The 57,507-nt window shown below is 66.1% G+C and carries 49 protein-coding genes and 5 tRNA genes (2 of these 54 only partly in view); 31 read left to right on the top strand and 23 right to left on the bottom strand.

What is annotated here, in order from left to right:
- From dapE to LK540_RS09720, 6 genes are all read right to left on the bottom strand, one after another.
- On the bottom strand, positions 1-91 hold the 5' end (the start) of the coding sequence (gene dapE / locus LK540_RS09745) for a succinyl-diaminopimelate desuccinylase (protein ID WP_229437082.1). Its footprint begins 1,055 nt before the window's first position; 91 of the gene's 1,146 nt are visible here — the first part of the coding sequence; it begins with the start codon at positions 89-91; its stop codon lies beyond the left edge, outside the window.
- Positions 88-447, bottom strand: coding sequence for an ArsC family reductase (locus LK540_RS09740; protein WP_229437081.1), 360 nt, complete (start codon positions 445-447; stop codon positions 88-90). The genes dapE and LK540_RS09740 overlap by 4 nt, the downstream gene beginning before the upstream one ends.
- Before the next feature lie 190 nt (positions 448-637).
- On the bottom strand, positions 638-1,774 hold the full coding sequence (locus tag LK540_RS09735; protein WP_229437080.1) for a PilT/PilU family type 4a pilus ATPase: 1,137 nt from the start codon (positions 1,772-1,774) through the stop codon (positions 638-640).
- 154 nt (positions 1,775-1,928) lie between these two features.
- Positions 1,929-2,756 carry a 2,3,4,5-tetrahydropyridine-2,6-dicarboxylate N-succinyltransferase gene (gene dapD / locus LK540_RS09730; RefSeq protein WP_229437079.1) on the bottom strand — a complete coding sequence of 276 codons (828 nt, stop codon included), beginning with the start codon at positions 2,754-2,756 and terminating at the stop codon, positions 1,929-1,931.
- An 18-nt stretch (positions 2,757-2,774) separates the two neighbouring features.
- The gene (gene dapC, locus LK540_RS09725; protein WP_229437078.1) at positions 2,775-3,998 is read right to left on the bottom strand and encodes a succinyldiaminopimelate transaminase; all 1,224 of its coding nucleotides are present in this window, start codon (positions 3,996-3,998) and stop codon (positions 2,775-2,777) included.
- 69 nt (positions 3,999-4,067) lie between these two features.
- Positions 4,068-5,108, bottom strand: a complete 1,041-nt coding sequence (locus LK540_RS09720; RefSeq protein ID WP_229437077.1) for an AraC family transcriptional regulator — start codon at positions 5,106-5,108, stop codon at positions 4,068-4,070.
- Between the two features lie 72 nt (positions 5,109-5,180).
- Between LK540_RS09720 and LK540_RS09715 the strand changes: the two genes are divergently transcribed.
- Genes LK540_RS09715 through LK540_RS09705 form a run of 3 tightly spaced genes read left to right on the top strand, consistent with a single transcriptional unit; the run spans position 5,181 to position 9,939 of the window.
- Complete coding sequence (locus tag LK540_RS09715) at positions 5,181-6,767, top strand: FAD-binding oxidoreductase (RefSeq protein WP_229437076.1); 1,587 nt, start codon at positions 5,181-5,183, stop codon at positions 6,765-6,767.
- Entirely contained in the window at positions 6,764-8,377 is a 1,614-nt protein-coding gene (locus tag LK540_RS09710; protein WP_229437075.1) for a glycerol-3-phosphate dehydrogenase/oxidase, read from the top strand. Before LK540_RS09715 ends, LK540_RS09710 begins: the two co-directional genes overlap by 4 nt.
- Positions 8,374-9,939 carry an FGGY-family carbohydrate kinase gene (locus tag LK540_RS09705; protein WP_229437074.1) on the top strand — a complete coding sequence of 522 codons (1,566 nt, stop codon included), beginning with the start codon at positions 8,374-8,376 and terminating at the stop codon, positions 9,937-9,939. Before LK540_RS09710 ends, LK540_RS09705 begins: the two co-directional genes overlap by 4 nt.
- Here LK540_RS09705 and LK540_RS09700 read toward each other — a convergent pair whose 3' ends face one another.
- The 4 genes from LK540_RS09700 to LK540_RS09685 form a co-directional block, all read right to left on the bottom strand.
- The gene (locus tag LK540_RS09700; protein ID WP_229437073.1) at positions 9,940-11,304 is read right to left on the bottom strand and encodes a diguanylate cyclase; all 1,365 of its coding nucleotides are present in this window, start codon (positions 11,302-11,304) and stop codon (positions 9,940-9,942) included. It lies immediately after the preceding gene.
- Positions 11,305-11,500: 196 nt separating this feature from the next.
- Positions 11,501-12,706, bottom strand: coding sequence for a PLP-dependent aminotransferase family protein (locus tag LK540_RS09695; protein ID WP_229437072.1), 1,206 nt, complete (start codon positions 12,704-12,706; stop codon positions 11,501-11,503).
- A gap of 88 nt (positions 12,707-12,794) precedes the next feature.
- Complete coding sequence (locus LK540_RS09690) at positions 12,795-13,256, bottom strand: RidA family protein (RefSeq protein ID WP_229437141.1); 462 nt, start codon at positions 13,254-13,256, stop codon at positions 12,795-12,797.
- Positions 13,257-13,387: 131 nt separating this feature from the next.
- Positions 13,388-13,948 (bottom strand): hypothetical protein, encoded by a 561-nt coding sequence (locus tag LK540_RS09685; protein WP_229437071.1) that lies wholly within the window; start codon positions 13,946-13,948, stop codon positions 13,388-13,390.
- Between the two features lie 117 nt (positions 13,949-14,065).
- Here LK540_RS09685 and LK540_RS09680 point away from each other — a divergent pair, with 117 nt between their 5' ends.
- Both LK540_RS09680 and htpG read left to right on the top strand, forming a co-directional pair.
- Positions 14,066-14,854: a hypothetical protein gene (locus LK540_RS09680; protein ID WP_229437070.1), complete on the top strand. Its 789-nt coding sequence runs from the start codon at positions 14,066-14,068 to the stop codon at positions 14,852-14,854.
- A 97-nt stretch (positions 14,855-14,951) separates the two neighbouring features.
- Entirely contained in the window at positions 14,952-16,865 is a 1,914-nt protein-coding gene (htpG, locus tag LK540_RS09675; protein WP_229437069.1) for a molecular chaperone HtpG, read from the top strand.
- 266 nt (positions 16,866-17,131) lie between these two features.
- On the opposite strand, the gene LK540_RS09670 is transcribed toward htpG, so the two are convergent.
- From LK540_RS09670 to kynU, 4 genes are all read right to left on the bottom strand, one after another.
- Entirely contained in the window at positions 17,132-18,247 is a 1,116-nt protein-coding gene (locus LK540_RS09670; protein ID WP_229437068.1) for an acyltransferase, read from the bottom strand.
- Between the two features lie 110 nt (positions 18,248-18,357).
- A complete protein-coding gene (locus LK540_RS09665; protein ID WP_229437067.1) occupies positions 18,358-18,903 on the bottom strand; it encodes an alpha/beta hydrolase in 546 nt (181 codons plus the stop codon).
- A 59-nt stretch (positions 18,904-18,962) separates the two neighbouring features.
- Entirely contained in the window at positions 18,963-19,805 is an 843-nt protein-coding gene (gene kynA, locus LK540_RS09660) for a tryptophan 2,3-dioxygenase (protein ID WP_229437066.1), read from the bottom strand.
- Between the two features lie 9 nt (positions 19,806-19,814).
- On the bottom strand, positions 19,815-21,074 hold the full coding sequence (kynU, locus tag LK540_RS09655) for a kynureninase (RefSeq protein WP_229437065.1): 1,260 nt from the start codon (positions 21,072-21,074) through the stop codon (positions 19,815-19,817).
- Positions 21,075-21,636: 562 nt separating this feature from the next.
- Between kynU and flhD the strand changes: the two genes are divergently transcribed.
- The 15 genes from flhD (at position 21,637) to LK540_RS09580 (ending at position 34,197) form a co-directional block, all read left to right on the top strand.
- On the top strand, positions 21,637-21,954 hold the full coding sequence (gene flhD / locus LK540_RS09650) for a flagellar transcriptional regulator FlhD (protein ID WP_229437064.1): 318 nt from the start codon (positions 21,637-21,639) through the stop codon (positions 21,952-21,954).
- 61 nt (positions 21,955-22,015) lie between these two features.
- The gene (gene flhC, locus LK540_RS09645) at positions 22,016-22,597 is read left to right on the top strand and encodes a flagellar transcriptional regulator FlhC (protein ID WP_229437063.1); all 582 of its coding nucleotides are present in this window, start codon (positions 22,016-22,018) and stop codon (positions 22,595-22,597) included.
- Between the two features lie 42 nt (positions 22,598-22,639).
- Complete coding sequence (locus LK540_RS09640) at positions 22,640-23,404, top strand: class I SAM-dependent methyltransferase (protein WP_229437062.1); 765 nt, start codon at positions 22,640-22,642, stop codon at positions 23,402-23,404.
- Positions 23,405-23,557: 153 nt separating this feature from the next.
- The gene (gene motA, locus LK540_RS09635) at positions 23,558-24,418 is read left to right on the top strand and encodes a flagellar motor stator protein MotA (RefSeq protein WP_229437061.1); all 861 of its coding nucleotides are present in this window, start codon (positions 23,558-23,560) and stop codon (positions 24,416-24,418) included.
- Between the two features lie 68 nt (positions 24,419-24,486).
- On the top strand, positions 24,487-25,428 hold the full coding sequence (gene motB / locus LK540_RS09630) for a flagellar motor protein MotB (protein ID WP_229437060.1): 942 nt from the start codon (positions 24,487-24,489) through the stop codon (positions 25,426-25,428).
- Positions 25,429-25,457: 29 nt separating this feature from the next.
- Positions 25,458-26,006: a chemotaxis protein gene (locus LK540_RS09625; protein ID WP_229437059.1), complete on the top strand. Its 549-nt coding sequence runs from the start codon at positions 25,458-25,460 to the stop codon at positions 26,004-26,006.
- 67 nt (positions 26,007-26,073) lie between these two features.
- Complete coding sequence (locus LK540_RS09620) at positions 26,074-26,439, top strand: response regulator (protein ID WP_229437058.1); 366 nt, start codon at positions 26,074-26,076, stop codon at positions 26,437-26,439.
- 34 nt (positions 26,440-26,473) lie between these two features.
- A complete protein-coding gene (cheA, locus tag LK540_RS09615; protein WP_229437057.1) occupies positions 26,474-28,621 on the top strand; it encodes a chemotaxis protein CheA in 2,148 nt (715 codons plus the stop codon).
- 25 nt (positions 28,622-28,646) lie between these two features.
- Entirely contained in the window at positions 28,647-29,138 is a 492-nt protein-coding gene (locus LK540_RS09610) for a chemotaxis protein CheW (RefSeq protein ID WP_229437056.1), read from the top strand.
- Positions 29,139-29,207: 69 nt separating this feature from the next.
- Positions 29,208-30,062 (top strand): CheR family methyltransferase, encoded by an 855-nt coding sequence (locus tag LK540_RS09605; protein WP_229437055.1) that lies wholly within the window; start codon positions 29,208-29,210, stop codon positions 30,060-30,062.
- Between the two features lie 24 nt (positions 30,063-30,086).
- Positions 30,087-30,689 carry a chemoreceptor glutamine deamidase CheD gene (cheD, locus tag LK540_RS09600; protein WP_229437053.1) on the top strand — a complete coding sequence of 201 codons (603 nt, stop codon included), beginning with the start codon at positions 30,087-30,089 and terminating at the stop codon, positions 30,687-30,689.
- A 17-nt stretch (positions 30,690-30,706) separates the two neighbouring features.
- Entirely contained in the window at positions 30,707-31,771 is a 1,065-nt protein-coding gene (locus LK540_RS09595; RefSeq protein ID WP_229437051.1) for a chemotaxis response regulator protein-glutamate methylesterase, read from the top strand.
- Between the two features lie 124 nt (positions 31,772-31,895).
- Positions 31,896-32,288, top strand: a complete 393-nt coding sequence (cheY, locus tag LK540_RS09590; RefSeq protein ID WP_229437049.1) for a chemotaxis response regulator CheY — start codon at positions 31,896-31,898, stop codon at positions 32,286-32,288.
- Position 32,289: 1 nt separating this feature from the next.
- The gene (gene cheZ, locus LK540_RS09585; RefSeq protein WP_229437048.1) at positions 32,290-32,928 is read left to right on the top strand and encodes a protein phosphatase CheZ; all 639 of its coding nucleotides are present in this window, start codon (positions 32,290-32,292) and stop codon (positions 32,926-32,928) included.
- A 60-nt stretch (positions 32,929-32,988) separates the two neighbouring features.
- Positions 32,989-34,197: an EAL and HDOD domain-containing protein gene (locus LK540_RS09580; RefSeq protein ID WP_229437046.1), complete on the top strand. Its 1,209-nt coding sequence runs from the start codon at positions 32,989-32,991 to the stop codon at positions 34,195-34,197.
- A 165-nt stretch (positions 34,198-34,362) separates the two neighbouring features.
- On the opposite strand, the gene LK540_RS09575 is transcribed toward LK540_RS09580, so the two are convergent.
- From LK540_RS09575 to metG, 6 genes are all read right to left on the bottom strand, one after another.
- Positions 34,363-35,058 carry a PilZ domain-containing protein gene (locus tag LK540_RS09575; protein WP_229437044.1) on the bottom strand — a complete coding sequence of 232 codons (696 nt, stop codon included), beginning with the start codon at positions 35,056-35,058 and terminating at the stop codon, positions 34,363-34,365.
- A 171-nt stretch (positions 35,059-35,229) separates the two neighbouring features.
- Complete coding sequence (panC, locus tag LK540_RS09570; RefSeq protein ID WP_229437042.1) at positions 35,230-36,069, bottom strand: pantoate--beta-alanine ligase; 840 nt, start codon at positions 36,067-36,069, stop codon at positions 35,230-35,232.
- 28 nt (positions 36,070-36,097) lie between these two features.
- Positions 36,098-36,997, bottom strand: a complete 900-nt coding sequence (locus LK540_RS09565) for a ScpA family protein (protein WP_229437041.1) — start codon at positions 36,995-36,997, stop codon at positions 36,098-36,100.
- Positions 36,998-37,016: 19 nt separating this feature from the next.
- Positions 37,017-37,217: a DUF3460 family protein gene (locus LK540_RS09560; RefSeq protein WP_229437040.1), complete on the bottom strand. Its 201-nt coding sequence runs from the start codon at positions 37,215-37,217 to the stop codon at positions 37,017-37,019.
- A 72-nt stretch (positions 37,218-37,289) separates the two neighbouring features.
- On the bottom strand, positions 37,290-38,606 hold the full coding sequence (locus LK540_RS09555) for a hypothetical protein (RefSeq protein WP_229437039.1): 1,317 nt from the start codon (positions 38,604-38,606) through the stop codon (positions 37,290-37,292).
- 175 nt (positions 38,607-38,781) lie between these two features.
- A complete protein-coding gene (metG, locus tag LK540_RS09550; RefSeq protein WP_229437038.1) occupies positions 38,782-40,923 on the bottom strand; it encodes a methionine--tRNA ligase in 2,142 nt (713 codons plus the stop codon).
- A 168-nt stretch (positions 40,924-41,091) separates the two neighbouring features.
- Between metG and apbC the strand changes: the two genes are divergently transcribed.
- A complete protein-coding gene (gene apbC, locus LK540_RS09545; protein WP_229437037.1) occupies positions 41,092-42,180 on the top strand; it encodes an iron-sulfur cluster carrier protein ApbC in 1,089 nt (362 codons plus the stop codon).
- Positions 42,181-42,261: 81 nt separating this feature from the next.
- Here the strand turns inward: apbC and LK540_RS09540 are convergent, their stop codons facing one another.
- On the bottom strand, positions 42,262-43,593 hold the full coding sequence (locus LK540_RS09540) for a hypothetical protein (RefSeq protein WP_229437035.1): 1,332 nt from the start codon (positions 43,591-43,593) through the stop codon (positions 42,262-42,264).
- Positions 43,594-43,646: 53 nt separating this feature from the next.
- Positions 43,647-45,512, bottom strand: a complete 1,866-nt coding sequence (locus tag LK540_RS09535; RefSeq protein WP_229437033.1) for a hypothetical protein — start codon at positions 45,510-45,512, stop codon at positions 43,647-43,649.
- 308 nt (positions 45,513-45,820) lie between these two features.
- Between LK540_RS09535 and LK540_RS09530 the strand changes: the two genes are divergently transcribed.
- The 10 genes from LK540_RS09530 to LK540_RS09485 all read left to right on the top strand — a co-directional run bounded on the left by LK540_RS09530 (position 45,821) and on the right by LK540_RS09485 (position 57,020).
- Positions 45,821-46,816, top strand: coding sequence for a helix-turn-helix transcriptional regulator (locus tag LK540_RS09530; protein ID WP_229437031.1), 996 nt, complete (start codon positions 45,821-45,823; stop codon positions 46,814-46,816).
- A 178-nt stretch (positions 46,817-46,994) separates the two neighbouring features.
- A complete protein-coding gene (locus LK540_RS09525; protein ID WP_229437029.1) occupies positions 46,995-49,553 on the top strand; it encodes a bifunctional diguanylate cyclase/phosphodiesterase in 2,559 nt (852 codons plus the stop codon).
- A 40-nt stretch (positions 49,554-49,593) separates the two neighbouring features.
- Positions 49,594-50,979: an aminotransferase class I/II-fold pyridoxal phosphate-dependent enzyme gene (locus LK540_RS09520; protein ID WP_229437027.1), complete on the top strand. Its 1,386-nt coding sequence runs from the start codon at positions 49,594-49,596 to the stop codon at positions 50,977-50,979.
- The gene (locus LK540_RS09515) at positions 50,972-54,721 is read left to right on the top strand and encodes an AMP-binding protein (RefSeq protein ID WP_229437025.1); all 3,750 of its coding nucleotides are present in this window, start codon (positions 50,972-50,974) and stop codon (positions 54,719-54,721) included. The genes LK540_RS09520 and LK540_RS09515 overlap by 8 nt, the downstream gene beginning before the upstream one ends.
- 142 nt (positions 54,722-54,863) lie before the next feature.
- Entirely contained in the window at positions 54,864-56,267 is a 1,404-nt protein-coding gene (gene gltX / locus LK540_RS09510) for a glutamate--tRNA ligase (protein WP_229437023.1), read from the top strand.
- 162 nt (positions 56,268-56,429) lie between these two features.
- A tRNA-Ala gene (locus tag LK540_RS09505) sits at positions 56,430-56,505 on the top strand.
- Positions 56,506-56,539: 34 nt separating this feature from the next.
- Positions 56,540-56,615: transfer RNA gene (locus tag LK540_RS09500), tRNA-Glu, on the top strand.
- A gap of 92 nt (positions 56,616-56,707) precedes the next feature.
- Positions 56,708-56,783, top strand: a tRNA-Ala gene (locus LK540_RS09495).
- A 29-nt stretch (positions 56,784-56,812) separates the two neighbouring features.
- A tRNA-Glu gene (locus tag LK540_RS09490) sits at positions 56,813-56,888 on the top strand.
- A gap of 56 nt (positions 56,889-56,944) precedes the next feature.
- Positions 56,945-57,020, top strand: a tRNA-Glu gene (locus LK540_RS09485).
- 67 nt (positions 57,021-57,087) lie between these two features.
- On the opposite strand, the gene LK540_RS09480 is transcribed toward LK540_RS09485, so the two are convergent.
- Positions 57,088-57,507: the 3' end of a S8 family peptidase gene (locus LK540_RS09480; RefSeq protein WP_229437021.1), read on the bottom strand. The gene runs 1,530 nt beyond the window's last position; only the last 420 of its 1,950 coding nucleotides appear in the window; its start codon lies off the right edge, out of view — the gene reads right to left on this strand; the stop codon is at positions 57,088-57,090.

Here is a 57,507-nt window from a genome sequence, read left to right as displayed (position 1 = left end):
GTTGCTGGCAGCCCTTGTCGTTCGGCGTGATCGAGTCGAGCGCGATCAGTTCCTGGGCCAGGTCGAGGGTGCGCGACGGCTTGGAGATCATGCGGCCTCCGCGAAGATACGGGTGTACTGGTCGGCGGAGAAGCCTACCGACAGTGGCCCGGCGCCTTCCAGTACCGGGCGCTTGATGACGGAGGGGTTTTCCAGCATCAGTTCGAGGGCGGCAGCCTTGTCGGTGATGGCGGCCTTGCGCTCGTCCGGCAGGTTACGCCAGGTCATGCCCTTGCGGTTCACGAGGACCTCCCAGTCCAGCTGTTCGAGCCAGCGCGCTGCTAGTTCGCGTGGCAGGCCTTGTTTCTTGAAGTCGTGGAAGCTGAAGTCCTGGTCGTTCTGGAGCAGCCAGGTGCGGGCTTTCTTGACGGTGTCGCAGTTGGGGATACCGTAGAGGGTGATGGTCATGGGCGTAATCGTGCGAGGCAAGGCAGGCTTGCGGTGTGGCGGAAATCGGGAAGGGGCGAGGATAGCACAGGCGGTGTCTGCCTGTTAGGTTGATATCGCCGGGAAATGTTAGTGAACGGCTCTCGGCCCGAGCGCCACCGATGCAGGGTAGGCCGGGCCACGAAAGGCGGGTTTTCCTTCCACTCTACGCCTAGCCGTTCAGTGTGAATTCAGTGAAGGTCGGTGAGTCCGGCTCATCTTTCTTAGCCTGCTCGTTCGCATCCTTGGCCGGCCCGTTGTTCATCAGCCAGAGCAGGTTGGTGGCCGAGTCGGCATTTGCCAGCGCTTCTTCCTGCGTCACGAGATTCGCCTGCACCAGCGCCAGCAGCGCCGCTTCGAACGACTGCGAACCTGGCGACAGGCTCTTGTCCATCGCTTCCTTGATACCGCCGAGTTCACCTTTTTCGATCAGGTCGGCGATGTAGCGGGTGTTGAGCAGGATCTCGACCGCCGGCTGGCGCGTGCCGCCGCCCGCTGCGCGCACCAGGCGCTGCGAGACAATCGCCTTGGTCGCCGAGGCCAGGTCCTGCAGCAGGGCGGCGCGATTTTCGATCGGGTAAAAACTGATGATGCGGTTCAGCGCGTTGTAGCTGTTGTTGGCGTGTAGGGTGGCCACGACCAGGTGGCCGGACTGGGCGTAGGCCAGCGCCGCGGTCATGGTCTCGCGGTCGCGGATTTCGCCGATCAGGATCACGTCCGGCGCCTGGCGCAGCGAGTTGCGCAGGGCCATGTTGAAATCGCGGGCGTCGCTGCCGATCTCGCGCTGGTTGACGATCGATTTCTTGTTCTTGAAGAGGTATTCGATCGGGTCTTCGAGCGTGAGGATGTGGCCGGTGCGGTGCTCGTTGCGGTAGTCGAGCATGGCGGCGATGGTGGTCGACTTGCCGGAGCCGGTGGCGCCGACCACCAGCAGCAGGCCGCGCTTTTCCATGATCAGTTCGGACAGCACCGGCGGCAGGCCGAGTTCGTTCAAGGGCGGGATCGTGGCCGGCACGAAGCGGAACACGGCCGAGATGCTGCCGCGCTGACGGAAGGCGGACAGGCGGAACCGTCCCAGGTTGGGCACCGAGATGCCCATGTTGAGTTCGTTGTTGCGCTCGAGTTCCTCGCGCTGTTCAGGCGTGGTGACTTCCGACAGCAGGGAGAGGATGTTGCTCGGGTCGAGCTTGTTCTGGTTGATCGGGATGAGGTTCCCGTTGATCTTGATGTGGACCGGGGAGTTCACCGCGAAGAACATGTCCGACGCGTTTTTTTCCTTCATGAGTTGGAACAGGCGGTCCATGGCCATGGTGGTTTTCCCCCGGTAGTACGAATGATGTTTCGACTGATTGTTCAACCTGGACCGCGTGGACACAGGTGTCCACCCTACGAAAAAGCAAAGCAGGGTGGACGGCTCTGCCGTCCACGCGTTCAAGCGGCCATCAATCAGCCGCAAAGCGATATCAAATACCGCGCAGCAGCTCGTTGATACCGGTCTTCGAACGCGTCTGCGCATCCACGCGCTTGACGATCACGGCGCAGTACAGGCTGTACTTGCCGTCGGCCGACGGCAGGCTACCCGACACCACCACCGAACCCGACGGCACGCGGCCGTAGGTCACTTCGCCGGTTTCGCGGTTGTAGATCTTGGTCGACTGGCCGATGTACACGCCCATCGAGATCACCGAGTTCTCTTCGACGATCACGCCTTCGACGATCTCCGAGCGGGCGCCGATGAAGCAGTTGTCTTCGATGATGGTCGGATTGGCCTGCATCGGTTCCAGCACGCCGCCGATGCCGACGCCACCCGACAGATGGACGTTCTTGCCGATCTGGGCGCAGGAGCCGACGGTGGCCCAGGTGTCGACCATGGTGCCTTCGTCGACGTAGGCGCCGATGTTGACGTACGACGGCATCAGCACCACGTTCTTGCCGATGAAGGAGCCGCGGCGTGCGACGGCCGGTGGCACCACGCGGAAGCCGCCCTTGGCGAAGTCTTCGGCGCTGTAGTCGGCGAACTTGGTCGGCACTTTATCGTAGAACTGCATGCCGCCGCCACCGGCGACAGGCACGTTGTTCTCGAGGCGGAACGACAGCAGCACGGCCTTCTTGATCCACTGGTTGACGATCCACTCGCCGCCTTCTTTCTGGGCCACGCGCAGGGTGCCGGCATCCAGGCCAGCCAGTACCTGGGCGACGGCGTCGCGCACGTCGGCAGGGGCGGTCGATGGGCTGAAGTCCGCGCGCTGTTCCCACGCGGTGTCGATGATGTTCTGGAGTTGTTGGGTCATGATTGAATGCTCTCTGTTTCAGGATGCGGTGCGCAAGTTCTGGCAGAACTGGACGATGCGCGTGGCTGCTTCTAGCCCTTCGTCCACGCCTGCCACCAGCGCCATGCGGATACGGTTGCGGCCCGGATTGGTCCCGTGCGCGTCGCGCGCGAGATAACTGCCGGGCAGAACCGTCACATTATATTCGGCGTAGAGACGGCGTGCGAAGTCGGTGTCGGAAAGGCCGGTCCGGCGCACGTCGGCCCACAGGTAAAAGCCGGCGTCGGGCAGTTCGACGTCCATTACCTGGCGCAGCATCGGCGTGATCAGGTTGAACTTTTCTTTATACAGCGTGCGGTTGTCCTGCACGTGGGTCTCGTCGTTCCAGGCCGCGATCGACGCTGCCTGTACCGGCGGCGACATGGCGCCGCCGCAGTAGGTGCGGTACAGCAGGAATTTCTTCACCACGGCCGGGTCGCCGGCCACGAAGCCCGAGCGCATGCCCGGCACGTTCGAGCGCTTCGACAGGCTGGAGAACACGATCAGGTTCGCATACGGACGCTCGCCCGTGCTGCGCCCCAGCTGGTGCGCCGCTTCGAGCGCGCCCAGCGGCGGCGTGGAGCCGCAGTAGATCTCGGAATAGCACTCGTCGGCCGCGATCACGAAGCCATGGCGGTCGCTCAAATCGAACAGTTCGCGCCAGTCGTCGAGCGACAGCACGGCGCCGGTCGGGTTGCCCGGCGAGCAGATATACAGCAGCTGCACGCGCGCCCACACGTCGTCGGGCACGGTGCCGAAGTCGGGCGCGAAGTTGCGCGCCGGGTCCGAGTTCACGAACCAGGGCGAGGCGCCGGCCAGGTAGGCCGCGCCCTCGTAGATCTGGTAGAACGGGTTCGGGCTGAGCACCAGCGGGTCGGGGCGGCTGGCGTCGACCACGGCGTGGGCGATGCCGAACAGCGCCTCGCGCGAGCCGTTCACCGGCAGCACCATGGTGGCCGGGTCGAGCGCGGGAATCGCATAGCGGCGCTCCAGCCAGTGGGCGATCGCCGCGCGCAGCGGCTCGCTGCCGATCGTGCTCGGGTAGTTGGCCAGGCCGGCAATCGCGTGGGTCAGGGCTTTTTCGATAAAGGCGGGCGTCGGGTGCTTGGGCTCGCCGATGCCGAGGCTGATCGGCGCATAGTCGGCATGCGGGGTGATACCGGCAAACAGCTCGCGCAGCTTCTCAAAAGGGTAGGGGTGGAGTTTGTCGAGATGTGGATTCACGGCGGTCCCGGGCAATGCGAAAAGGACCATTATAGCGCCGATAAAAAGGAGGCCACGCGAGGTGGCATCCTATGCGGCGCGCTCCCTCCACGCGCCCGGATTCGTGCCCGACCATTCCTTGAACGCATGGGTGAACGCGCTCTGCTCCTGGTAGCCGAGCAGGAAGGCGATGTCGGCCAGCGATAGCCCCGGCTGGCGCAGGTAATCCTGGGCCAGGGCATGGCGGGCGCCGTCCAGCACCGCCTGGAAGCTGGACCCGGCTTCGCTGAGCTTGCGCTGCAGGGTGCGCGGCGACAAATCGAGTTCCTGGGCGATGCTGGCCAGGCGCACCCGGTCGTGCGCCAGGTTGCGGATGATGGCGGCACGTACCCGGGCCACGATGGCCGGCGCGCCCGGTTCGCGCTGGCCCAGCAGGCGCTCGGCGTGCTGCTGCAGCACCGGATACAGCGAGATGTCGGCGTTCGGCACCGGCAGCGCCAGCAGGGCCGCGTCGAACTCGCCGCCGTTGGCCGGCGCATCGAACACGGGACGGCTGCCGAACACGCGCTCGTATTCGTCCATTGCCGCTTCGCCGGCGTGGGCAAAGGCGATCCGCGCCACCGGCAGCGCGCCGCCCGCCAGCCAGCGGCCGAAGGTCTGGATGCCGGCGAACACGCTTTCCACCAGGTGGCGGCTGGCGTGCGGGTAATGACTGATCCATTCGTAGCGCGCCGTGGCGCCGCTCACTGTTACCTGCGAGCGGCCCAGGTCGTGGGCCAGGGCTTCGTAGCGCATGGTCTGCTCCAGCGCCTGGCCGATGTCGCGGCAGGCCAGCAGCACCAGGCCGTACACGCTGTAGGTGCCGAGCTTCACGCACTCCCCCACGTGCAGGCCGAAGTGGGGATCGTCTGCCAGTTCGGCGCCGGCGTCGAGCAGGCGGATGTAGTCGGCGGCGGCGAGCGAGTCGGGCAGGGGCGTCAGGCGCCCGGCGGGCAGGCCGGCGGCGCGCTCGAGGGCCGGGGCCGTGACGCCGCGCGCGGCGGCGGCGTCGAGCAGCGGCTGCAGGTAGAACCCGGTCACCCGCTGCGGCGGGTTGTCGGCGGCTGGCGCAATCGAACAAGGCTTTGTCATAAAGGAGCAATACGGCGGCTGGCTTCTCGCATACGCTTCGCGAATGTTGAAAGAGTATAAAGGTAAACCCGCATGAAACGGTGGAATGGCTGGGGCGACGAAACGGTCGACGTGGCGCTGAACGAGGAGGCGCTCGCCTTCCTGCAAACACGCATCGGTAGCGGTACGGCGCCGGTCGATGCCGGCTTCGACCAGGCGTGCGCGTCGATCGGGCCTGGCCGCCTGGCGCCGCATCCGCTGGTCGACGCCGCACCCGCGACGCGCGCCCTGCACGCGCTCGGCCAGAGCCTGCCCGACTGGCTGCGCCTGCGCCACGGCCGCCTGGGTCCGGTGCCGGACGGCGTCGCCTTTCCCGAAAGCGCCGAGCAGGTGCGCGCGCTGCTGGCCTACGCGCGGCGCTGCGGTGCGGACGTGATTCCCTACGGCGGCGGCACCAGCGTGGCCGGCCATGTCAACGTGTCCGACGCCGCGCAGCCCACGCTGTGCATCGACATGCGCCGCATGCGCGGTCTCGTCGCGCTGGACCGCGAGGCGCAACTGGCCACCTTCGGCGCCGGCGTCACCGGCCCCGACCTGGAAGCCCAGCTGCGCGCGCATGGCTACACGCTCGGCCACTTCCCGCAATCCTTCGAATACTCGACCCTGGGCGGCTGGGTGGTCACGCGCTCGTCCGGCCAGCAGTCGCTGCGCTATGGCCGCATCGAGGGCCTGTTCGCCGGTGGCCGGGTGGAGACGCCGAACGGCACGCTGGAGATCCCGACCTTCCCGGCCTCGGCCGCCGGCATCGACTTGCGCGAGATCGTGCTCGGTTCCGAAGGGCGCCTCGGCATCCTCACCGAGGCCACGGTGCGCGTCTCGCGCCTGCCCGACTACGAAGCCTTCCACGCGGTCTTCTTCCCCGACTGGGCACAGGCCGAACGGGCCGTGCGCGAACTGTCGCAGGCGCGCTTGCCGCTGTCGATGCTGCGCCTGTCGAACGCGCTGGAGACCACGACCATGCTGGCGCTGGCCGGCCACGCCAAACAGGTCGGCCTGCTGGAGCGCTACCTGCGCTGGCGCGGCTGCGGCGCAGGCAAATGCATGCTGATGATCGGCGTGACCGGCGCGCCGAAGGCGGCAAAGGCGGCCCTGCGCGCGGCCTTGCAGCTGGGCGGCGGCGTGCACATCGGCCGCGCCCTGGGCGAGCGCTGGCGCCACGGGCGCTTCCGCAACGTCTACCTGCGCAATACGGCCTGGACCCGCGGCTACGCCATCGACACCGTGGAGACGGCCGTCGACTGGCCGAACGTCACGCGCGCCATGCATGCGGTCGAATCCGCGGCTGCCGAAGCCTTTGCCGCCCACGGCGAACGCGTGCACGCCTACACCCACCTGTCGCACATCTACCCGCAAGGCGCCAGCGTGTACTCGACCTTCGTGTACCGCCTGGCGGGCGACTTCGAGACCGACCTGGCGCGTTGGCGCGACCTGAAGCGGGCGGTATCGAACGCCATCGTCGCCAGCGGCGGCACCATCAGCCACCAGCACGGCGTGGGCGCCGACCACGCGCCCTGGCTGGCGGCGGAGAAGGGAGAAATGGGAATGGCGGCGATGCGCGCCCTGTTCCGCGAATTCGACCCGGAAGGGCGCATGAACCCCGGCAAGCTGGTGCTGCCATGAACGGGGGCGGCGATCCGGGCTGGCAGGGCGGATGGCGGGCAGGCCTGCCTGAGCTGCTGGCGCGCGAATGGGACGTGCTGGTGGTGGGCGGCGGCATCACCGGCGCCGGCATCCTGCTCGAAGCGGCGCGGCGCGGCCTGCGCGCGCTGCTGGTCGAGGGGCGCGACTTCGCCTGGGGCACCTCGAGCCGCTCGTCGAAACTGGTGCACGGCGGCCTGCGCTACCTGGCCCAGGGCCACGTGAAACTCACGCGCGAAGCGGTGCGCGAGCGCGAAGCCCTGCTGCGCGATGCGCCGGGCCTGGTCGAGCCGCAGCGCTTTGCCTTTCCCGACTACGGCGCCAGCCGCCGCAAGCGCCGCACCATGCTGGCCGGCCTGGCGCTGTACGATTTGTTTGCCGGACGGCGCGAGCGGCACTGGCAGGACGCGGGCGCATTCGCCCTGCTGGCGCCGAACGTGGCGCGCGCAGGACTGGCCGGCGGCATCGTGTACCTTGATGCCAAGACCGACGACGCGCGCCTGGTGCTGCGCACGCTGCTGGAAGCACGCCGCCACGGCGCTGCCGCCGTCAACTACCTGACCGTGCGCTCGCTGCTGAAGGAGGGCGACAAGGTAACGGGCGCCGTGCTGCGCGACGATGCCGGCGGCGCCGGTTTGTTCGAGGTGCGCGCGCGCCTGGTGATCGACGCCGGCGGCGCCTGGGCCGGCCAGCTTGCCACGGGCGGCCCGCGCCTGCGTCCGCTGCGCGGCAGCCACCTGCTGCTGCCTTCCTGGCGCCTGCCGCTGGCGCAGGCGATCAGCCTGATGCACCCAGGCGACGGCCGTCCCGTGTTCGCCTTTCCCTGGGAAGGCGCGACCCTGGTCGGCACCACCGATGTCGACCACCGCGACGGCCTGGCGCTTGAAGCCGCGATCACGCGCCCGGAACTCGACTACCTGCTGCAAGCCTTGCAGGCCCAGTTCCCGGAACTTGGCCTGGGCGAAGAAGACGTGATCGCCACCTATGCCGGCGTGCGGCCCGTGGTCGACAGCGGCACCGGCGATGCGCCGTCGAAGCTGGGCCGCGAGCACGCGATCTGGTGCGGCAAGGGCCTGGTCAGCGTCACCGGCGGCAAGCTGACCACCTTCCGCGCGATCGCCCTCGACGTGCTGCGCCAGGCGAAGCGCCAGCTGCCCGGCTGGAACGATGCGCTGGCGCCGTGCACGATCTACGCACCCGTCGCCCTGCCGGCCGCGCCGCGGCGCATGCCGGCGCCATTGCTGCGCCGCCTGGCGGGCCGCCACGGCCCGCAGGCCCAGGCCCTGGTCGATGCGGCGCAGGACGGCGAACTCGAACAGATTCCCGGCACCGACACCCTGTGGGCCGAGCTGCGCTGGGCCGCGCGCGCCGAGGCCGTCGAGCACCTGGACGACCTGCTGCTGCGCCGCACCCGCATCGGCCTGCTGCTGCGCGGCGGCGGGGCCGGCCACATGGAGCGCATCCGCGCCATCTGCCAGGCGGAGCTGGGATGGAACGATGCGCGCTGGGAGGGGGAACAAGCGGCCTACGCCGCGCTCTGGGTCCGCCACTACAGTTTGCCGCGCGCTGCTCAAGATAGTGAGCCGGCATGACGCTCGCGCCCCTGATCCTCGCCATCGACAACGGCACCCAGAGCGTACGCGCCTTGCTGTTCGACCTGCGCGGCGACATCGTCGCCAAGTGCCAGGTGCCGCTGCAAGCCTATTTTTCGCAGCAGCCCGGCTGGGCCGAGCACGAGCCGGAAGATTACTGGCAGGCCGTGTGCCGCGCCTGCCAGGGCCTGTGGACCCAGCCCGGCGCCGAGCGCGCCGCCGTGCGCGCGGTGGCGGTCACCACCCAGCGCGGCACCGTGGTCAACCTCGGCCGCGATGGCCGGCCGCTACGCCCGGCCATTACCTGGCTCGACCAGCGCCGCACCGATACCGTACCGCCGATCGGCCCGTTCTGGCGCGGCGCCTTCCGCTTGGCGCGGGTGTCGAATACGATCGACTACTTCCGCGGCGAGGCCGAGATCAACTGGATCCGCGCCCACCAGCCGGACGTGTGGAACGCCACCGACAAGTTCCTGCTGCTGTCGGGCTACCTGAACTGGCGCCTGTGCGGGCGCTTCATCGACTCCAGCGGCGCGCAGGTCGGTTACCTGCCTTTCGATTACCGGCGCCACGCGTGGGCGACAGGGCGCGACTGGAAGTGGCAGGCGCTGGCGATTGAAGCGCGCATGCTGCCCGCGCTGGCGCCGCCCGGCGCCCGGCTGGGGGCAATCGATGCGGATGCGTCCCGGGCTACCGGCATCCCGCAAGGTACGCCGCTGTTCGCGGCCGCCGCCGACAAGGCCTGCGAGGTACTGGGCGCCGGCTGCAGCGAGCCGCACGTCGGCTGCCTGAGCTACGGCACCACGGCCACCGTGAACACCACCAGCCGCAAGTACGTCGAGGTCACGCCCTTCGTGCCGCCGTATCCGGCCGCGATCCCCGGCGCCTACAGCACCGAGGTGCAGGTATTTCGCGGCTACTGGATGGTCAACTGGTTCAAGGAGCAGTTCGGCCACATGGAACAAAGCCGCGCGCTGCTGGAAGACGTGGCGCCGGAAGCCCTGTTCGACGAATTGGCCGACTCGGTGCCGCCCGGTTCCATGGGCCTGATGCTGCAGCCTTACTGGACGCCCGGCATCCGCGTGCCGGGGCGCGAAGCGAAGGGCGCGATCATCGGCTTCGGCGACGTGCACACCCGCGCCCACGTGTACCGCGCGATCCTGGAAGGGCTGGCGTATGCGCTGCGCGAAGGGAAGGAACGCATCGAGCGGCGCAGCGGCGTGCGGATCACCGAGCTGCGCGTGTCCGGCGGCGGCTCGCAGAGCGACGCGGCGATGCAGCTCACGGCCGACATCTTCGGCTTGCCGACCGCGCGCCCGCACGTGTACGAAACCTCGGGCCTGGGCGCCGCCATCGACGCCGCCGTCGGGCTCGGGCTGTATCCGGATTTCGCCAGTGCGGTGGCGAGCATGACGCGGGTGGGGCGGGTGTTCGAGCCGATCGAAGGCAACCGCGCCATCTACGACCGGCTGTACAGGGAGGTCTACAAGAAGATGTACCGGAATTTGCAGCCGCTGTACAGGCGGATCGCCGACATTACCGGTTATCCGCGCCAGCTCTGATCAGGACAGCGCCGGCTCCAGGTGCGCGCTGCCGGTGCGCACCGCGCGCACTCCATTACGCCCTGCATCCTTGACCGCATACATGGCGCGGTCGGCCGCCACGAAGAAGCTCTTCAAGTCGTCAAGCTGGGTCGGCACGATGGTGGCCACGCCCAGGCTGGCCGTCACCCATTCCGAGGTGGTCGAGCCCGGGTTCGGGATGTGCAGCGATTCGATGTGGGCGCGGATGGTTTCGCCGAGCGTGGCGGCGGCCTCGAAGCCGGTTTCGCCGAACAGCAGCACGAATTCCTCGCCGCCGTAGCGCGCCGCGATGTCGGTGGCGCGCAGCGCGTGCGACTGCAGCGCCATCGCCACCTGCTGCAGGCAGGCGTCGCCGGCGGCGTGGCCGAGGCTGTCGTTGTAGCCCTTGAAGTGGTCGACGTCGAGCACGATCAGCGACAGCGGCTGGCTGCTGCGCACCGCGCGCTGCCATTCCTTTTCCAGGAAGCTGTCGAAGTGGCGCCGGTTCGGGATCTTGGTCAGCGGGTCGGCCAGGGCCGCGCGCTGCAGCGCCGTCTCGGACTGCTTGTGATGGGTGATGTCGTGCAGCAGGGCGACGAACAGCGGCTGGTCGGCCAGCATCGGCGTGAGCGTGAAGTCCATCGCGCGCAGGATGCCGTCGCGCTGGCGGATCAGCACTTCGCGCGCGCCGCGGCAGTCGCGCGCAAACGGCGGGCTGGCGGCGGCGCCGGCCAGGCTGCGGCTGAAGATGTCGAGGTATTCCTGGGCCACCGAGGGCGCCAGCAGGCTGTCGAGGCGAACGCCCGCCAGTTCGCCGGGGCCGTAGCCGAGGTAGCGGTCGCAGGCCGGATTGGCATACTGGATGCGGCCGTTGGCCTCGATGATCATCAGGCCTTCGTCGATGCTGTTGACGATCAGGCGCAGGCGCTCGGCCTGTTCCTGCTGCGACAGACTGGTGCGGCGGAACTGCAACTGCGCGCGCACGCGGGCGCACACTTCCGCCAGGCGCAGCGGCTTGGGGATGTAGTCGGCGGCGCCGATGTCGAAGGCGGCGACGATGTCCTCGGTCTCGGTGCGCGCGCTCATGAAGATCACCGGGATGTTGCAGGTGACCGGATGGGCCTTCAGGCGGCGGCAGACCTCCATACCATCCATGCCGGGCAGGTTGATGTCGAGCAGGACCAGGTCGGGCAGGGCGCGCTGGGCGATCCCGAGCGCGCGTTCGCCGGAATTGGCGACAAAAGTCTGGTAACCCTGCTGCAGCATCATGGAACGCAGCGCCCCCAGGTGCGCGGGGGCGTCATCGACGATGAGGATGGCGGCCTGGCGCGGAGCGGCGGCAGAGACCTGGGCGAGGGTGGGCATGGACGTGCAGGTGGGCCAGTTTTGATGTTGTTCAAATTTTACGCCGAACTCAGCGAAAGCGGTAATTTTTGTTGCCAATAGGATAGATTTTCTGGCCGTTCAGAGTGTTCTGCCGGATTGTTCATGCTTTTGGAATAGCTTCCAACGAAAAAAATGGACGCACATGGCGTCCATTTCGTGGTGAAGTTGCAACCTCTTACAAAGCCGCGGCGATCAGCTGGCCGAGGATGGCGATGCCTTCGCGGATGCGCTCCGGCGGCACCGTCACGAACGACAGGCGCAGGGTGTTCGTTTCCGGATCGGTGGCGTAGAAGGGCGCGCCCGGCACAAAGGCGACGCGCGCGGCGATCGCCTGGTCGAGCAGCTTCATGGCGTCGATCCCTTTCGGCAGGGTCACCCAGATGAACATGCCGCCTTCCGGTCTGGTCCACGTCACCTGTTTCGGGAAGTGCTCTTCCATCGCGTCGAGCATGGCCTGGCACTGGTTGCCGTACAGGGTGCGGATGGTCGGGATGTGCTGGTCGAGGAAGCCGTCCTTGACCACGTCGTAGACCACCATCTGGGTCAGCTGGGCGGTATGCAGGTCGGCCGCCTGCTTGGCCAGCTCGAGGCGGCGCACCAGCGGCAACGGCGCGCACACGTAACCGAGGCGGATGCCGGGCGTGAGCACCTTCGAGAAGGAGCCCATGTAGATCACGCCTTCCGGGTTCATGGCGACCATCTTCGGCATCGGTTCGCCCTTGTACGACAGCGCGCCGTAGGGATCGTCCTCGATCAGCGGCAGCTGCAAGCGGGCGCAGGTTTCGACCAGTTCCAGGCGGCGCTCGATCGAGAGCGAACGGCCCGTCGGGTTCTGGAAGTTCGGCAGCGAGTACAGCAGGCGCGCACGGTTGTTTGCCACCCCGGTGACGGCTTCGACCGAGGACGGCACCAGGCCGTGGTCGTCGGTCGCCACCGAGCCGAATTCCGGGCGGTAGACCGAGAATGCCTGCAGCGCACCCAGGTAGCTCGGGGTTTCCACCAGCACGCGGCTGCCTTCGTCGATCAGGACCTTGCCGATCAAGTCGAGCGCCTGCTGCGAGCCCGAGACCATCAGGATCTGCTCGGGCAGGATCTTCGTGCCTTCGGTCGAGAGCGAGTTCGCGATCCATTCCTTCAGCGGGCCGTAGCCGTCGGTCGGGCCGTATTGCAGGGCCACCTTGCCGGTTTCGGTCAGCACACGGTCGTAGGCTTCCTTCATGCGCTCGACCGGGAAGGTGGCCGGCGAGGGCAGGCCGCCGGCGAACGAGATGATCTCCGGACGCTGGGTGATCTTCAGGATTTCGCGGATGAAGGAGCTTTGCAACTGCTGCGCACGCTCGGAAAACTGCCACTGGATGGGATTCGGGTTCTCGATTTTCATGCTGGTCTCGCGGTCGTTAAAAGGCGCGCGCCGGGTAGGCTGCGGTGAAGGCCCGGCCGGGTGGGCCGGGCCGTGAAACGCTGGTCGATCAGGCCACTTCGACGATCATTTCGATCTCGACGCAGGCGCCGCGCGGGATCTGCGCCACGCCGAAGGCCGAGCGGGCGTGCTTGCCGGCGTCGCCGAAGACTTCGCCGAACAGTTCCGAGGCGCCGTTGGTCACCAGGTGCTGGTCGGTGAAGTCCGGGGTCGAGTTCACCAGGCTCATCAGCTTGACGATGCGCTTCACGCGGGTCAGGTCGCCGCCGCAGGCATCCTGCAGGGTGCCCATCAGGTCGATGGCGATGGCGCGCGCGGCGGCCTGGCCTTCTTCCAGGGTCTTGTTCTTGCCCAGCTGGCCGGCGTTGACAGAACCGTCGGCGTTCTTGGCGATGTGGCCCGAGATGAAGACCAGGTTGCCGGTCTGGACGAACATGACGTAGGCGGCGGCCGGCGCAGGGGCCGATTGCAGGGTGATGTTCAGTTCGGTGAGTTTGTCGTAAACGGAGATGCGGGACATGGGTGTTCCTGTTGCGGTGAATGAGACCGGTATTGTACGACTTGCCAGCTGTGAAAGACACCATTTCGCCTATTCCATGCGGCGGCGATGGAATTGTTGTTACTACATAATCGGAGTACTTTTTATACGGAATCGGAGGCGTCGCGCATGCGTTTGAATGCGGCGATCACGCGGCGGCCGGCATTCTCGCGGTAGTCCGGATAGGCATAGCCATAGCTGACGACACGCCGTTCGGTCGTGGCGAGAAAGCGCGGATTCTCCAGCAGGAAACGGCCGTAGGCAGCGGCATCGAGCCGTGGCAGCGCGTCTTCGATGAGCTGGACGATCTCGGCGACATATTCCCCGACCAGCTGCACCACGAAAGGAACGATCCAGTCCCGGCGCTCGTCCAGCAGGCGGCGCAGGCAGCGTTCACGCAGGAAGCCGTCGTGGTGCCGGGTGCCGAGGCACAAGGCGATCAGGCCATCCATGCCCGGCGCAGCGATGGCCTGCGCCACGCGCTCCGGCGCGTAATAGACCCGCGTGGGGATGGCGAGCGTTTCGCCGCCCAGGCTGACGGCAAAGTTGTAGCGGGGAGGGTGCGGGTCGCCCGCTGCGAGTCCGGCGGCGACCCGCACTGCGCAGGGGCGCAGCGCGGCAGGGAAGGCGAGGGCCGGGTCCACCGGCGGCGGCAAGGTTTGCATGGGTTGTCCGTGTCGTTCCAGCCCTGCAAGCGTAGGCCTTGCCGGGAAAAGATGATATTTCTTGGTGTTATCATAACGGATTGCCGATGACCGGCTTGCCAGGTGAAGGACAGGACCATGACAGCAGTGCTCGCGCTCAAACTCGCCCTGGTGCCGCTGCTGATCTATCTGGTCACGCTGGCCGGGCGGCGCTGGGGGCCATCGGTGGCCGGTTGGCTGTCGGCCTTTCCGATCGTCGCAGGCCCGATCCTGCTGACGCTGGCGCTGGAGCAGGGGGTGCCATTTGCGGCCAGCGCCGCCGAGGGCACCTTGCTGTCGGTGGTCGCCATCCTGGTGTTTTGCATGGTGTATGCCTGGGCGTCGGCCCGCCTGCAGGTGGCCGGTTCGATGCTGCTGGCCTTGTCGGCCTGGGGTTTGGCCGTGGCGCTGCTGCAAACCCTGCGCCCGGCGCTGGGTGTGTCCTTCGTGCTGGTCTGGTGCGCCTTGCTGCTGGCGGTGCGCCTGTTCCCGGCCGTGGCGCCGTCCGCCGGCGGCGCGCGGCGCAACGACCTGCCCTGGCGTATGCTGGCCGCCGCCATCCTGGTGCTGCTGGTGACGACCGGCGCCGCCCACATGGGTGCGCGCCTGTCCGGTTTTTTCGCCATGTTCCCGGTGATGGGATCGGTGCTGGTCGGCTTTGCCCATGCCGGCAGCGGCCGCGCGAGCGCGGTGGCGCTGCTGCGTGGCATGGTCTGCGGCTTCTTCGGCTTTTCCGTGTTCTGCGTGACGCTGGCGATGCAGCTGCGCCAGAGCGGGCTGGGCGCTGCCTTCGGTCTGGCGCTGGGCTGCGCACTGGTGGTGCATGTGGCGGCGCGGCGCATGCTGGCGGCGCCGGCCGTGGCCGCACCATCGGCAGTGCGTAGCTGAGCCTTTCGAAGGTCCGATTGCAGGCGCCTCTTGAAATGCATGTTGCCATCCCCATATCGAGGCAATCCGTTCAACCTGTGTTTCCAAGAGGAATAAGATGGCTGTCGCCGAAAAAGAGACCCTTGGCTTTCAAGCCGAAGTAAAGCAGCTGCTGCAACTGATGATCCACTCCTTGTACTCGAACAAGGAAATCTTCCTGCGCGAACTGATTTCGAACGCTTCCGACGCCGCCGACAAGCTGCGCTTCGAAGCGATCAACAACGATGCCCTGTACGGCAACGACCATGAACTGAAGATCCGCGTCGCCTTCAACAAGGACGCGAAGACCATCACGATCTCGGACAACGGCATCGGCATGAGCCGCGACGAGGTGATTTCGCACCTGGGCACGATTGCCAAGTCGGGCACCAAGGAATTCTTCAGCAAGCTCTCGGGCGACCAGAAGGCGGACGCCGCCCTGATCGGCCAGTTCGGCGTGGGCTTCTATTCGGGCTTCATCGTCGCCGACAAGATTACCGTCGAAACCCGCCGCGCCGGCGCGGAAAGCACGGAAGGCGTGCGCTGGGAGTCGGGCGGCGAGGGCGAGTACAGCGTCGAGACCATCGAGAAAACCGGCCGCGGCACCGACGTCATCCTGCACCTGCGCGAAGGCGAGGACGAGCTGCTGTCGAACTGGAAGCTGAAAGGCATCATCCGCAAGTACTCGGACCACATCTCGCTGCCGATCCTGATGCAGAAGGAAGAGTGGGACGAGGAAGCGAAAGCAACCGTCCTGAAGGACGAGTTCGAGACCGTGAACCAGGCCAGCGCGCTGTGGGCCCGTTCGAAGTCGGACATCACCAAGGAACAGTACGACGAGTTCTATAAACACGTCTCGCACGACTTCCAGGAGCCGCTCGCTTACACCCACAACCGCGTGGAAGGCCGCAGCGAATACACCCAGCTGCTGTACGTGCCGAGCCACGCGCCGTTCGACCTGTGGGACCGCAACAAGCGCGGCGGCATCAAGCTGTACGTGAAGCGCGTCTTCATCATGGACGACGCCGAGCAGCTGATGCCGACCTACCTGCGCTTCGTGAAGGGCGTGATCGACTCGGCCGACCTGCCGCTGAACGTCTCGCGCGAAATCCTGCAGGAGTCGCGCGACGTGCGCGTGATCCGCGAAGGCTCGACCAAGCGCGTGCTGGGCATGCTGGAAGAGATGGCGAACTCGGAAGAGCAGGAAGGCAAGGACAAGTACGTCACCTTCTGGAAGGAATTCGGCCAGGTGCTGAAGGAAGGCATCGGCGAGGACGCGACCAACAAGGACCGCATCGCCAAGCTGCTGCGCTTTGCCTCGACCCATGACGAGTCGGGCGAGCAGACCGTGTCGTTCGAGGATTACGTCGGCCGCATGAAGGAAGGCCAGGACAAGATCTATTACGTCACCGCCGACAGCTACAGCGCCGCCAAGAACAGCCCGCACCTGGAAATCTTCCGCAAGAAGGGCGTCGAAGTGCTGCTGATGGCCGACCGCGTGGACGAGTGGATGCTGTCCTTCCTGACCGAGTTCGAGGGCAAGGAACTGGTGTCGGTGGCCAAGGGTGGGCTGGACCTCGGCAAGCTCGAAGACGAAGCCGAGAAGAAGGAACACGAAGAGACCGAGACCCAGTACAAGGAGCTGGTCGAGAAGATGAAGACCGCGCTGGCCGACAAGGCGAAAGACGTGCGCGTGACCTTCCGCCTGACCGATTCGCCGGCCTGCCTGGTGGCGGACGAGCACGAGCTGTCGGCGAACCTGGTGCGCATGCTGAAGGCCGCGGGCCAGAATGCGCCGGAGTCGAAGCCGATTCTCGAGATCAATCCGAATCACCCGCTGGTGACGCGTTTGAAGTACGAGGATGCGGAAGGTGCGCGCTTTGGCGACTGGTCGCATATCCTGTTCGACCAGGCGATGCTGGCCGAAGGCGGCAGCCTGGCGGATCCGGCGTCGTTCGTGAAGCGTTTGAATGAGATGCTGCTGGCGAAGTAATTCGCGCGGTGGTGTGAAGTGAAAGCCGGGCTGTGTGCCCGGCTTTTTTATGGTGAGTCGGCGTTAATGGGGCTGTTGCCTGTGACGGTATTGGTAGGTTTGATCCGCGTGGGCACAGGTGCCCACCCTACGGGACACGCTACGTATCCGGGTTTCGTATGATCTCGCCGTTAGCGGTGACCGTAGGGTGGGCACCTGTGCCCACGCGGATTCAACCCACCAATAACGGCCCACGCAACAGCGCCACGAACCGCTGAACGTCGGCCTTAAAACCGCGCCCCGGCGCGCACCGGCCGGACAACGCCTGCCAAGCGCTCGAACCCCATCTGAAACCAATGCTTGCGCCGCTCCGTCAACTGCCCCACCACCCAGGTCACCGCAACGATCAAGACGGTCAACGCCGCAATATCGACCGCACTGTTCCGATCATGCCGGACCAGTATCAGCCACAAACTCATCACCAGCGCATGCACCAGATACAGCGTAAAGGTGTACGACGACAGCCCCCGTATCGGACGCTCGAAACGCAGCAAGCCCGCAAACCCCACACAGCGCGCACACCAGAAATTTACCAGCACCAGCCCGCACACCACATAATCCGCCAGCACCCGATCCGCACTCCTGAGCGGCACCGCCGGAAACGGCCAAGCCTCACGCGCCCACATGCGCAGGAACACGTCGCTCCCGCTCAGCTTGAATAGCGCCAGCAGAACAAAGCTCGCCACCCACCCCGTCAGCGCCGCGCGCCGCCCGATCGCATGCGATTTCTGCCAGTGATACAGCCACACCCCGCTGGCCCACACTGGAAGCAGCAGCCACAGCTTCGGCCCCACGAACAACAGCAGCGAGCCCAGCGCCACCACCCGCCCGGCGCCACGCAAATAGAACGCGGCCCCGAACAACACGTAATACCAGACCTCGTACCCCAGCGACCAGTACGGCCCAAGTAAGGGCGGCGGCTCGGAAATCGTCCACAGTTCCCCCATGAACAGCAAATGCAGCGGCAGGTACAGCCAGGGCTTGGCTACCTCGTACAGCTGGCGCGCCGGCACCCGCCCGGACCAGACCAGGGCCGTGGCGGCGGCGAACGCGAACAGCAAGAGCGGCAGCGCCACCGAATAGATACGGGTACAGCGTGCGATGGCATACGCACGCAGCGAGGGGTTCTTTTGTTCGGTGGTGTAGGCGATGACGAACCCGGACAGCACGAAGAACACGATCACCGCCTCGCGCCCCAGGTTCGGCACCCAGCCGTCGGCGCCGCGCGTGATCACGCCATACGGTCCGTAGTGGCTGGCCACGACCAGCACGGCCGCTAGCAAGCGGCAGCAGTCGAGGTAGAGCGACAGCGGACGCGCGAGCGGAGTGGGGTGAGTGGCCATCGGGGTGCCTGTCGGGTTTGGACGAAATGATAACCCATGCCGCATCGCGCACGCGCGGCGCCGCTCAGGCTGGCTCCCGGGCTGACCTCAGGCCCGCTTCAAGCGCGCACTCAGTTACGCAATTCAGCGCAGAAGTCGAGCAGGATGCGCTCGCCCTCGGGCCAGTCGCCATGGCCGCTGTCGGCATTCACATGGCCGGCGGCGCCGATCTCCACGAAGCGCGCGCCCCAGGCATCGGCAAAGGCGCGCGCCCGTTCGCGCGTGACGAAGGGATCGTCGCTGCTGGCCACCACGATGCAGGGGAAGGGGAGCTTGGTCATCGGCACCGGCGCGAAGCCGTTGGCGTCGATCGGATACGAAGCCGCCTCGACGTCGCTCGGCGCCACCAGCACCGCGCCGGCGGCGCGCAGCGGCGAACCCGAATGCGCCCAGTGCGCCGCCAGGATGCAGCCCAGGCTGTGCGCCACCAGGATCGGCGCGCCGCTGCTGGCGCCGACGGCGGCATCGAGTTCGGCCACCCATTCGTCGCGCCCGGGGTTGTTCCAGTCGCGGTGTTCCACGCGCCGCAGCTGCGGGTGGCGCGCTTCCCACAGGGTTTGCCAGTGCTGCGGACCCGAATTCCACAGGCCCGCCAGGGTCAGAACGTCGCAATCCATGAAGCCTCCGCTGCTTGTCGTTCAGACCATTCTACGCGTCTGTTACGAGAGGCGTCGGATCAGAGCGCGGTGCGCAGGGCGAACAGTTCCGGGAACAGCACCACGTCCAGCATCTTGCGCAGGTAGCTCACGCCCGCCGTGCCGCCGGTGCCGGTCTTGAAGCCGATGATGCGCTCCACCGTGGTCACGTGGCGGAAGCGCCAGAAGCGGAAGGCGGTTTCCAGGTCGACCAGCTTCTCGGCCAGTTCGTACAGCGCCCAGTGTTGGTCCGGGTCCTGGTACACCGCCAGCCAGGCCGCCTTCACCGAGTCGTCGTGTTCGGTCGGCAGGGTCCAGTCGCGCTCCAGGCGCTCGGGTGCGATGGCAAAACCGCCGCGCGCCAGCAGCATCACCGCTTCGTCGTAGACCGAGGGCAGTTTCAGCTCGCGGTCGAGGATGGCGTGCGCCGGCGGGTTCTTTTCGTGCACCGCCAGCAAATTCGCGTTCTTGTTCCCGAGGATGAATTCGAGCTCGCGGTACTGGTGCGACTGGAAGCCGGACGAGGCGCCGAGATAAGGCCGGATCGCCGTGTACTCCGAAGGCGTCATGGTGGCCAATACGTCCCAGGCATGCACCAGCTGGTCCATTATGCGCGCCACCCGCGCCAGCATCTTGAAGGCGGGCGACAGTTCGCCGGCGCGCAGGTGCACGCGCACGGCCTGCATCTCGTGCAGCATCAGCTTCACCCAGAGCTCGCTCGTCTGGTGCTGGATGATGAACAGCATCTCGTTGTGGTTGGGCGAGAGCGGGTGCTGGGCCGACAGGATCTGCTCCAGGCCCAGGTAGTCGCCGTAGCTCATCGACTCCTTGAAGTCCATCTTGGCGCCGTGCCACGCGGCCGGCTTGTCTTTCATGTCGCTCATGGTCATCACTCAGGTCACTGCGCCGCGCTCGGCGCGCACGTCGTAATCTTCGCGGTCGAGGATATCCTTCAGGATCTCGACCGCGTCCCACACGTCCGCATACGAGGTATATAAAGGCGTGAAGCCGAAGCGCATGATCTCCGGCTCGCGGTAGTCGCCGATCACGCCACGCGCGATCAGCGCCTGCATCACCGCGTAGCCGTGCGGATGGGTAAAGCTGACCTGGCTGCCGCGACGCGCATGCTCGCGCGGCGTCACCAGTCCCAGCGGGTGCGCGGCGCAGCGCGCTTCGACAAGTTGAATGAAGAGGTCGGTCAGGGCCAGCGACTTGGCGCGGATCGCCGCCATGCTGGTCTCCTCGAACACTTCCAGCCCGCACTCGACCATGGCCAGCGAGACCACCGGCTGGGTGCCGCACAGGGCGCGGCCGATGCCGTCGCAGGGTTCGAAGCCGTGGGCCATGGCGAACGGCCGGGCGTGGCTCCACCAGCCCGACAGCGGATGCTGGAACCGGGCCTGGTGGCGCTGCGGCACCCAGATGAAGGCCGGGGCGCCCGGTCCGCCATTCAGGTATTTATAGGTGCAGCCGACCGCGAAGTCGGCCTCGGCGCCGTTCAGGTCGACCGGCACCGCGCCGGCCGAGTGGGCCAGGTCCCAGACGATCAGGGCGCCGTTCTGGTGCGCGTGGCGGGTGAGGGCGGCCATGTCGTGCTGGTAGCCGGTGCGGTAGTTCACGTGGGTCAGCATGACGACGGCGCAGTCGGCGTCGATGGCGGCCGGCAGTTCTTCCACCGAATCGACCAGGCGCACGCTGTAGCCGCGCTCGAGCCAGGACGTCAATCCTTCTGCCATATAGATATCGGTCGGGAAGTTGCTGCGCTCGGTAACGATGACGCGGCGCGCGGCGGTCGCTCCCTCAGCCTGGATGCGCACGGCGGCGGCCAGGGCCTTGAACAGGTTCAGCGAGGTGGTGTCGGTGACCACGACTTCACCGGCTGCCGCGCCGATCAGCGGGGCCAGGCGCCCGCCCAGGCGTTTCGGCAGGTCGAACCAGCCGGCCGTGTTCCAGCTCTTGATCAGGTCTTGCCCCCACTCGCGCGCCACCACGTCCTGGGCGCGGGCCAGGGCCGCACGCGGGCGGGCGCCGAGGGAGTTGCCGTCCAAATAAATGACGCCGGGGGGCAGGTCGAAGCGTTCGCGCAGCGGCGCCAGCGGGTCTTGCGCGTCGCGCGCCAGGCAGTCGCTGCGGGTGAGGGTGGGTTCGCTCATGGTAATCAAGTGTCGGTTGTATAGGCAGATGGCTGTTCGGCGGGCAGTGTAGCAAGACCCCGGGAAAAATATTTCAAATTTTTTTGCTGCGAACCCTAAAGTTCTCCCGGGCCCTGCCGTAAAGGAGTCAGAGACCTGAAAAAGGCGGCCAACAATATTTCAAAAATATTTGCCGGCAACCCTAAAGTTCTCGAAAACGCTGCCGTTAAGGAGTCAGAAGGGCAAAAAGGGCACTGAAAAAATTTTCAGATTCACCCTAAAGTTCCCGGTTTCCTTGCCGTTAAGTAATCAGAGCGCTGCGAAAGCGCAACGGAAGTAAAAATAGTTGCGACACGAAAACGTTGCAACACGGCATGCCGAACAACAATCCGAAAGCCTCCTTTTCATAGGAGCGCATCTCCCATCCGCCAGGGTTTGTCAGACAAACTCCTACGGATGCTGTCGTCTTTGGAGGACACAAAATACAGTGTCCCTCTGATTCCGCAAATGTTTCTCTACAGTCAGAATCTATCTCACTGGCAACACACACTGCTGCCAGAACCTAAACAACGGAGAGTGGAAAATGACTGCAAACGACATGATGGCTGAAATCCGCGACGCGAACCTGAGCTACCTGATGCTCGCGCAGCAGATGATCCGCGCCGACAAGGTCACCGCGATTTTCCGCCTCGGCATCTCGGCCGACATCGCCGACCTGATCGAAGGCATGAGCAACGCGCAGATCCTGAAGCTCGCCGGCGGCAACATGATGCTGGCCCGCTTCCGCTTCGACGACACCGCGATCCTCTCGATGCTGACCAGCCATACCAAGGACCGCGCCCTGGCCCAGTCGCACGCCGCCATCCTGATGGCCGGCCAGCCGGCCGAAGAAATCGCCTGATGCGCTACTCCGCGCCGGTCCTATGGTGTAGGATAGCCGGGACTGTTGCCGGAGCTGTAGGATGACCAAAAAAAGCGTCGTATCGGAAGCGCAAGAAATCCAGCTCGCCATCGAGCTGATCCAGTTGGGAGCACGGCTCCAGCTGCTGGAAACCGAGGTGTCGCTGTCGCGCGAGCGCCTCATCAAGCTGTACAAGGAACTGAAGGGCGTGTCGCCGCCGAAAGGCATGCTGCCGTTCTCCACCGACTGGTTCCTGACCTGGCAGCCGAACATCCATTCCTCGCTGTTCCTGAACATCCATAACTTCCTGGTCGATAATGCCGGCGCCAGCGGCATCCAGGCGGTGATGAAAGCCTACCAGCTCTACCTCGAGCAGATGCCGGCCTCGCCCGGCGAAGAGCCCTTGCTGTCGCTCACCCGCGCCTGGACCCTGGTGCGCTTCTTCGGCAGCGGCATGCTCAAGCTTGCGCCTTGCGAAAAATGCAAGGGTAAGTTCGTGGTGAATACGCTCGACCTGAACAGCGGCTACCTGTGCGGCTTGTGCCACATGCCTTCGCGCGCCGGCAAGACGCGCAAGGCCAAGGACGCCGCCCAGCAGGCCGCCCTCGATGCCGAGCAGGCCGGCAGCGAATCCGACGCCTGAGCGGGTGCCTTCCCGTATCGAACCTGGCGCGGGAGGCAGGCGGTGAGCGCGCCACGCCTCCTGCGCGCACCCGCCGTGCAGGCGCTGCTGTGCCAGCTTGCCGCCTTTCCCCTGACCTTGCTGGCCGTGTTCCTGCTGGCGCGCGCCGGCGCCTCTCCCACGTATTTCATTGTTGCGCTTGCGCAGGGCCTGTTTGCTGCCGCCCTGACCGCCTGGAGGCGCCTGGCGCGCTGGTGGCTGGCGATCGGCTTCCTGTTCCCGCTGGCCCTGCTCGGCGCCAGCCAGTTCGCCATTCCGCCCTGGCTGTTCCTGGCGATCTTCCTGTTCATGCTGGTGCTGTACTGGTCGACCTTCCGCACGCAGGTGCCGTACTACCCGTCGGGGAAGGCGGCCTGGGATGCCGTGGCGGAACACTTGCCTCAGGATAGGCCGGTTTCCTTCATCGACATCGGCAGCGGCCTCGGCGGCCTGGTGCTGGACCTGGCAAGCCGCCGCAACGACATTCGGGCAGCCGGAATCGAACTGGCACCGCTGCCCTGGCTCGCCAGCTGGCTGCGTGCAAAGCTAACGAATAGTCGCGCGGCATTCCTGCGCGGCGACTACGAGCGCCTCGACTTCGCGCACTACGACGCCGTCTTCGCCTACCTGTCGCCGGCCGCCATGACCGCCCTGTGGCGCAAGGCCAAAAAGGAGATGCGTCCCGGCAGTATGTTAATGAGTTACGAGTTCGCTATTAACGATTCCACACCGACCTTATCTGTCTATCTACCGAACACTGGTCGAACTCTCTACATATGGCACTTTTAGGCGACAATCGCCGCTGTTTTACTTGCCCGTGGGCCATTCTCCCGCTATTGTTCCAGCTGTTGTAGTTCCCTACGTAAATATTTTTTCTGAGATACAAAGTCTCGGAAATGCGTGGATCGTCAAGCCCGTCCGGGCGCTTTCTGGAGCAGTGTCTTGTTAGTCATTATCGGTTACGTCGTTATCTGCGCGTGTGTGTTCGGCGGCTTCGTCATGAGCGGCGGTCACATGGCTGCACTGTTCCAGCCGCTGGAACTGCTGATGATCGGCGGTGCGGCGGCAGGTTCGATGTTTGTCGGTAACAACGGCAAAGCGCTGAAAGCGACCATGAAGGCCTTGCCGACCGTGTTCAAGGGTTCCGCGTACACTAAAGAGATGTACATGGAACTGATGTCGCTGCTGTTCGACGTGCTGTCGAAAGTACGCAAGGAAGGCCTGATGTCGATCGAAGGCGACATCGAATCGCCGGAAGCGAGCCCGCTGTTCTCGAAGTACCCGCTGGTGCTGGCCGACCACCACATCGTCGAATTCATGGCCGACTACCTGCGCCTGATGGTGTCCGGCAACATGGACGCCTTCCAGATCGAAAACCTGATGGACAACGAGATCGAGACCCACCACCAGGAAGGCCACGTGCCGGCCCACGTGATCGCCAAGCTCGGCGACGGCCTGCCGGCCTTCGGTATCGTGGCGGCGGTGATGGGCGTGGTGCACACCATGGAATCGGTCGGCATTCCGCCGGCGGAACTCGGTATCCTGATCGCCAAGGCGCTGGTCGGTACCTTCCTCGGTATTTTGCTGGCCTATGGTTTCGTCAGCCCACTCGGCAGCGTGCTGGAACAGAAGCTGGAAGAATCGACCAAGATGTTCCAGACCGTGAAGGTGACCCTGCTGGCCAGCCTGAACGGCTACGCCCCGGCCCTGGCCGTGGAATTCGGCCGCAAGGTGCTGTACTCGACCGAGCGCCCGACCTTTGCCGAGCTCGAAGAGCACATCAAGAAGTCCAAGAGCAAGTAAGACCCGAACCCGGCGGGACCAGGCAGGTCCCGCTCCTCCACCCTTTAACCTGAACCAAGCGAATACCCATGGCCGATGAAGGAATGCGCCCGATTATCGTCAAGCGGATCAAGAAATCCGGTGGCGGACATCACGGCGGCGCCTGGAAGATTGCCTACGCCGACTTCGTGACGGCGATGATGGCTTTCTTCCTGCTGATGTGGCTGCTTGGCTCGACGGCCAAGGGCGACCTCGATGGCATTTCGGAATTCTTCAAGACCCCCTTGAAGGTGGCGATGTCGGGCGGCTCGGGCTCGGGCGACAGCTCCTCGGTGATCAAGGGCGGCGGTACGGATTTGACGCGCCGCAATGGCCAGGTCAAGAAGGGCGACACCCCGCCGGAACACAAGACCTATGACCTGAACGCCGCCAAGGCCCAGGTCGAGCGCGCCGAAGGCGAGCGCCTGCGCGGCCTGAAAGCCAGGCTGGAGTCGGTCATCGACGCCAACGAAACGCTGAAGAAATACAAGAACCAGCTGCTGCTCGACATCACCAGCGAAGGCCTGCGCATCCAGATCGTGGACGAGCAGAACCGCCCGATGTTCGCGCTGGCCAAGGCCACGCTGCAGCCGTACACCGGCGATATCCTGCACGTGCTGGGCATGGTGCTGAACGACGTGCCGAACCGCATCGGCCTGTCCGGCCACACCGATTCGACCCCGTACTACAGCGACGCCGGCTACAGCAACTGGGAACTCTCGGCCGACCGCGCCAACGCCTCGCGCCGCGCGCTGGTGCAGGGTGGCCTGGCCGACGACAAGATCCTGCGCGTGGTGGGGCTGGCCGCGGCCGCGCCGCTCGACCGTGCCGATCCGTTCAACCCGATCAACCGCCGCATCAGCATCATCGTGATGAACAAGCGCACCGAGGACGCCGTGATGCGCGACGCCGCCACGCTCGACGTGCCGGCCGAGGATGGCGCAGCCGCGGCCCAGGCCGTCACCGCGGCCACCGGCGCGGCGACCAAATAAGCAGCCTGCGACAGGACAGGAGGACCATAATGACAAGAAAAAAGATACTCGGCTCGCACGTGAAGCGGCTGCTCTCCGGCGTGTCCGCCCATGGGCGGCGCCACCTCAGCGAGGTCGAGACCGACCTGCTGCAGACGGAATTGCTGCTGGAAGAAGCCATCGAGAAGCTGACCAGCAGCTTCCTGGCCATCCATAGCGCGGTCGGCGAACGGCAGGCCGCGATCGACCGCCTGCTGGCCGGCGGCGAACCGAGCAAGGAAGACATTGCCGCCCTGGCCGCGATGTCGAACGAAATCGGCAGCCACGTCAACACGGCGGTGACCAGCATGCAGTTCCAGGACATGACCAGCCAGCTGATCGAGCGCACCCTGAAGCGCGTGACGGGCCTGCGCGACTTCCTCGGCACGCTGGACGAACACGGTTCCGACATTCACCCGGAAACGGGCAGCGAGGAAATCGTCGAGCGCCTGGGCAAGGTCAGCATGGCGCTGGCGATCCAGTCGCTCGAACTGCGCAGCGTCTTGCGCAAGTCGGTCGAACAAAAGCATCTCGAAAGCGGGGACATCGAACTGTTCTAAGGGTTCGGTGCACATATAACCATCTCCCGGCATGCCCCGGGGGCGTATAAAACAGCAGGAGCAAAACATGGCTAAAACAATTCTCGCGGTCGACGATTCGAGCTCGCTGCGCCAGATGGTGGCGTTCAGCCTGAAGGCGGCCGGTTACCAGGTGGTGGAAGCGGTGGATGGCCAGGATGGCCTGGACAAGGCGCGCCAGCAGGTCGTCGACCTGGTCCTGACCGACCAGAACATGCCGCGCATGGATGGCCTGTCGCTGATCAAGCAGCTCCGCGGCCTGCCCGAGTACCAGAAGGTGCCGATCCTGATGCTGACCACCGAGTCCTCGGACGAAATGAAGTCGAAAGGCCGTGCGGCCGGCGCCAACGGCTGGCTGGTCAAGCCGTTCGACCCGCAGCGCCTGATCGAGGTCGTCAAAAAAGTGATCGGTTGATGCGCATGCATCGCCCACCGCAACGGAATTTGTCATGACGATCGACATCAGCCAGTTTTACCAGGTCTTTTTCGACGAGGCCGAAGAGCTGCTCGCCGAAATGGAACGGCTGCTGCTGGCGGTCGACGTGGCCGCGCCCGACGCCGAAGACCTGAACGCCATCTTCCGCACCGCCCACTCGGTGAAGGGCGGCGCCTCGACCTTCGGCATCACCGACATGAGCGAAGTCACGCACGTGCTCGAATCCCTGCTGGACCGCATCCGCAAGGGAGAAATGGCGCTCACCAGCCAGCACGTGGACGCCTTCCTGGCCGCGAAAGACACCCTCAAGATGCAGCTCGACGGCCACCGCAACGGCGCCGCCGTCGACCAGGACACGGTCGCCAACGTGCGCATGATGCTGCACGACTTGTCCGAAGGCCTGGTGCCGGCGGCCTCGATCATCGCGCCGTCTTTCCTGCATGCCGAAACCAAGGCCCAGACCGGCGAGGGCGCGCACCGCTACAAGATCGAGCTGCCCAGCGTTGCCCAGCGCGACGTGAACGCCCTGGTCGACGAACTCGGCCTGATGGGCCGGGTCTCGGTGACGCCGCTCGACGGCGGACGCAGCGCCCTGGTCATCACCACCCACGAGAGCCTGGACGACATCGTCGCCATCTGCTCGTTCGTGCTCGACCCGAACGATTTGAAGATCTTCGAGGCGCCGCCGCTCACGCCTGAGCAGCGCGCCATCGAGGCCGCCGAGCGCGCCCGCATCGAGGAAGAGCAGGGCTATGGCTTCTTCGATCCGGCGGACGACGTTCCCGCCGTGAGCAACGAGCAGTCCGACGACGAGCGCGGCTATGGCTTCTTCCAGCCGATCGAACAGATCCGCGCGCTGGCCGGTATCGATGTGCCGGGTGCCAAGGCTGCCGTGGCGGTGGCCGTGGTTGACCACGAAGCGGAAAAGAAGGCCAGCAAGAAAGACGAGAAGGGCGCCGAAGCAAAAGCCGGGGAGTCGTCCTCGATCCGCGTTTCGGTGGAAAAGGTCGACCAGCTCATCAACCTGATCGGCGAACTGGTGATTACCCAGGCCATGATCGAGCAGCGCAGCGGCGGGCTGGACCCGATGATGCACGAGCGCCTGCTGTCCTCGGTGTCCCAGCTGACCCGCAACACGCGCGAGCTGCAGGAAGCGGTGATGTCGATCCGCATGATGCCGATGGACTTCGTGTTCTCGCGCTTCCCGCGCATGGTGCGCGACCTGGCCGGCAAGCTCGGCAAGAAAGTCGATTTCATCACCCACGGCGCCGCGACCGAGCTCGACAAGGGCCTGATCGAGCGCATCGTCGATCCGCTGACCCACCTGGTGAGGAACAGCATCGACCACGGTATCGAGATGCCGGAAGCGCGCGCCGCGGCCGGCAAGTCCGAAGCAGGGCGCCTGTTCCTGTCGGCCGGCCACCAGGGCGGCAACATCGTCATCGAAGTGGCCGACGATGGCGCCGGCCTGAACCGAGAGCGCATCCTGGCGAAAGCGGCGCAGAACGGCCTGGCCGTCTCGGACACGATGAGCGACAGCGAAGTCTGGCAATTGATTTTCGCGCCAGGCTTCTCCACGGCCGAGATCGTCACCGACGTGTCGGGCCGCGGCGTCGGCATGGATGTTGTCAAACGTAACATCACGGCCATGGGCGGTTCGGTCGACATCCGCTCCGCGCGTGGCTTCGGCACCACGATTTCGATCTCGCTGCCCTTGACCCTGGCCATCCTGGACGGCATGACCATCCGCTGCGGCGAAGAAATCTATATCCTTCCACTGGGCTACGTCGTTGAATCGCTGCAGCCGCGCCGCGAAGACATCCGCGACATCGCCGGCCGCGGCCAGGTGCTGAAAGTGCGTGGCGAATATCTGCCGCTGATCGCGCTGCACGCCGTGTTTGACATCGAACCGAAGTCTGGCGACCCGGCCGACGGCATCGTGGTGATCCTGGAATCCGAAGGCAAGCGCGCCGCGCTCCTGATCGACGACCTGGTGGGCCAGCAGCACGTGGTGGTGAAGAACCTGGAAGCGAACTACCGCAAGGTCAGCGGCATTTCCGGCGCCACTATCCTGGGCGACGGCGGCGTGTCGCTGATCCTCGACGTGGCCGCCCTGGTGCGTTCCTCGCGCCAGGTGGCCGACGAGGCGCTGGCCTCCTAAACACAATCAAGAACAAGGAAACAACATGTCCATTACCCAAGCCACTTCAACCCAGGGCAACGACGCCGGTCTCGAATACCTGGCCTTTACCCTGGGTTCGGAAGAATACGGCATCGATATCCTGAAGGTGCAGGAAATCCGCGGCTACGAAGCCGTGACCCGCATCGCGAATGCGCCGGAATTCATCAAGGGCGTGATCAACCTGCGCGGGATTATCATCCCGGTGGTCGACATGCGCATCAAGTTCAAGCTCGGCGAACCGACCTACGACCAGTTTACCGTCGTCATCATCCTGAACATCGGTGGCCGCGTGATGGGCATGGTGGTCGACAGCGTCTCCGACGTGACCACCCTGACCCCGGACCAGATCAAGCCGGCCCCGGACATGGGCACCGCCTTCAGCACCGATTACCTGATCGGCCTGGGCACGGTGGACGAGCGCATGCTGATCCTGGTCGACATCGACCGTTTGATGTCGTCGCCGGAAATGGGCCTGATCGACAAGCTGGCGGCGTAAATTCCAAAACGGCACCGGGCAGCGCATGACGCGGGCTGCGTGCCTGCAACCAATTAGAAGGTAAGGCAAGTGCCGTTACACAAATCCGACACGGTCAAGGAATTCGACTTCACGCGCGGCGACTTCGAGCGCGTGCGCGCCCTGATCTACCGCCAGGCCGGCATCTCGCTGGCCGATTCCAAGCAGGAAATGGTGTATAGCCGCCTGGCGCGGCGCCTGCGGGCGACCGGCATCCAGTCGTTCGCGAAATACCTGGACGACCTGGAAGCAGGGCGCATGAGCGACGAATGGGAGTCGTTCACGAACGCGCTCACCACCAACCTGACCTCGTTCTTCCGCGAAGCCCACCACTTCCCGCTGCTGGCCGAACACGTGGCGCGCCTGCGCGGCCGGCCGGGCGAACCCTTGACGATCTGGTGCTCGGCCAGCTCGACCGGCGAAGAGCCGTATTCGATCGCCATGACCCTGTGCGAAGCCTTCAATACGCTCACGCCGCCGGTGCATATCATCGCCACCGACATCGACACCAACGTGCTGGCGACTGCCAGCGAAGGCGTGTACGGCGACGACCGTGTGGAAAAGATGGCGCCCGAGCGTCTGAAGCGTTTCTTCTTGCGCGGCAAGGGCCGCCACGAAGGCATGGTGCGCGTGCGCCCGGAACTGCGCCAGCTGGTCACCTTCCGCCAGTTGAACCTGCTGGCCGACAGCTGGCCGGTGAGCGGGCAGTTCGACGCTATCTTTTGCCGGAATGTCATGATTTATTTTGACAAGGAGACCCAGCGCAAGATTTTGTCGCGCTTCGTGCCGCTGATGAAGCCGCACGCGCTGCTGTTTGCCGGCCACTCCGAAAACTTCCTCTACGTTTCCGACGCGCTGCGCCTGCGCGGCAAGACTGTCTACGAACTCAACGACCGCCGCGCCTGATGCGCGCGCACCCTCGGAAACCCCATGCCTTCGAATAGCCATTTCGCCACCAACGTCTACTACGACCGCACCTTCGATGTCGAGGCGGCCAAGATCTTGCCGGGCGAGTATTACTACACCGGCAAGAACATGCTGATCGTGACCGTGCTCGGGTCCTGCGTGTCGGCCTGCATCCGCGACCGCGTGAGCGGCCTGGGCGGCATGAACCACTTCATGCTGCCCGACGGCGGCGGCGATGGCGGCAGCCCGGTCTCGGCCTCGATGCGCTATGGCACCTTTGCCATGGAAGTCCTGATCAACGACTTGCTGAAGGCCGGGGCGCGGCGCGAGCACCTGGAAGCCAAGGTCTTCGGCGGCGGCGCCGTGCTGCGCGGCTTCACGGCCATGAACGTGGGCGAACGCAATGCCGCCTTCGTGATGCAATTCCTGAAGACGGAACGGATTCCGGTGCTGGCCGAAGACCTGAACGACATCTACCCGCGCAAGGTGTATTTCTTCCCGAAGACGGGCAAGGTGTTAGTAAAGAAATTGATGCAAACCCAGAACGATACGCTGGCCAAGCGCGAGCTCGACTACGCCAAGCGTCTCAAGGTCGAGCCCGTTGGCGGCGAAATCGATCTGTTCTGATCCTGAAAGGAAAGACGATGACAATCAAGGTACTGATCGTCGACGACTCGGCACTGATCCGCAGCGTGATGAGCGAGATCGTGAATTCGCAAGCCGACATGGAAGTCGTGGCCACCGCGCCCGATCCGCTGGTCGCGCGCGAACTGATCAAGAAACACAACCCCGACGTGCTGACCCTGGACGTCGAGATGCCGAAGATGGATGGCCTCGACTTCCTGGAAAAACTGATGCGCCTGCGCCCGATGCCGGTGTTGATGGTGTCGTCGCTGACCGAGCGCGGCTCGGAAATCACGATGCGCGCGCTGGAACTGGGCGCCGTCGACTTCGTCACCAAGCCCAAGATTTCGATCCAGACCGGTATGCGCGAGTACACCGAGCTGATTACCGACAAGATCCGCGCCGCCGCACGTGCGCGCGTGAAAGCCCGTACCGTGCAACAACAAGCCATGCCTTCCGCCCTGCAAGCCCTGCGCAGCCCCTTGATTTCCTCGGAAAAGCTGATCATCATCGGCGCCTCGACCGGCGGCACCGAAGCGATCCGCGAATTCCTGATGCAGATGCCGTCGGACTGCCCGGGCATCCTGATTGCCCAGCACATGCCGGAAGGCTTCACGACCTCGTTCGCGCGCCGGCTCGACTCCTTGTGCAAGATCAGCGTGTCGGAGGCGGCCGGCAACGAGCGTATCCTGCCGGGCCACGCGTATATCGCGCCGGGCCACTCGCACCTGCTGCTCACGCGCTCGGGCGCCAACTACATGACGAAGATCGAGCAGACCGACCCGGTGAACCGGCACCGGCCCTCGGTGGACGTGCTGTTCCGCTCGGCGGCCGTGGCGGCCGGCAAGAATGCGGTCGGCGTGATCCTGACGGGCATGGGAAAAGACGGCGCTGCTGGTATGCTTGAAATGAAAAACGCAGGCGCGCACAATTTCGCCCAGGACGAGGCTTCCTGCGTGGTGTTCGGCATGCCGCGCGAAGCGATTGCCATCGGCGCAGTACACGATGTGGCGCCCCTGCAGGCCTTGCCCGGCCTGGTACTCGGGCAGTTGGCGGCGCAAGGTGGACGGGCGTTACGGGTTTGATTCGCTTTCTCCGCTTTTCCGCCGGTTTTGTCGCCGTACGGCAACAAAAATGCTATCCTTGAGGTTGCTTGTTGGAGCGCCTCAAGCCACACTAACCATAGTAAAAGAATCAACGGAGTAATTCATGGCTGACCCAAAGATGCGTTTCCTGGTTGTTGACGATTTCTCGACGATGCGCCGCATCGTCCGGAACTTGTTGAAAGAACTGGGGTACGCCAACGTCGACGAAGCGGAAGATGGCGTCATGGCGCTGACCAAGCTGCGCAGCGAGCAGTTCGACTTCGTCGTCTCGGACTGGAACATGCCCAATATGGACGGGCTGACCATGTTGCAGCACATCCGTGCCGACCCGGCGCTGAGCAAACTGCCGGTGCTGATGGTGACCGCGGAAGCGAAGAAGGAAAACATCATCGCCGCCGCCCAGGCCGGCGCCAGCGGCTACGTGGTCAAGCCGTTCACGGCCGCCACGCTCGACGAGAAGCTGAACAAGATCTTCGAGAAGATGGAAAAGGCCTGACATGGCAGAGCACCCGCTGGACGCGGCCGCTTCGAACGAAGAGGTCCTGAGCCGCATCGGCCACATGACGCGCGCGCTGCACGACAGCCTGCGCGGCCTGGGCCTGGATAAACTGATCGAAAAGGCCGCCAGCGACATCCCGGATGCGCGCGACCGCCTCGATTACGTTGCGCGCCTCTCGGAGCAATCCGCCAAGCGTGTGCTCGACGCCACCGATGCAGCTGGTCCTTTGCAGGACGGCATCGAAAACCGCAGCAGCGCGCTGCGCGGCGAATGGCAAACCCTGTTGGACAAGGACGGCGCCGGCGACACCGACTGGCGCGCCCTGGCCGAACGCACGATGGCGGCGCTGGCCGAGTCCGAGTCTGCCGCCGTTGCCACCCGCAGCCAGCTGATGGACATCATGATGGCCCAGGACTTCCAGGACCTGACCGGCCAGGTGATCGGCAAGATCACCTCGATCGCGCAAGACTTGGAAAAGCAGCTGGTGCAGGTGCTGATCGATTTCGCCCCGAGCGAAATCAAGCGCGAGCTCGACACCGGCCTGCTGAACGGTCCGCAGATCAAGCCCGAAGGCAACACGGAGATCGTGGCCAACCAGGGACAGGTGGACGACCTGCTCGACAGCCTGGGGTTCTGATCCGGGGCGCGAGCCGGGCGCCCGAGACGTGTATTACCTGAATCATTCGCGACCGATTCCATGCACCACAAAAACTACATTGTTCGCGAACCGCTGCTCGATGCCACCCAGCGGGTGATCGGCTACGAGCTGCTCTGGCAGCAAAAGGGCGGCCAGCCCGTCCTCGACGCCGACCTCGAACAACTGGTCGGCTTCGTCGCCGAGCACGTCCAGCACGAAGAACACGGCTGGCTGCTGCGCGACAAGCTCCTCTTCCTCGACGCCGTACCGGCCATGCTCTCGACCGACGCGCTGTTCGCACTGCCGCCCGAGCGCACGGTGCTGAGCCTGCAGGCGCGCACCCTGATGGACCCGAACACCCGCGCCGCCGTGCAGGCGGTGCGCGCCGGCGGCATCGGCATCTCGATCCGCGGCCTGGAAGTCGGCCACATCACCAAGGCGCTCGCGCCCTACGCCTCGCACGTCGAGATGCGCTTTGCCGGCATCAACGTGGCCGAGCAGGCGCGCACCTATGCCGCCGCCAAGGGTGCCAGCCTGCGCATGGTCGGGCGCCCGGTCAGCAACTGGATCGACTACGACGCCTGCGCCACCCTCGGCCTGGAAGCCTTTGTCGGCAAGCTGCACCTGACGCCGCGTCCGGGCAACCCGGTAAAAGGGCTGAACCCGACCCAGACCATCATCCTGCAGCTGATGCAGATGGTGCAGAACAACGAGGACATCCCCAGGCTCGAAGGCGTGCTCAAGCGCGACCCGGCGCTCACCTATAAACTGCTGCGCAACATCAACTCGGCCGGTTTCGGCGCCGGGCGCGAGGTGCAGTCGATCCGCCAGGCGATTGCCCTGATGGGCTATGCGCCGCTCTACCGCTGGCTGACCCTGCTGCTGGCCAGCGCCAGCACCAGCGGCTATTCCCCGGTGCTGATGGAAACGGCCGTGGTGCGCGGGCGCCTGACCGAACTGCTGGGGCTGCATGCACTGCCGAAGGCGGAGGGCGAGAATCTGTTCGTGGCAGGCATGTTCTCGCTGCTGGACCGGCTGCTGGGGCTGCCGATGAAGGAAGTGCTGGACACGATTCCGCTGCCGCCGGAAGTGGTCAAGGCACTGCTGACGCGCGAAGGGATGTACGGGCCTTACCTGGCGCTGGCCGAGGCCTGCGAGCTGAGTTCGAACCTGGTGGGGTCGCTGGCGGCCGGGCTGAACCTGAGTCCGCTGGAAGTGAACAAGGCGCATTTGTGTGCGCTGGCGTGGGCGCAGGCTGTTACTGCCTGATTCATTGCCTGCTGTGCGGGTTTCGTGGGGTGGACTCTTGAGCCCACGCGGTACGGCCGAAGCGTTGAGCCTGCATTGCCGCGAGTCGAAGTGCACGATTCCTTGCGTCAGCCGCATATACGCAACCGGTGAGACCGCGTGGACACAGGTGTCCACCCTACAACATCAACCGCGCCGCATCTCCATCCCGATCCGGTCGTAACGGCATCCCACCTGCACCTGTTCGCCCAGCAAATAGCTGCGGAAGGGCCGCAGCATGCGCACCTCGAGGTCGGCCACGATCGCCAGTGCCGGCCCCAGCTGCAGGCGCACGTTCTTCAGTTTCTGTCCCACATGCAGCCGGCGCGCCGCATCCGGCGGGGCGTGCATGCCGATGCCGCCGGTGGCGAAGTCGCACAGCGGCAATTCGATCTGCCGGTCGGGCAGGGTGACGGTGGCGGCGAAATAATCGACGAGCGCGGTGTCGGCGCGCGGCGTGGCGCGCCGGTCCAGCACCAGGCAGGTTTCCGGGAATGGCAGGCTGATCCGGTACGGCTCGGCGGAGGAAACGCGCCAGTCGCTGTCGAGGTCGAATTGCAGGGGTACGTCCTCGGCCAGCAGGGCGACAAAGGTGGCCCGTCCGGCGGCAATGAGGGGTGCGCCCGGCAGTTCGAGCGTGAAGCGTGGCGCCGCTGCATCGACAGCGACGATGCGCGCCGGTAGCTGCGCCGTCGAGGCAGCTGCGCCGGGCGGGTAGACGGTGAGCGTGGCGCCGGCCGCGGCCAGCGCCGCCAGCGCTTCGCCGATATCGAAAGCGTCGCACATTTCGTGCGCGCTCTTGCGTTCAATGCGCTCCAGCGCGGCAGGGAAGGAGTCGGTCACGTTGGCAATCCTTGCGTCGGTGTCCGGCCGGGATGGCGGATCGCCATCAGCATACACCGCGCCGCTTACTGTTGCAGATAATAAATGCCTATATGGCAAATACTTATCTGGCAAATACCTGTCTGGCAAATACCTGTCTGGTCAGCAAGGGCGCGGTCAAGCGGGTACCGCTCAGATCTCGAGGTTGTCGATCAGGCGCGTGGTGCCCAGCTTGGCTGCCGCCAGCACCACCAGCGGCGTGCCTTGCGCCAAATCGCCGGCCGACGGCGGCTGCAGATCGATGCGCTTGCGGATCGAGATGTAGTCGGGCTTCCAGCCGCGCTGCGCCAGCTGGGCCATGGCGTCGCGCTCGACCGAGAAGATGTCGAGGTGGCCGGCGCGCATTTCGCCGGCGACGAAGTTCAGTGCCCGGTACAGGGCCGGTGCTTCGGCGCGCTCTTCCGGCGACAGATACATGTTGCGCGAGGACAGGGCCAGGCCGTCTTCCGCGCGGAAGGTCTCGGCGCCGATGATCTCGGTCGGCAACGCGAACTGGCGCGCCATGTTACGCACGATCATCAACTGCTGGTAATCCTTCTTGCCGAACACGGCCACGCGCGGCTGCACGCAGGAGAACAGCTTGGTCACCACCGTGCACACGCCGTTGAAGAAGCCGGGGCGGAATTCGCCTTCCAGCGTATTGCCGAGCATGTCCGGCGGCTGGACGCGGTATTCCTGCGGTTCCGGGTACAGGTCTTTCTCGGTCGGCGCGAACAGGACATACACGCCTTCCTTTTCCAGCTTCTCGACGTCGGCCTGGAAGGTGCGCGGGTATTTGTCGAAGTCTTCGTTCGGGCCGAACTGGAGGCGGTTGACGAAGATCGAGGCAACCACCGGGTCGCCGTGCTTGCGCGCCAGGCGCATCAGCGACAGATGGCCTTCGTGCAGATTGCCCATCGTCGGCACGAAAGCGGTGCGCAGTTGGCCGCGCAGCTGGTCGCGCAGTTCGTCAATGGTGGAAATGATTTTCATGGTGTGTGAATGCGTAAGTGGTGGTGCATCAGGCCGGCGAATACGCCAGGCGCACGTAGATCGGCGCGAATGGTTCAGCCTGGGTAATCTCGACCAGGGTTTCCTTGGCCAGCTCGAGCAGGGCGACGAAGTGCACGACCACGATCGGCACCGATTCCTGGCCCGCGAACAGTTCGCCGAATTCGACGAAGCGTTGCGCTTGCAGTGTACGCAGGATGGCCGTCATGTGCTCGCGCACCGAGAGTTCCTGGCGCCCGATGCGGTGGTGCTGGGTGAGTTTTGCCCGGCGCAGCACGTCGAGCCAGGCGCGCTGCAAATCGTGCGGCTCGACTTGCGGCAGCACCACGGCCAGGCCTTGCTCGACCGGCAGGGAAGGCCGCTGGAAATCGCGCCCTTCCTGAGGGATAGTGCCGAGGCGCACGGCAGCCAGCTTGATCTGCTCGTACTCCAGCAGGCGGCGTACCAGTTCAGCGCGCGGGTCGCCGGCGTCTTCGACCAGGTCGTCCTGGCGCTTCGGCAGCAGCATGCGCGACTTGATCTCGATCAGCATCGCCGCCATGAGCAAATACTCGGCGGCCAGTTCCAGGTTGCTTTTGCGGATCTGCTCGACGTAGTCCAGGTATTGCAGGGTCACCTGAGCCATCGGGATATCGAGGATGTTGAAATTCTGCTTGCGGATCAGGTAAAGCAGCAGGTCGAGCGGGCCTTCGAAGGCGTCGAGGAAGATCTCGAGGGCGTCGGGCGGGATATACAGGTCGTTGGGCATGCGCAGCAGCGGCTCGCCGTACAGCCGCGCAATGGCGGCCGCGGCGGCATCGTCGAGTGCGGCTTCGGTCGCCGGCGCGCTGGCGCTATCCGTCGCCGTCGCCAGGGCCGCGTCCGGTACTGCCTCGGCCGGCGCGTCCTGGCCGGCCGCGTGCGCTGTCATGTCCCCTGGACCTTCGGCCTTAGAACTTGGTCTGGTACGGGTAGGCTTGCTGGCGCAGGCGCGATTCTTCGGTGCGCGCCTGTTCGTCCAGCGAGATCGGCAGCTTGTCCCACAGCAGGTTGCGGCCTTCTTGCTGGCGCTGCTCCATGCCAGGGGTCTTGGATTTCAGTTCGTCGATGAACTTGGTGTGATCGGAAACGTAACCGGTGAATTTAGGCATTGTCTTGCTCTATAAAAAGAAAGCCGGGACGGCGAGGCAGATTGTTCTGCCCAGCGGTCCCGGCGTCAAGGTTTATGGATGCAGCGCGTTGAGCTGGCGGGCGATGATGTCGTGGTTCAGCCACAGCACCGGTGCAATCTTTTCCGACGCGCCATGGAACATCAGCGGGCCGGCGCCTTCCAGCACCAGGCTGGACAGGTGATCGGTGATCAGGGCCTTCTTGTCCTTGTGCAGGTTGGTGATGGCTTCCGACGTACCGATCATGACCTCGGCCAGGGCCGGGGTGTTGTCCATCGGCCAGGCTTCGAAGTTACGGAACTGGGCGCTGGTGGCGTCCTGGTTGTATTGCTCGATGGTGTCGAGCAGCGACTGCAGCGAGGTGCCTTCGCCCAGCAGGTCCTGGCAGATTGCCCATTGCTGCTCGGCCCATGCTCCGCCGCCTTCTTTCTTCAGCGCGGTGAGCAGCGGGAACAGCGAGAGTTCCACGCCAACGAAGATGTCCGACGAGTTGGTGCGGATTTCCGGGCAATTGAACACGGTGGCCGTCACGCCCGACTTCCAGGCAGCCTCGGCGATGCTCTCCAAGCGCATCTTGGCGTAGCCCTGGGTGTAGTTGGTGTAGGTCTGCCACTGGTATTCGCCGCCGATCAGGATCTCGGTGCCGTGGTAGCCGTAGGCGGTGTAGCGCACTTCGCCGCCGGCTTTCGTCACGCGTTCGCGGATCGGGGCCGAGGCATCAATCAGGTACTTCAGGGTGTTGGCGCTGACTTCGTCGAAGTTCATCAGGATCAGCTTGCCCAGGTCGCTGTCGAGCAGGGCGCGCGAGGACATGAAGCGCTCGCCGCGGCCTTTGTAGATGCGGTTGGCAATGGCCAGGAAGGCCTTGATGCGTGGAATGCCGCCGGCCATGGTGTGGGCGAAGAAGACGTTCGCGCCTTCCGGCACCAGCTTGTCGATCTGGGCCATGACTTCGGCGGCCGACTCGGTGAAGCGGCGCACGCCGGCTTCGCGGCAGCGCTCGATCTTTTCCCAGTCCAGCTTGTCTTCCTGCCAGCTCTTCAGCGTGATACCCGACAGCATTTCGGTTGGGTTCTGCTCGCCGGCCGGGGCATCCATGTCGAAGCCGGCCATCAGCGGCACGTTGATGATGCGCCCGCCCAGCTTTTCTTCGGCTTCGGCGTGTTCTTCCGTGGTGAGGGCGCGCAGGGCGCCGCTGTCGTCGCGGCGGCCGACGGTGATGCCGACGATGGTCATGCCGGCCGCGCGCGCCTCATCGATCAGGCCGTTCACATAGCCGCGGCCGAACAGTTCGCCGAACAGGACGAAGACGTCGCCCTTGCGGAACACGTTGGCTTCGGGGATATGGCGGAGGGGATTCAATTCGGTCATTTTATTATCTGCCTATCAAAAGAGTTTGTAGGGGGCGTCTCAGGCGCGAAGTTTCTGAATAAAAACACGGCATTATAACGCCGCCTCGGCCCGTGGAATGCGGATTTCCAGGGGCCGAGGAGTAGCTAAGCGGCCCTGTTATAGCTTGGATCGGGCCGTCTCTTGTTGTCGGATATTAGCGAATACGCATGCCCGGGGTCGCGCCCGGCATCGGGTCGAGCAGGTACAGGCCCGGGTTCGCCTTTTCATCGGCGGCGGAGGCGCACAGCACCATGCCTTCCGAGACGCCGAACTTCATCTTGCGCGGCGCCAGGTTCGCCACCATCACGGTCAGCTTGCCGATCAGGTCTTCCGGCTTATACGCCGACTTGATGCCCGAGAACACGTTGCGGTGACGGCCTTCGCCCACGTCCAGGGTCAGGCGCAGCAGCTTGCCGGCGCCTTCCACGTGTTCGCAGTTGACGATTTTTGCCACGCGCAGGTCGATCTTCAGGAAATCGTCGATGCTGATTTCCGGCGCCAGTTCCTCGATATCGTTGCCTGCCGGGGCTGCCTCGACAACGGCGGCAGCAGCCGCCGGTTCCGGCGTCGCATCCGATGCCGGGTTCGGCGCTGGACGGTCGAACAGGTTCTCGATCATCTTGGCGTCGACGCGCTGCATCAGGTGGTTGTAGGCGCCGATGCTGCGGCCCAGCATGCTGCTGTAGACGGCGTCGCCTTCGGTGTCAGCCCAGGTATAGCCGGCGTCGCCCAGGAACTCGGCAACGCGCGCGGCCACCTGCGGCAGCACTGGCGACAGCATGATGGTCAGCTGGCGGAACAGGATCAGGGCCGTGGTGCAGACGTCGTGGAGTTCCGCGACCTTGGTCTCGTCCTTGGCCAGCAGCCATGGCTTGTTCTCGTCGACGAACTGGTTCGTGACGTCGGCGATTTCCATGATCTCGCGCAGGGCGCGGCCGTATTCGCGTGCTTCGAAGGCAGCGGCGATCGATACCTGGCGCTCGGCGCCGTCCACGGTCAGCGCTTTCGCAATCCAGGCCTTGGCGTTATCCGACAGTTCGCTTGCCAGCTTGCCGTCGAACTTCTTGGCGATGAAGCCGGCGCAGCGGCTGGCGATATTCACGTACTTGCCGATCAAATCGCTGTTCACGCGGGCCACGAAGTCGTCGCCGTTGAAGTCCAGGTCTTCGACCTTGGCATTCAACTTGAAGGCCAGGTAATAGCGCAGCCATTCCGGGTTCATGCCCAATTCCAGGTAGCGCAGCGGCGAAATGCCGGTGCCGCGCGACTTCGACATCTTTTCGTTGTTCACAGTCAGGTGGCCGTGCACGGCGACCTTCAGCTTGTCGATGATCGGGTGGCCCGAGAAATTCAGCATCGCCGGCCAGAACAGCAGGTGGAAGGAGACGATGTCCTTGCCGATGAAGTGAACCTGCTCGGCATTCGGGTCGTTCAGGAAGGCGTCGAAATCGAGGCCGCGCTGAGCGAAGTAATTCTTCAGCGAGGCCAGGTAACCGACCGGCGCGTCCAGCCATACGTAAAAGAACTTGCCCGGCGCATCGGGAATCGGGATGCCGAAATAGGGCGCGTCACGCGAAATATCCCAATCGGCCAGCTTCTCGCCGGCTTCGCCCAGCCATTCCGAGACCTTGTTCACCATTTCCGGTTGCAGGCGGCCCGGGGTGTTCAGCCATTCCTTCAGGAAGGTGAAGCAGCGCGGGTCGGACAGCTTGAAGAAATACTGTTCCGACGGCTTCAGGATCGGGGTCGAGCCGGTGAACACCGAGAACGGGTTGATCAGCTCGGTCGGCTGGTAAGCGGCGCCGCAGACTTCGCAGTTGTCGCCATATTGGTCCTTGGCGTGGCAGGTCGGGCATTCGCCTTTGATGTTGCGGTCGGCCAGGAACATGCCCTTCACCGGATCGTAGAAACGGTCGACGGTTTTCGTGACGATCAGGCCGGCGTCGCGCAGCTTGCGGTAGATGCCCTGGGACAGTTCGACGTTTTCCGGCGAATCGGTGGAATACCAGTTATCGAAGGCGATATGGAAGCCGTCCAGGTATTGCGGGCGGCCGGCGGCGATCTTCGCCACGAATTCCTGCGGGGTGATGCCTTCCTTTTCGGCGGCGATCATGATCGGGGTGCCGTGGGTATCGTCGGCGCAGACGAAGTGCACCTGGCGCGGCTGGCCGCCATCGCGCTGCATTCGCTGGTAACGGACCCAGATGTCGGCCTGGATGTATTCCATCATGTGGCCAATATGGAAGGCGGCGTTGGCGTAGGGCAGGGCAGTAGTGACGAACAGCTTGCGGGTCATGGTCGAAACGCTAAGGAATGGATGAAAGGGAGCATTTTACCAGCGGATGGCCCCAAACGCTCAGGGGGTATTCCGGGGTGTTGCCCGGTTTTGGCGGGATTTGCGGGTGGGACCCGAGGCGCGAGGCCGTTTTTTGCTACACTGCGCGCATCACATCCGGAGATTTACATGAGCATCACTGCAGACGACGTCAAGACCGCCTTGTCAAAGCTGGTCGATCCTAATACGGGCAAAGACTTCGTGTCCTCGAAATCGGTCAAGAATATCCAGGTCGAGGGCGCCGATGTCGCCTTCGACCTCGAACTCGGCTATCCGGCGAAAAGCCAGGTTGCCTCGCTGCGCGCCGCCGTGGTGAACGCCGTCAAGGCGATCCCGGGCGCCGGCAACGTCAGCGTCAGCGTGCAGACCAAGATCCTGTCGCACGCGGTGCAGCGCGGCCTGAAGGTCATGCCGAACGTGAAGAACATCATTGCCGTGGCATCGGGCAAGGGCGGCGTCGGCAAGTCGACCACCGCCGTCAACCTGGCCCTGGCCCTGGCCGCCGAAGGCGCCAGCGTCGGCGTGCTGGACGCCGACATCTACGGCCCGTCGCAGCCCATGATGCTGGGCATCAACGGCCGTCCGGAAAGCCTGGACGGCAAGTCGATGGAGCCGCTGGAAAACCACGGCGTGCAGGTGTCCTCGATCGGCTTCATGATCGACCCCGACGAGCCGATGGTCTGGCGCGGCCCGATGGTCACGCAGGCGCTGCAGCAATTGCTGGAGCAGACCAACTGGCGCGAACTCGATTACCTGATTGTCGACATGCCACCAGGCACCGGCGACATCCAGCTGACCCTGTCGCAGAAAGTGCCGGTCACCGGCGCCGTGATCGTCACCACGCCGCAGGACATCGCCCTGCTCGACGCGCGCAAGGGCCTGAAGATGTTCGAGAAGGTCGGCATCCCGATCATCGGTGTCGTGGAAAACATGAGCACCCACATCTGCTCGAACTGCGGCCACAACGAAGCGATCTTCGGCCATGGCGGCGGCGAGAAGATGTGCAAGGACTTCGGCGTCGACTTCCTGGGCGCGCTGCCATTGACCATGTCGATCCGCGAGCAGACCGATTCCGGCCGCCCGACCGTGGTGGCCGATCCGGACGGTCCGGTTGCCAAGGTCTATAAAGAAATCGCGCGCAAGGTGGCGGTGAAGGTAGCGGAACGTGCGAAGGACATGAGCAGCAAGTTCCCGAGCATCGTGGTGCGGAACGACTGATTCATTAAAGCTCAGCAATAATAAACGGCGCCATTTATGGCGCCGTTTCATATTCAAACGGTGGTTTTGACGGGCCGTGCTTCAGGACCCGGTCGTCTGCGCTGCAAGAATGCCGACGCGGTCATGCCATTCCTGGATCGCCGCGTTACCGGCATTCTGCATGATGCGCATGCGCCGTTTCTTGAGGTGTTCGCGTTCGTAGGCGCCGTCCTGGAGTTCGAGGTCGAGTCCGCGCTCCTGGCCGGACAGGATGCGCGCTTTCGCGCCCGCGAAACTGCCTTGCCAGACTTCGCTGCCTGTTGCAACCAGGCCGCGCCCGTTGCGGTCGGCAGCGATGTACCAGTCGATCCGTCCTTCGGTATGCGTGCCTGTGCTGAAATCGCCCTGCATGCCGGCTTCCTGCAATAGCTGCTTCGTGCGTTCCTGGGCCCGGCTGCGCTGGTCGGCAGCGCGCTGCTTGTCGGCCGCCTCCTGCTCGGCCGCCTCGGCCTGGCGGCGCCTGCGTGCTTCTTCGAGCAATTCCTGCCCGCGTTCCCGGACGCCGGTATCGAAGGCCGTGTAGACCGCATCGACGCGCTTGGCCACGCCCTGCCATGCCGACTGGAAGCGCGCCGTTTCGCGGTTCGGGACCCTGAACAGCACCACCCTGAATCCTTCCGGCCCACCGGTGACCACTGTCAGGCCGGCATAGTTAGAGGACGCCTCATGCGCGCCGCGGTGCTGGAAGGTGATGTTGGAGAAGCCGTTTGGCGTCTTCACGTGGGTGCCGCCCGGCAGGGTCACGCTGATCAGTTCGCCATTCGACCATCCGCTGGCGCGGTTCGGGATGAATTCGGTTTTGGTCTGCCGATCGATCTCTGCCAGGTTGAACTGATGCAGGGGGATGGTCTGGTCGAAGTGCTTGCCCGGGTGCCCAACCAGCTTGCCGCCCTCGCCCGGCAGCCAGGCACACATCGATCCGCGCGCGATCAGCCTTGCGGTCGCGGCCTTGAAATCGATGTGGACGGCAAAGCGCCTGCCTTCCCAGGCCCATTCCTCGCCGCGCGCGATGGCTGCCTTGCTGGCGCCGGTACGCAATTTCCTGTACGCCGAGCCGCCTGGCAGGAAAATCGCCAGCAGGATGGCGGCGCCGATGACCAGTAGTTCGGCCGGGCTGAAGTCGAGCAGGGAACGGCTGTCGACGCCCCTCATCGCCAATTGATAGAAGCCGGCCGCGATGAACAGGCCGGCCAGCCGTCCGGCAACCGGTCCGGCGATCCGCGCAACGATGTGGTAGGCCAGGAAGGGAATGACGGAGACCGCCGTGATCTCGCCTGGCGAGCCGTAATGATGCTCTGCGTATAAACGCAGGTAGTCTCCTACGTAATAACCGAAGCCGGCGACGATGCCCAACTGGATAAGGAATTTGATCATGAATGAAGGCCAAAAGTAGATAGGCAAAAAGCCCCCGCGACCGGGGGCACTGTTCAGCGCTCGAGTTCCCTCAGCACGGTTTGGTAAGGGCCGGCCTGGAGCGTCCGTCCGGCACGCGCCTCCCCGGCATACCAATCCAGGTAGCCCAGCATTTTTCCGGTTTTGAAACTAACCAACAGCCCGTCCTTGCCGACCCATTGGATGGCCTGCAGCGCCATGGCGTCCGAGGCGAGGGCGGCGCCGGCCTGGCGCCTGGCGCCCTCGATGGCGGCGCGCACCCTGGGCCAGTTCTCGAGCATGGACTTGGCGTTCCCTGCGGCATTGCGACCCTTCATGACGCCGGAGAGCAGCGGCACCAGCACGCCGCCGCAATCGGCGATGGTGCCGCCGACGCCGTTGGTCGGCGTTTGGTAGCCGACCAGGCTGGCCGCCTGCAAATCGAGCGCAGTGCGGCTTTTCTTGCGCTTCTGCAGGTAGTCGGCGATGAAGGCGGTCGGCGCGAAGTCCGGGTTCTGTGCGCAGCGCGCCAGGGCGTCGAGCTGGCCGGCCACCGGGACCAGGCCGCTGATCGATTGCATCAACTCCTTTTCGCGCTGCCAGCGGTACAGGCGCTCGCGCACGCGCGCATCGTCCAGCAGGCTGGCCTCGGTTTGCAGGCGGGTGCCGTTTTCTGCCAGGCGGTATTGCTGGGAATGGAGCAGGTAGAACTGCGGCGCCGCGCCCGTGCCGCGGTCTGCGCGCCAGCAGCTGAACGTGACGAAGTCGGCCCCGGCGCCCGACAGTTCGTCGAGGTCGGCGTACGCCTGGCCCGCGCCCAGGTTGCTGGTGCAGCGCTGGTGGAAGGGTTCGTAGCCGGCGCCGCCGCGCACCACCTGGTCCATGGCGCGGCGCCAGGCGCTGCCGGGCTGGGCATGGGCGTGCGCCGTGGCGTCGGCGTCGGCCTGGGTCATGGCCCAGCCGCCGTCGGGCCGGAACCATTTCAGGTCGCCGTCCGTGCATTGCAGGGCGCCGGGACGGGCCATGTCGCAGCGGAAGGTGGTCTGGGCGCCGCCGCTGCGTGCGACCTTGTCCCAGAAATAATTGGTCTTGTTCTGGGAAATGGCCAGCGCGATGCGGGCCCAGTCCTGCACGGTGGCGTCGGCGCCGGCCGGCAAGACATAGCCAATGTCCGACAACGGCAGCGGCTGCGCCTGGCGCGTGGGGTTGACCAGCACCAGCAGCTCGCCCTTGCGGGTGGCGACCACGCCGTTCGGCAGCGAGACCGGCTGGTCCTCGGGCAGTTCGCGCAGCGAAGGCAGGCCGCTGACGGTTTGGGTAATCGGCTGCTGCCCCGGCTGGCGCGGTGCGATGCCGAGCAGCTTGTTGATGGTTACCGGTTCCGGCGCCGCCTGCGCGCCGAGGCTGGCGGGCGGCAGGCCCAGGGGCAGGGCGCCGACCGCCGGGCTGAGCGGCAGCAGGGCCATGCTCTCGGCCGGCAGGGTGGACACGATCTTGCCGCTGCCACTGTCGCGCATGCCCTGCAAGACATGATTCGAGGCCAGGGTGATGTCGACGGCGTAGGCCGCCAGGCGCTGGCCGGCATCGTACTGGGCCCAGAAGGCGTCGGCATCGTTCTTCACCAGACCCTGGCGCGCACGGACGAACAGGGTACGCACCAGGCTGTCCAGGGCTTGCCACTCGGCGGCCGACTCGATGGCCGGCAGGTCCGGGTAGCGCGGGTGGCGTGCCGCGGCGGCGCGCCTCAGCGTGACGTTGCCGCCGACGGTGAAGACGGCGGGCACCGGGGAGCCGGCAGCGGGCGCGCCGGTCGAAGTGGCCGTGCCGGCCCGGCCAGGTGCGCCGGGCGCCGCACAGCCGGCCAGGGCCAGGGCGAGGAAGGCCGCAGCCACAGGGCGGGCAGGGAAGGGCAGCTTGGGCATCCGTAGTTCTCCGGATCAGGACGCCGGCTGCGGCTCAGGCTGCTGGGCTCCCTTGATGCTGACCTCGTGCACGACGGCGAGGGTGAGCAGCAGGGGGGCGAGAGCGCGTGCCGAAAGCCGGGTCGGGGTCATGGATGGTGGGAAGAGTAGTGATTCATCCCGATCATTATTCAATGTCATCCATGCAATATCCATAGTACATCTGGCCTATGGACAAACCATAAGTTGCTGTAGAAAATTATCCCGAATACAATTAATGTTGACCTTGAGATAATGTTCTGCGGATTCCGACCTCATACCCAGCCACGATGGACAATTCAAGCAAGCTGATTCTCGATATCTACGACATCGCCCAGGGGAGCGCGGCGGCCGCATGCAGCGGCGAGATGTTGCGCCGCTTCCGGCAAGACCTGTCGTTTGAATCGGCGCTGATCGGCGACCTCGGGATTTTCGGCGAGCGCCTGATCCCCACCGGCGCCCACCTGCACAACATGCCGGCGGAGCGCATCAGCGCCCGGCAAAGCACGCTGGGCGAAGAGCTGATCCTCGTCAACGGCACGATCCGGACCAGCGATCCGGCGCTGGCGGCCTCGTTCCGCCAGCGCGGCAAGAGCGTCGCCACCGACATCGCGCGCACCACCGACGATCCGAACGTGCTGGCGTATTGCCGCAAGTACGAGACAGCGCATTCGCTGACCTGGGTTTCCAACCGCCTGGTGCAGGACAGGCTGACGGTGATCTCGTTCTGGCGTGCGCAGCGCCGCCAGGCTTTCCTGGGCAGCGCCGAGCAGATCGTCAACCAGGCCTTGCCGCACCTGCTTCAGGCGCGCCAGATCAATGCGCGCCTGAACGCCGCGCGCCTGCACCTGCATGCCGCGGTCACGCTGCTCAGCTCGCCGCAGGGCAGGCTGTATTTCGCGGTCGAGGAAGCGATCGCCCTGATGCAGGAAGAATGGCCGCAGTGGTCGCCGCCCTTCCTGCCGGCGGCCCTGTTGGGCGAACTCAGGAGCCATCCGGGCATGGAGTACGCCGGGCGCCGCCTGCACGTCCGCGCCAGGCTCGAGGGGGCGGTGCTGACCCTGTCGGTCACCCGCCGCAGCGAAAGCGCGCACGGCCTGACGGCGGCCGAGCGGCGCTGCGCCGTGCTGGCGGCCCAGGGCCTGCAATACAAGGAGATCGCCGGGCGCCTGCTGGTGTCGCCGAGCACCGTGCGCAACCAGCTCAGCAGCGTGTACCGCAAGCTGAACGTCAAGAACAAGACCAGCCTGGCCCGCGTGCTGGAGCTGGGCGAGGTCGACGGCTAGTACCGCGAGAACGGGCGCGGCGCACCGCTCCCTTGGGCAGAAGGTGGCCTGTCGCGTATGCACCGCAGGTGAGGGCAGACGGATGCTGCTTTGCGCCAGAATAAATCCGGTAGGAAATTTCCTGCATAAACTGCCGATTGGACTCACTCTCCAAGTCGGCCCTGCGCCGCCCACCTCCATGAACCCTACCAGCGCGCGTTGGAGCGGCCGCTACCTGGCCGCTACCCACTGGTTCATCCCCGCCGCCCTGCAGCAGGAAGCGGCGGTCCTGACGCGCGCCGAGAACGTGGTCAGCGCGGCGCTGCTGGCCGCCACCGCCGGCCCCTTCTATGCGCTGGCCTATTACCTGCTGGGCTTCGACGGCGCCGTCGCCGAGATCCTGCTGTGCTGCGCCGTCATGCTGGCCTCGCCGCTGCTGCTGCGCGTGACCGGCAGCATCGGCGCCGCGCGCGAACTGTTCCTGTGCGCGCTGTTCTTCAATTTCACCTGGCTCAGCTACAACCTGGGCGGCATCAGCGCCCCTACCGCCAGCTGGCTGATCACCGGCCCGCTGGTCGCCACCTTCCTCGGCGGCGTCTGGAGCGCGCTGTTCTGGCTGGCGATGAGCTGTGCCGCCGCCGCCCTGATCTACCTGCTGGCCGCCGCCGGCCACGCGCTGCCGGTGCAGGCGGTGAGCGACATGGCCATGCTCTACCTGGTCTGCCACCTCGGCCTGTTCGTGGTGGTGCTGGCCTTTGCCCTGCTGTTCGAGCTGACCAAGACCCAGGGCTTCGTGAAGCTGGAGCAGGCCGTGCGCACCATCAACGAGCTGGCCATCCGCGACGAACTGACCGGCGTGCACAACCGCCGCTACCTGATGAACCTGATCGAGCGCGAAAAGGAGAGGAGCGACCGTAGCGGCCGCGCCTTCTGCCTGTGCCTGCTCGACATCGATTTCTTCAAGCGCATCAACGACACCTATGGCCACAGCGCCGGCGACACCGTGCTGCGCGCCTTTGCCCAGACCGTGCAGGCCCTGGTGCGCGGCAGCGACTGCTTCGGGCGCTACGGCGGCGAGGAATTCCTGCTGATGCTGCCCGAGACCCCGGCCGTCGACGCCCGGGTGCTGGCCGAGCGCGTGCGCGCCGCGATCGACCGGCTGCGCTGTAGCGACGGCCCGAGCGAGATCGCGCTCACCGTCTCGATCGGCCTGGCCGAGTACCGCATGGGCGAGACCATCACCCAGGCCATCGGCCGCGCCGACGAAGCCCTGTACCTGGCCAAGTCGAGCGGGCGCAACCGGGTGGTCTGCCACGGCCAGGACCTCGACGGGGTGGATGGCCTGGCGGAGGAGGGCGTGCGCCAGGGCGCCGGCGCCGATGGCTCCCCCGCGCGCGACCTCGGCGCCAGCATCGGCCGCATGCTCGACGGCATGCACTGCGACCAGCTCACCGGCCTGCTGAACCGGAGACTGCTGCGCGACCGCCTGCGCCACGCCATGGACCGCGCCGACCGCAACCGGCGCCTGGTGGCGCTGCTGCTCCTGAACATCAACAAGTTCAAGGAGGTCAACGACGCCCTCGGCTACGAGGCCGGCGACGCCCTGCTGGTGCAGGCCGGCGGCATCCTGCGCGGCTGCCTGCGCGACTGCGACACGGTGGCGCGCTGGAGCGGCGACGAGTTCGTGGCGCTGCTCGAAGACCTGGGTTCCGAGATGGATGCGCGCCAGGTGGCCGAGAAGATCCTCGACCGCTTCGGCCTGCCGCTGGCGGCCAGCGGACGCGAATGCTTCATCACGCTGTCGGTGGGCGTGGCGCTGTATCCGGCCGAGGACTGCGACCTCGACGCCCTGCTGAAACGCGCCGACATCGCCATGCGCAGCGCCCGCGCCTGGGGCGAGAACAGCGTGCAGCTGTATTCGAGCGCCGCCACCGCGCCGCAGAGCGAACGCCTGGCCCTGAAGAACGGCCTGCGCGACGCCCTCACGCGCGGCCAGCTGGTCCTCGAATACCAGCCGCAATGGGACCTGGCCACGCGCCGCATCGTCGGCGTCGAGGCGCTGCTGCGCTGGCAGCATCCGGTCTACGGCCGCATCGACCCGGGCCGCTTCATCCCGCTGGCCGAGGAAACCGGCATGATCGTGCCGATCGGCGACTGGGTGCTGCGCACCGCCTGCGCCCAGAACCGCGCCTGGCGCGACGCCGGCCTCCCAAGCGTGAAGACGGCGGTGAACTTGTCGGCGCGCCAGCTGCGCCACCCCGACATCGCCGCGCGCGTGCTCGAGATCGTGGCCGCCAGCGGCCTGGCGCGCGGTAGCCTGGAACTGGAAATCACCGAGGGCGTGCTGATCGACGACCTCGATGGCAACCGGCGCGTCATGAGCGCGCTGCGGGCGGCCGGGGTGCTGGTGTCGATCGACGACTTCGGCACCGGCTATTCGAGCCTGAACTACCTGTCCGAACTGCCCGTGGACATCCTCAAGATGGATGGCCTGTTCGTGCGCCGCCTCGGGCAAGACCCGCGCGCGCGCCCATACGCGATCGCCGACGCCATCGTCGGCATGGCCCACAGCCTCGACCTGAAGGTGATCGCCGAAGCGGTCGAGACGAACGAGCAGCTGGCCGACCTCGACGCCATGGGCTGCGACGAAGCCCAGGGCTACCTGTTCGCGCGCCCGCTGCCGCCCGAGCAGGTGGCGGCGCTGCTGGCGCAGCAGGGCCTGCATGGCAGCCCGGCCGCCGTGCCGGCCCTGGCCTGATCTTCCCCCGACTCTTCCAATCACCTTCCAGGAGCACATCGTGCATGAAGAAACGCTTGACTTCGGGCGGGCCGCCGACATCGCCGGGCTGACCGCCTGCGGCGCCCTGCGCGGCAACGTGGCCCAGTTCGCGCAGCCGCGTGGCCCCGACCTGATCCGCCGCACCGAGGCGCTCGACGCCTGGTGCGCGCTGCGCGCCGCGCACGGCCTCTGGCAGTATGCGCGCGCAGTGGACGGCGCCCCCGGCCCCGCGGCGCGGGTGCGCGAGGAAGGCGCCGCCGCCCCTGCCGAGGCGGCGCCCGGCGTCAACTTCGCCTCCCAGGATTACCTGTCGCTGGCCTCGCATCCGGCGGTGCGCAAGGCGGCGCGCCGCGCCCTGCTGGAGTCCGGCCCGCACAGCGCCGGCTCGGCCGTCCTGCTCGGCAACAGCAGCGCCTCGCTCGCGCTCGAACAGGCCCTGGGCGCGCTGCTGCGCTGCGAGCACGTGACCCTGTTCCCGACCGGCTGGGGCGCCGCCTTCGGCCTGATCACGGCGCTGGTCGGGCCGCGCGACTACGTGGTGGTCGACGCCCTGGCCCATGCCTCGCTGCGCCAGGGCGCCAGCGCGGCCACGCGCAACGTCGCGCTGCACCGCCACCTCGACACCGGCCACGTGCGCGAACTGCTGGCGGCGATCCGCTCGCGCGACCCGGACAACGGCATCCTGGTCGTCACCGAAGGCCTGTTCAGCATGGACAGCGACGTGCCCGACCTGCCGCTGATGCAGCACTTGTGCCGCGAATACGGCGCCACGCTGCTGGTCGACGTGGCGCACGACCTGGGCGCGCTGGGGCCGGGTGGGGGCGGCAGCATCAGCGAGCAGGGCATGCTGGGCAAGATCGACATCGTGATGGGCGCCTTTTCCAAGACCTTTGCCTCGAACGGCGGCTTCGTCGCCTGCGCCTCGCGCGCCGTGAAGCGCCAGCTGCAGCTGTTCGCCGGGCCGCACCTGTTCTCGAACGCGCTCTCGCCGGTGCAGGCGGCCACGGTGCTGGAAGCGCTGCGCATCGCCGGGGGCAGCGAAGGCGATGGCTTGCGCGCCGGCCTGCTGCGCAATGCCGTCGCCCTGCGCGCCGCGCTGGCGGAAACCGGCCTGCGCTGCCTCGGCCTGCAGTCGGCCATCGTGCCGGTGTGGATCGGCAGCGAACCGGTGGCGCGCCTGGCCGGACGCACGCTGGCGCGCGCCAACGTGCACGTGAATGCGGTCGAATTCCCCGGCGTGCCGCTGGGCGCAGCGCGCCTGCGCCTGCAGGTGATGGCCGCGCATGGCGCCGAACAGCTGCGCCACGGCGCGCGCCTGGTCGGCGCCGCCGTCAACGGCGCCGGCGCCGCGCTCGGCGTAGAGCCCGAACGCGGCCCCTGGCGCCGGGAGCGCAGCCGTGGCTGAAGCCGCCGACCCCGGCGGCGCCACGCTGCTCCATCGTCTTGCACAGCACGCGGCGCGCACGCCCGAGCGCGTCGCCTATACCTTCCTGCACGAGAACGGCGAAGCCGCCGATGTCTCCTACCGCCAGCTGGCCGCGCGCGTGGCCGCCCTGGCCGCGCTGCTGGCGCGCCGGGTGGCGCCGGGCGCGCGTGCGCTGCTGCTGTATCCGCCGGGCTGCGGTTTCGTGGTCGCCTTTTTCGCCTGCCTGGCGGCCGGCGTGGTGGCGGTGCCGGCCGCGCCCGCGCACCGCCGGCGCGACGCCGAACGGCTGGCGGCCCTGCTGGCCGACGCCGCGCCAGCCATCGTGCTCGGCGCGCCCGATACCGAGGAAGCCACGCGCGTGGCGCTGGCGCGCGCCGGCTGCACGGCACCGCTGCTGTGCGTGGACGTGGGGGATGCAGGGATTTCTGTAGTGGATGCCGCCGCCGATGCGGCGCAGCCGGCGCTGCCGGACGCCGGCGCGCTCGCCTTTCTCCAATATACCTCGGGCTCGACGGCGCAGCCGAAGGGCGTGGAGATCACGCATGCGAACCTGGCCGCCAACGTCGCCGCCATCGGCCAGGCCTTCGGATTCGGGCCGCGGACGGTGATGGTCAGCTGGCTGCCGCCCTTCCACGACATGGGCCTGGTCGGCAGCATCGCCGCGCCGCTGGCGCTGGGCTTCCGCTCGGTGCTGATGTCGCCCGGCGCCTTCCTGCGCCGCCCCGCGCTGTGGCTGGAAACGGTGACGCGCTACCGCGCCACCTGCAGCGGCGCCCCGAACTTCGCCTGGGACCTGTGCGTGCGTCGCATCGCGCCCGAGGCCGCGGCGCGGCTCGACCTCTCGTGCCTGGAGGTGCTGTACAACGGCGCCGAACCGGTGCGCGCGGCAACGCTGGAGCGCTTCATGGCGGCGTTCGGACCCTGCGGCCTGCGCCGCGGCGCGCTGTTTCCCTGCTACGGCATGGCCGAGGCGACGCTGCTGGTGGCCGGCGGGCCGCTCGGGCGCGGGCCGCGCATCCTGGCGCTGGACGCCGCCGCGCTCGAACGCGGCCAGGTGCGCGCGGCGGCGCCGGGCGACGCGATGGGGCGGGCCGTGGTCAGCTGCGGCCCGCTGGCGCCGGGCGTGACGGTGGCGATCGCCGATCCCGACAGCGGAGCCGCGGTTGGCGCCGGCCTGGTGGGCGAAATCCGGATCGGCGGGCCGGGCGTGTCGCGCGGCTACCATGGGCACGTGACCGTGGCGGCAGCGCAGGCAGCGCCCGGCGCCGTGCTGCCCAGCGGCGACCTCGGCTTCCTGCACGAAGGCGAACTGTTCGTCACCGGAAGGCGCAAGGATCTCATCATCGTCAACGGCCGCAACCTGTATGCCCAGGACATCGAGGAGCTGGTCGAGCGCGCGGCCGGGATGGCGGCGCCGAACTGCTGCGCCGCCTTTGGCATCGACGACGGCACCGGCGAACGCCTGGCGGTGGTGGTCGAGGCCAGCCGCGCGCTGGCGCGCAGCGGCGACGTCGAAGCGTTGGGCCGGCGCATCCGCAGCGCGGTGACGGCCGGGCTGGGCATCGGGCTGCATACGCTGGCGTTCGTGGCGCCGGGCGCCTTTCCGCGCACGACCAGCGGCAAGGTCCAGCGCGCGCGCTGCAAGGCTTTATTGGCGGCCGGCGCCCTGGCGCCCGTGCAGCCGCGCGCGCAGGCCATCCCGCAGGACGGGGACATCCGCGAGACAGGCAGCGCGGCGCGCGCCGACACGATCATCGCCTGGCTGCGCCGGTACGCGGCGCGGCGCATCAATTCGGCGCTCGACGACGAGCGCCGCGCCATGGCGCCGCACCTGCTGCTCGACCTCGGCAACCATGGCCTGTTCGGCCTGCAGGCGCCATTGGACGCCGGCGGCCAGGCGCTGGCCAGCACCGACCTGGTGCGGGTGATGGCCCAGCTGGCCGCCATCGACCTGACCCTGGCGACCGTGGTCGGCGTGCACAATGGCCTCGGCCTGCGTCCGCTGCTGCGCTCTGCCGGTGCGCCGCTGCGCAGCCGCTGGCTGCCGGCCCTGGCCGCCGGCCGCCAGCTGGCCGCGTTCGCCATGAGCGAGCCGCAGGCCGGCTCCAATCCGCGCGCGATCGGGGCCCGCGCCCTGCGCGTGGACGGCGGCTGGCGCCTGAGCGGCGACAAGCACCTGATCGGCCTGGCTGCCTGGTCCGGCGTGCTGAGCGTGTTCGCGCGCGCCTTCGATCCGGCCGGCAGGGCGCTCGGCACGGTGGCGCTGCTGGTGCCGGAGGACGCGCCGGGGCTGGTGCAGGGACCGGAAGCGCTGACCATGGGCATGCGCGCCATGGTGCAGAACGCGCTGCGCTTCGACGACGTGTTCGTGCCCGACGAGCAGGTGCTGGGAGTGCCCGGCGCCGGCATGGAGGTGGCGCAGGACGCCATGGCCTTTGCCCGGCTCGGCATCGGCGCCCTGTGCGTGGGCGCGATGCAGCGCTGCGTCCAGCTGATGGCGCGCTATGCGGCGCGGCGCGACGTCGCCGGCGGGCGGCTGCTCGACAACCCGGTCACCGCCTTGCGCCTGCACGAACTCGATTGCGCGATCGGCGCCGCCGGGGCGCTGGTGCAGGCGCTGGCGCACGCGGTGGACGCGGCGGACGGTGCGGACGGCGGGGCGACGGCGGGCAATGCGGCGCTCCAGGATGCCTGCAGCGCCTGCAAGTGCGTCTTGTCCGAACTGCTGTGGAGCGCCGCCGACAGCCTGATGCAGCTGCTCGGCGGACGCGGCTACCTGGAAAACAACATCGCCGCGCGCCTGCTGCGCGATGCGCGCGTGCTGCGTATTCTCGAAGGGCCGAGCGAAGCGCTGTATGCCCACCTGGGCGCGCTGGTGCGCACGCCCGGCAATCCGCTGGCGCGCATCATCGCCGGGCTGTTCGGCGCGCCGGCCCTGGCCGACAGCCTGGCGCGCCTGCCGGCGGCCGGCCAGGGCCAGTGGCAGGACTGGCGCAACGGCGAGTTCGCGGCCTGGACCCTGCTGGCCGCGGCCGCCCGCGGCGAGGCGGCGGCCTGGGCGGCGCGCAGGCTTGACGCCCTGCGCGACGCGATTGCGGCCGAGCGGCCGGCCGCCGGTGCCTGCCCGTCCGCGGCGGCACTGCTGGCGCGCGTGCAGGCTTATGCGCTGGCGATCGGCGACGTCGAGCAGACGCTGCCCGGCGCGGCATATGCGCTCGATCCGCTGCTGGGCCGCGAGGCGCCCGAGGCGGGGCGGGCGACCGCTGTCGCCGCCACTGCCGCTGTCCCCGCTGCTGCTGCTGCTGTTGCTGTTGCTGTTGCTGTCGATCCTGCTGGGCAGGGAGCCGCGTTGGCGTCCCTACGTGCGTCCGCATCTGCGTCCGCGCCGTTCATCCAGCCCGCACCCGCATCGGCGTCCTCGGTCGAACTGGTGCGCGCGTGCCTGCTGAAATGGCTGCGCGAGAGCGCGGCCGAACCGTTCGATGGGAGCGGGGTGCATCTGTCGACCGGGACGCTGCGCCGCCAGCCGCACATCGAGGTCGGCATCGACGCCTCGTTCGGCGACCTCGGCATCGATTCGCTGGCCTCGGTGCCGCTGGCCCTCGAGATCGAGGCGGCCAGCGGGGTGAGGGTGGGCGCCGAGCTGCTCTACGATTACCCGACGGTGCGCGCGCTGGCGGCGTACATCGATGCGCAGCGCGACGAACGGCGCGATGCATGACGCGCGGGTAGCGCAAAGGAGGGCGGGCCACCCGCGGGCCAGCGCCGGGCGCATGCGGCAAAGGTGGCGCGCCCGCGACGGCCGGTGCCGCGCGCCGCCGGTGGCGGGGTAAAATAGCCGCTTTACCATTTCGCTTTTCGCCATGACCGTCCGCACCCCTGTCCGTACACGCTTCGCACCCAGCCCGACCGGCTATCTCCACCTCGGCGGCGCGCGCACCGCGCTGTATTCCTGGGCCTATGCCCGCCACTTCGGCGGCACTTTCATCCTGCGCATCGAGGACACCGACCTCGAACGCTCGACGCCGGAAGCGGTGCAGGCCATCCTGGACGGCATGCAATGGCTGGGCCTGTCGCACGACGAAGGCCCGTTCTACCAGATGCAGCGCATGGACCGCTACCGCGAGGTAGTAAAGGGCATGCTGGAAGCCGGCACCGCCTACCTGTGCTATTGCTCGCCGGACGAAGTCGAAGCGATGCGCGAGCGCATGCGCGCCGCTGGCGAAAAGCCGCGCTACGACGGCACCTGGCGTCCGGAACCGGGCAAGACCCTGCCCGCCGTACCGGAAGGCGTGAAGCCGGTGGTGCGCTTCAAGAATCCGCTCGACGGCGAAGTGACGTGGAACGACGTCGTCAAGGGCCCGATCACCATCGCCAACAAGGAGCTCGACGACCTGATCATCGCGCGTCCCGACGGCACCCCGACCTATAACTTCTGCGTCTCGGTCGACGACTGGGATATGAAGATCACCCACGTGTTGCGCGGCGACGACCACGTGAACAACACCCCGCGCCAGATCAATATCCTGCGCGCACTCGGCGCCGAGCTGCCGGAGTACGGCCACCTGCCGATGATCCTCGGTCCGGACGGCCAGAAGCTGTCGAAGCGCCACGGCGCCGTGAGCGTGATGCAATACCCGGAGCAGGGCTTCCTGCCGGAAGCGATGCTGAACTACCTGGCGCGCCTGGGCTGGAGCCACGGCGACGACGAGATCTTCTCGATGGAACAGTTCACCGAGTGGTTCAACCTGGAACACCTGACCGCCTCGGCGGCCCAGTTCAACCCCGAAAAGCTGGCCTGGCTGAACAACCACTACATCAAGCTGGCCGACAACGAACGCCTGGCCAATCTCGCGCGTCCGAAGATGGAAGCGCAAGGCGCCGCGTTCGACGGCGCGCCGGCGCTGCCGACCGTGCTGGCCCTGCTGAAGGAACGCGCGAACACGATCAATGAGCTGGCGGACGCGGCGATGCTGTTCTACCGCCAGCCGCAGCCGGATGCGGCCCTGCTGACCCAGCACCTGACCGATGCCGTGCGTCCGGCGCTGGCGACGTTTGTCGAGCGTTGCCAGACGGTGGAGTGGAACAAGGCGGCCCTGGCCGCGATGCTGAAGGAAGTGCTGGCTGCGCATGGCATGAAGATGCCGCAGATCGCCATGCCGCTGCGCCTGCTCGTGACCGGCCAGCTGCAGACGCCGGCCATCGACGCGGTGCTGGAACTGTTCGGCCGCGAGACCGTGCTGGCACGCGTGAACAAAGGCCTGTAATCGGTCTTCAAGGGTGGGGGGCGCATGCGCGTCGCGGACAGGCTTTCGAACAAGGTTTGTCCGCACGCAAATCGGCATTTGCGAAATGCAAGAACCCCCGCTATAATGCTCGCACTTCAGCAGCACACGGTAACACAGCAGCAAGGTGAGACAGTGAAAAACGGGGGTATAGCTCAGCTGGGAGAGCGCTTGCATGGCATGCAAGAGGTCAGCGGTTCGATCCCGCTTACCTCCACCACTCTGAAGTGTAGTTTGTAGTGTGTAGTTCCAGGGTCCCCATCGTCTAGAGGCCTAGGACATCACCCTTTCACGGTGAGTACCGGGGTTCGAATCCCCGTGGGGACGCCAAGCGATTGGCAACTGGCTGGTAGTAAAGAAGCTGCGCCAGCGGCAGCAGTAGTAGAAGTAAAAGCAGTATGTTATAGTGTTGTTTTCCCGTAGGGGGTATAGCTCAGCTGGGAGAGCGCTTGCATGGCATGCAAGAGGTCAGCGGTTCGATCCCGCTTACCTCCACCACGTCGGAAAACACGTTATAGCAGTCCAGGGTCCCCATCGTCTAGAGGCCTAGGACATCACCCTTTCACGGTGAGTACCGGGGTTCGAATCCCCGTGGGGACGCCAAGAATTTGGCAGCAGTCAAGCTGCAAAGTAGTAAAGTAGTATCGGAACAGTTTTAGGTCCCCATCGTCTAGAGGCCTAGGACATCACCCTTTCACGGTGAGTACCGGGGTTCGAATCCCCGTGGGGACGCCAAATAGTGCAAAAAGCCGCCTTGAGCGGCTTTTTGCTTTTCCAGGCGCGGAAATTTGCCTGGTTCTCTTCACCAGCGCGGCGGCAAGCCGTTCAGCGAATATCCATACTGCAGCATCTGCAAGGCCAGCGGCGACTGGCCGAAGAACTGCTGTCCGGGCGCGAAGCCGCCCACCATGCCGCCATTCCCGTTTCCGGCCAGCCCGCCAAGGCCACCGAGGATGGCGCTCCCCCCGGGCCCGCCCATGCCGGCCAGCCCAGGCAAGTTCCCGAGTGCGACATTGCCGACCAACCCAGGCCACATGCCCGGCTGCTGCCCCGGATGCAAGGGCAGGCCCAGCGCCACCAGTGCATCGGGCATGCCGTGGCCGATGCGCGACTGGTCGGCCAGGCTGACCCGGCGCGCGCTGAGGCGGATGATCTGGAACAGCCGGTCGACCCGGTCCGGCGAGCGCGTACCGCCCAGGCCCTGGAACTCGGGCCGGTGCGC

It is taken from the genome of Massilia sp. IC2-278, from assembly GCF_020708045.1.
Taxonomy (GTDB): domain Bacteria; phylum Pseudomonadota; class Gammaproteobacteria; order Burkholderiales; family Burkholderiaceae_D; genus Telluria.
This window is presented reverse-complemented; position numbering and strand designations above follow the sequence as displayed.

Bases quoted from the DNA above. Each gene is read 5' to 3' on its own strand.
- LK540_RS09740 (WP_229437081.1), bottom strand. From the start codon at position 447: ATGACCATCACCCTCTACGGTATCCCCAACTGCGACACCGTCAAGAAA.
- LK540_RS09735 (WP_229437080.1), bottom strand. From the start codon at position 1,774: ATGGCCATGGACCGCCTGTTCCAACTCATGAAGGAAAAAAACGCGTCG.
- dapD (WP_229437079.1), bottom strand. From the start codon at position 2,756: ATGACCCAACAACTCCAGAACATCATCGACACCGCGTGGGAACAGCGC.
- LK540_RS09720 (WP_229437077.1), bottom strand. From the start codon at position 5,108: ATGACAAAGCCTTGTTCGATTGCGCCAGCCGCCGACAACCCGCCGCAG.
- LK540_RS09715 (WP_229437076.1), top strand. From the start codon at position 5,181: ATGAAACGGTGGAATGGCTGGGGCGACGAAACGGTCGACGTGGCGCTG.
- LK540_RS09710 (WP_229437075.1), top strand. From the start codon at position 6,764: ATGAACGGGGGCGGCGATCCGGGCTGGCAGGGCGGATGGCGGGCAGGC.
- LK540_RS09705 (WP_229437074.1), top strand. From the start codon at position 8,374: ATGACGCTCGCGCCCCTGATCCTCGCCATCGACAACGGCACCCAGAGC.
- LK540_RS09700 (WP_229437073.1), bottom strand. From the start codon at position 11,304: ATGCCCACCCTCGCCCAGGTCTCTGCCGCCGCTCCGCGCCAGGCCGCC.
- LK540_RS09695 (WP_229437072.1), bottom strand. From the start codon at position 12,706: ATGAAAATCGAGAACCCGAATCCCATCCAGTGGCAGTTTTCCGAGCGT.
- LK540_RS09685 (WP_229437071.1), bottom strand. From the start codon at position 13,948: ATGCAAACCTTGCCGCCGCCGGTGGACCCGGCCCTCGCCTTCCCTGCC.
- LK540_RS09680 (WP_229437070.1), top strand. From the start codon at position 14,066: ATGACAGCAGTGCTCGCGCTCAAACTCGCCCTGGTGCCGCTGCTGATC.
- htpG (WP_229437069.1), top strand. From the start codon at position 14,952: ATGGCTGTCGCCGAAAAAGAGACCCTTGGCTTTCAAGCCGAAGTAAAG.
- LK540_RS09670 (WP_229437068.1), bottom strand. From the start codon at position 18,247: ATGGCCACTCACCCCACTCCGCTCGCGCGTCCGCTGTCGCTCTACCTC.
- LK540_RS09665 (WP_229437067.1), bottom strand. From the start codon at position 18,903: ATGGATTGCGACGTTCTGACCCTGGCGGGCCTGTGGAATTCGGGTCCG.
- kynA (WP_229437066.1), bottom strand. From the start codon at position 19,805: ATGAGCGACATGAAAGACAAGCCGGCCGCGTGGCACGGCGCCAAGATG.
- kynU (WP_229437065.1), bottom strand. From the start codon at position 21,074: ATGAGCGAACCCACCCTCACCCGCAGCGACTGCCTGGCGCGCGACGCG.
- flhD (WP_229437064.1), top strand. From the start codon at position 21,637: ATGACTGCAAACGACATGATGGCTGAAATCCGCGACGCGAACCTGAGC.
- flhC (WP_229437063.1), top strand. From the start codon at position 22,016: ATGACCAAAAAAAGCGTCGTATCGGAAGCGCAAGAAATCCAGCTCGCC.
- motB (WP_229437060.1), top strand. From the start codon at position 24,487: ATGGCCGATGAAGGAATGCGCCCGATTATCGTCAAGCGGATCAAGAAA.
- LK540_RS09625 (WP_229437059.1), top strand. From the start codon at position 25,458: ATGACAAGAAAAAAGATACTCGGCTCGCACGTGAAGCGGCTGCTCTCC.
- LK540_RS09620 (WP_229437058.1), top strand. From the start codon at position 26,074: ATGGCTAAAACAATTCTCGCGGTCGACGATTCGAGCTCGCTGCGCCAG.
- cheA (WP_229437057.1), top strand. From the start codon at position 26,474: ATGACGATCGACATCAGCCAGTTTTACCAGGTCTTTTTCGACGAGGCC.
- LK540_RS09610 (WP_229437056.1), top strand. From the start codon at position 28,647: ATGTCCATTACCCAAGCCACTTCAACCCAGGGCAACGACGCCGGTCTC.
- cheD (WP_229437053.1), top strand. From the start codon at position 30,087: ATGCCTTCGAATAGCCATTTCGCCACCAACGTCTACTACGACCGCACC.
- LK540_RS09595 (WP_229437051.1), top strand. From the start codon at position 30,707: ATGACAATCAAGGTACTGATCGTCGACGACTCGGCACTGATCCGCAGC.
- cheY (WP_229437049.1), top strand. From the start codon at position 31,896: ATGGCTGACCCAAAGATGCGTTTCCTGGTTGTTGACGATTTCTCGACG.
- cheZ (WP_229437048.1), top strand. From the start codon at position 32,290: ATGGCAGAGCACCCGCTGGACGCGGCCGCTTCGAACGAAGAGGTCCTG.
- LK540_RS09580 (WP_229437046.1), top strand. From the start codon at position 32,989: ATGCACCACAAAAACTACATTGTTCGCGAACCGCTGCTCGATGCCACC.
- panC (WP_229437042.1), bottom strand. From the start codon at position 36,069: ATGAAAATCATTTCCACCATTGACGAACTGCGCGACCAGCTGCGCGGC.
- LK540_RS09565 (WP_229437041.1), bottom strand. From the start codon at position 36,997: ATGACAGCGCACGCGGCCGGCCAGGACGCGCCGGCCGAGGCAGTACCG.
- LK540_RS09560 (WP_229437040.1), bottom strand. From the start codon at position 37,217: ATGCCTAAATTCACCGGTTACGTTTCCGATCACACCAAGTTCATCGAC.
- LK540_RS09555 (WP_229437039.1), bottom strand. From the start codon at position 38,606: ATGACCGAATTGAATCCCCTCCGCCATATCCCCGAAGCCAACGTGTTC.
- metG (WP_229437038.1), bottom strand. From the start codon at position 40,923: ATGACCCGCAAGCTGTTCGTCACTACTGCCCTGCCCTACGCCAACGCC.
- apbC (WP_229437037.1), top strand. From the start codon at position 41,092: ATGAGCATCACTGCAGACGACGTCAAGACCGCCTTGTCAAAGCTGGTC.
- LK540_RS09540 (WP_229437035.1), bottom strand. From the start codon at position 43,593: ATGATCAAATTCCTTATCCAGTTGGGCATCGTCGCCGGCTTCGGTTAT.
- LK540_RS09535 (WP_229437033.1), bottom strand. From the start codon at position 45,512: ATGCCCAAGCTGCCCTTCCCTGCCCGCCCTGTGGCTGCGGCCTTCCTC.
- LK540_RS09530 (WP_229437031.1), top strand. From the start codon at position 45,821: ATGGACAATTCAAGCAAGCTGATTCTCGATATCTACGACATCGCCCAG.
- LK540_RS09525 (WP_229437029.1), top strand. From the start codon at position 46,995: ATGAACCCTACCAGCGCGCGTTGGAGCGGCCGCTACCTGGCCGCTACC.
- gltX (WP_229437023.1), top strand. From the start codon at position 54,864: ATGACCGTCCGCACCCCTGTCCGTACACGCTTCGCACCCAGCCCGACC.